This window comes from Acinetobacter sp. A2 (assembly GCF_012371325.1).
GTDB lineage: Bacteria > Pseudomonadota > Gammaproteobacteria > Pseudomonadales > Moraxellaceae > Acinetobacter.
In genome coordinates, this window is the sequence record NZ_JAAZQX010000002.1 from 1 (window position 1) to 57,671 (window position 57,671).

49 protein-coding genes and 1 tRNA gene (1 of these 50 running past the window's edge) are annotated in these 57,671 nt (G+C 42.2%); 25 read left to right on the forward strand and 25 right to left on the reverse strand.

Annotation, left to right across the window (positions count from 1 at the left end; all coding sequences use genetic code 11):
- Positions 1-424: 424 nt before the first annotated feature.
- The 4 genes from ilvC to HHA43_RS13280 all read right to left on the reverse strand — a co-directional run bounded on the left by ilvC (position 425) and on the right by HHA43_RS13280 (position 4,423).
- Positions 425-1,441, reverse strand: coding sequence for a ketol-acid reductoisomerase (gene ilvC, locus HHA43_RS01035; RefSeq protein WP_004974988.1), 1,017 nt, complete (start codon positions 1,439-1,441; stop codon positions 425-427).
- Between the two features lie 124 nt (positions 1,442-1,565).
- On the reverse strand, positions 1,566-2,057 hold the full coding sequence (ilvN, locus tag HHA43_RS01040) for an acetolactate synthase small subunit (protein WP_004974986.1): 492 nt from the start codon (positions 2,055-2,057) through the stop codon (positions 1,566-1,568).
- Entirely contained in the window at positions 2,054-3,781 is a 1,728-nt protein-coding gene (locus HHA43_RS01045) for an acetolactate synthase 3 large subunit (protein ID WP_019836444.1), read from the reverse strand. Before HHA43_RS01045 ends, ilvN begins: the two co-directional genes overlap by 4 nt.
- 507 nt (positions 3,782-4,288) lie before the next feature.
- On the reverse strand, positions 4,289-4,423 hold the full coding sequence (locus HHA43_RS13280; RefSeq protein WP_257222823.1) for a hypothetical protein: 135 nt from the start codon (positions 4,421-4,423) through the stop codon (positions 4,289-4,291).
- A gap of 85 nt (positions 4,424-4,508) precedes the next feature.
- On the opposite strand from HHA43_RS13280, the gene HHA43_RS01050 reads away from it, so the two are divergent.
- From HHA43_RS01050 to holA, 4 genes are all read left to right on the forward strand, one after another.
- Positions 4,509-4,874: a DUF4124 domain-containing protein gene (locus HHA43_RS01050; protein WP_168541456.1), complete on the forward strand. Its 366-nt coding sequence runs from the start codon at positions 4,509-4,511 to the stop codon at positions 4,872-4,874.
- Positions 4,875-5,006: 132 nt separating this feature from the next.
- Positions 5,007-7,628 carry a leucine--tRNA ligase gene (gene leuS / locus HHA43_RS01055; protein WP_168525553.1) on the forward strand — a complete coding sequence of 874 codons (2,622 nt, stop codon included), beginning with the start codon at positions 5,007-5,009 and terminating at the stop codon, positions 7,626-7,628.
- A gap of 196 nt (positions 7,629-7,824) precedes the next feature.
- The gene (gene lptE / locus HHA43_RS01060) at positions 7,825-8,355 is read left to right on the forward strand and encodes an LPS assembly lipoprotein LptE (protein ID WP_004974973.1); all 531 of its coding nucleotides are present in this window, start codon (positions 7,825-7,827) and stop codon (positions 8,353-8,355) included.
- A 21-nt stretch (positions 8,356-8,376) separates the two neighbouring features.
- Complete coding sequence (gene holA / locus HHA43_RS01065) at positions 8,377-9,375, forward strand: DNA polymerase III subunit delta (RefSeq protein WP_168541458.1); 999 nt, start codon at positions 8,377-8,379, stop codon at positions 9,373-9,375.
- Between the two features lie 46 nt (positions 9,376-9,421).
- On the opposite strand, the gene HHA43_RS01070 is transcribed toward holA, so the two are convergent.
- The gene (locus HHA43_RS01070; protein WP_160243533.1) at positions 9,422-9,871 is read right to left on the reverse strand and encodes a bacteriohemerythrin; all 450 of its coding nucleotides are present in this window, start codon (positions 9,869-9,871) and stop codon (positions 9,422-9,424) included.
- A 414-nt stretch (positions 9,872-10,285) separates the two neighbouring features.
- Here HHA43_RS01070 and HHA43_RS01075 point away from each other — a divergent pair, with 414 nt between their 5' ends.
- Genes HHA43_RS01075 through HHA43_RS01085 form a run of 3 tightly spaced genes read left to right on the forward strand, consistent with a single transcriptional unit; the run spans position 10,286 to position 15,075 of the window.
- Positions 10,286-11,614, forward strand: coding sequence for an efflux RND transporter periplasmic adaptor subunit (locus HHA43_RS01075; protein WP_168541460.1), 1,329 nt, complete (start codon positions 10,286-10,288; stop codon positions 11,612-11,614).
- A 7-nt stretch (positions 11,615-11,621) separates the two neighbouring features.
- Complete coding sequence (locus tag HHA43_RS01080) at positions 11,622-13,601, forward strand: MacB family efflux pump subunit (protein ID WP_168541577.1); 1,980 nt, start codon at positions 11,622-11,624, stop codon at positions 13,599-13,601.
- Between the two features lie 25 nt (positions 13,602-13,626).
- Entirely contained in the window at positions 13,627-15,075 is a 1,449-nt protein-coding gene (locus HHA43_RS01085) for an efflux transporter outer membrane subunit (RefSeq protein WP_168541462.1), read from the forward strand.
- Between the two features lie 97 nt (positions 15,076-15,172).
- Here HHA43_RS01085 and HHA43_RS01090 read toward each other — a convergent pair whose 3' ends face one another.
- Positions 15,173-16,441 carry a sensor histidine kinase gene (locus HHA43_RS01090; RefSeq protein ID WP_168541579.1) on the reverse strand — a complete coding sequence of 423 codons (1,269 nt, stop codon included), beginning with the start codon at positions 16,439-16,441 and terminating at the stop codon, positions 15,173-15,175.
- An 814-nt stretch (positions 16,442-17,255) separates the two neighbouring features.
- Between HHA43_RS01090 and HHA43_RS01095 the strand changes: the two genes are divergently transcribed.
- A complete protein-coding gene (locus HHA43_RS01095) occupies positions 17,256-19,487 on the forward strand; it encodes an NADP-dependent isocitrate dehydrogenase (RefSeq protein WP_168541464.1) in 2,232 nt (743 codons plus the stop codon).
- Positions 19,488-19,794: 307 nt separating this feature from the next.
- Here the strand turns inward: HHA43_RS01095 and HHA43_RS01100 are convergent.
- Positions 19,795-19,881, reverse strand: a tRNA-Leu gene (locus HHA43_RS01100).
- A 178-nt stretch (positions 19,882-20,059) separates the two neighbouring features.
- Here HHA43_RS01100 and queA point away from each other — a divergent pair.
- The 9 genes from queA to secF all read left to right on the forward strand — a co-directional run bounded on the left by queA (position 20,060) and on the right by secF (position 28,585).
- A complete protein-coding gene (queA, locus tag HHA43_RS01105; RefSeq protein WP_168460025.1) occupies positions 20,060-21,097 on the forward strand; it encodes a tRNA preQ1(34) S-adenosylmethionine ribosyltransferase-isomerase QueA in 1,038 nt (345 codons plus the stop codon).
- A 19-nt stretch (positions 21,098-21,116) separates the two neighbouring features.
- Positions 21,117-22,145, forward strand: a complete 1,029-nt coding sequence (locus HHA43_RS01110; RefSeq protein WP_168460024.1) for a hypothetical protein — start codon at positions 21,117-21,119, stop codon at positions 22,143-22,145.
- 23 nt (positions 22,146-22,168) lie between these two features.
- Positions 22,169-22,735, forward strand: a complete 567-nt coding sequence (locus HHA43_RS01115; RefSeq protein ID WP_168419079.1) for a LemA family protein — start codon at positions 22,169-22,171, stop codon at positions 22,733-22,735.
- 372 nt (positions 22,736-23,107) lie between these two features.
- Entirely contained in the window at positions 23,108-23,548 is a 441-nt protein-coding gene (locus HHA43_RS13185) for a DUF4303 domain-containing protein (protein ID WP_228284141.1), read from the forward strand.
- The gene (locus HHA43_RS13190) at positions 23,545-23,937 is read left to right on the forward strand and encodes a hypothetical protein (protein WP_228284142.1); all 393 of its coding nucleotides are present in this window, start codon (positions 23,545-23,547) and stop codon (positions 23,935-23,937) included. Before HHA43_RS13185 ends, HHA43_RS13190 begins: the two co-directional genes overlap by 4 nt.
- A gap of 150 nt (positions 23,938-24,087) precedes the next feature.
- Positions 24,088-25,218, forward strand: coding sequence for a tRNA guanosine(34) transglycosylase Tgt (tgt, locus tag HHA43_RS01125; RefSeq protein ID WP_168541466.1), 1,131 nt, complete (start codon positions 24,088-24,090; stop codon positions 25,216-25,218).
- 103 nt (positions 25,219-25,321) lie between these two features.
- Complete coding sequence (gene yajC, locus HHA43_RS01130; protein ID WP_070152813.1) at positions 25,322-25,651, forward strand: preprotein translocase subunit YajC; 330 nt, start codon at positions 25,322-25,324, stop codon at positions 25,649-25,651.
- 52 nt (positions 25,652-25,703) lie between these two features.
- The gene (gene secD / locus HHA43_RS01135) at positions 25,704-27,599 is read left to right on the forward strand and encodes a protein translocase subunit SecD (protein WP_168541468.1); all 1,896 of its coding nucleotides are present in this window, start codon (positions 25,704-25,706) and stop codon (positions 27,597-27,599) included.
- A gap of 8 nt (positions 27,600-27,607) precedes the next feature.
- Positions 27,608-28,585: a protein translocase subunit SecF gene (gene secF, locus HHA43_RS01140; protein ID WP_171525195.1), complete on the forward strand. Its 978-nt coding sequence runs from the start codon at positions 27,608-27,610 to the stop codon at positions 28,583-28,585.
- A gap of 68 nt (positions 28,586-28,653) precedes the next feature.
- On the opposite strand, the gene HHA43_RS01145 is transcribed toward secF, so the two are convergent.
- From HHA43_RS01145 to cysM, 5 genes are all read right to left on the reverse strand, one after another.
- On the reverse strand, positions 28,654-29,307 hold the full coding sequence (locus HHA43_RS01145) for a 4'-phosphopantetheinyl transferase family protein (protein ID WP_168419133.1): 654 nt from the start codon (positions 29,305-29,307) through the stop codon (positions 28,654-28,656).
- Between the two features lie 109 nt (positions 29,308-29,416).
- Positions 29,417-31,720 (reverse strand): RelA/SpoT family protein, encoded by a 2,304-nt coding sequence (locus HHA43_RS01150; protein ID WP_168541470.1) that lies wholly within the window; start codon positions 31,718-31,720, stop codon positions 29,417-29,419.
- 29 nt (positions 31,721-31,749) lie between these two features.
- Positions 31,750-33,141 carry a 23S rRNA (uracil(1939)-C(5))-methyltransferase RlmD gene (gene rlmD / locus HHA43_RS01155; protein WP_168541476.1) on the reverse strand — a complete coding sequence of 464 codons (1,392 nt, stop codon included), beginning with the start codon at positions 33,139-33,141 and terminating at the stop codon, positions 31,750-31,752.
- 6 nt (positions 33,142-33,147) lie between these two features.
- The gene (locus HHA43_RS01160) at positions 33,148-34,035 is read right to left on the reverse strand and encodes a 3'-5' exonuclease (RefSeq protein WP_228284143.1); all 888 of its coding nucleotides are present in this window, start codon (positions 34,033-34,035) and stop codon (positions 33,148-33,150) included.
- A 43-nt stretch (positions 34,036-34,078) separates the two neighbouring features.
- Positions 34,079-35,008, reverse strand: a complete 930-nt coding sequence (gene cysM / locus HHA43_RS01165) for a cysteine synthase CysM (RefSeq protein ID WP_168541478.1) — start codon at positions 35,006-35,008, stop codon at positions 34,079-34,081.
- Between the two features lie 322 nt (positions 35,009-35,330).
- Between cysM and HHA43_RS01170 the strand changes: the two genes are divergently transcribed.
- The 5 genes from HHA43_RS01170 to rsfS all read left to right on the forward strand — a co-directional run bounded on the left by HHA43_RS01170 (position 35,331) and on the right by rsfS (position 41,386).
- Positions 35,331-38,150 carry an ATP-binding protein gene (locus HHA43_RS01170; RefSeq protein WP_168541480.1) on the forward strand — a complete coding sequence of 940 codons (2,820 nt, stop codon included), beginning with the start codon at positions 35,331-35,333 and terminating at the stop codon, positions 38,148-38,150.
- Positions 38,151-38,338: 188 nt separating this feature from the next.
- Positions 38,339-39,124, forward strand: coding sequence for a crotonase/enoyl-CoA hydratase family protein (locus tag HHA43_RS01175; protein WP_168541482.1), 786 nt, complete (start codon positions 38,339-38,341; stop codon positions 39,122-39,124).
- A gap of 86 nt (positions 39,125-39,210) precedes the next feature.
- The gene (locus HHA43_RS01180) at positions 39,211-40,077 is read left to right on the forward strand and encodes an NAD(P)-dependent oxidoreductase (protein ID WP_168419145.1); all 867 of its coding nucleotides are present in this window, start codon (positions 39,211-39,213) and stop codon (positions 40,075-40,077) included.
- Positions 40,078-40,114: 37 nt separating this feature from the next.
- Complete coding sequence (locus tag HHA43_RS01185) at positions 40,115-40,909, forward strand: hydroxypyruvate isomerase family protein (protein ID WP_168460014.1); 795 nt, start codon at positions 40,115-40,117, stop codon at positions 40,907-40,909.
- A 75-nt stretch (positions 40,910-40,984) separates the two neighbouring features.
- The gene (gene rsfS / locus HHA43_RS01190; protein WP_168419147.1) at positions 40,985-41,386 is read left to right on the forward strand and encodes a ribosome silencing factor; all 402 of its coding nucleotides are present in this window, start codon (positions 40,985-40,987) and stop codon (positions 41,384-41,386) included.
- A 255-nt stretch (positions 41,387-41,641) separates the two neighbouring features.
- On the opposite strand, the gene HHA43_RS01195 is transcribed toward rsfS, so the two are convergent.
- The 4 genes from HHA43_RS01195 to HHA43_RS01210 form a co-directional block, all read right to left on the reverse strand.
- Entirely contained in the window at positions 41,642-43,087 is a 1,446-nt protein-coding gene (locus HHA43_RS01195) for an NAD(P)(+) transhydrogenase (Re/Si-specific) subunit beta (RefSeq protein ID WP_168419149.1), read from the reverse strand.
- Positions 43,088-43,090: 3 nt separating this feature from the next.
- Complete coding sequence (locus tag HHA43_RS01200; RefSeq protein ID WP_168419150.1) at positions 43,091-43,414, reverse strand: proton-translocating transhydrogenase family protein; 324 nt, start codon at positions 43,412-43,414, stop codon at positions 43,091-43,093.
- A gap of 11 nt (positions 43,415-43,425) precedes the next feature.
- Complete coding sequence (locus HHA43_RS01205; protein ID WP_168419151.1) at positions 43,426-44,553, reverse strand: Re/Si-specific NAD(P)(+) transhydrogenase subunit alpha; 1,128 nt, start codon at positions 44,551-44,553, stop codon at positions 43,426-43,428.
- 455 nt (positions 44,554-45,008) lie between these two features.
- Complete coding sequence (locus HHA43_RS01210; protein ID WP_168541484.1) at positions 45,009-45,236, reverse strand: hypothetical protein; 228 nt, start codon at positions 45,234-45,236, stop codon at positions 45,009-45,011.
- A 176-nt stretch (positions 45,237-45,412) separates the two neighbouring features.
- On the opposite strand from HHA43_RS01210, the gene HHA43_RS01215 reads away from it, so the two are divergent.
- Positions 45,413-46,336: a DMT family transporter gene (locus HHA43_RS01215; RefSeq protein ID WP_168419153.1), complete on the forward strand. Its 924-nt coding sequence runs from the start codon at positions 45,413-45,415 to the stop codon at positions 46,334-46,336.
- A gap of 113 nt (positions 46,337-46,449) precedes the next feature.
- Positions 46,450-47,640: an MFS transporter gene (locus HHA43_RS01220; RefSeq protein ID WP_168541486.1), complete on the forward strand. Its 1,191-nt coding sequence runs from the start codon at positions 46,450-46,452 to the stop codon at positions 47,638-47,640.
- A gap of 24 nt (positions 47,641-47,664) precedes the next feature.
- On the opposite strand, the gene HHA43_RS01225 is transcribed toward HHA43_RS01220, so the two are convergent.
- On the reverse strand, positions 47,665-48,318 hold the full coding sequence (locus HHA43_RS01225) for a hypothetical protein (RefSeq protein WP_168541488.1): 654 nt from the start codon (positions 48,316-48,318) through the stop codon (positions 47,665-47,667).
- A gap of 235 nt (positions 48,319-48,553) precedes the next feature.
- On the opposite strand from HHA43_RS01225, the gene dusA reads away from it, so the two are divergent.
- On the forward strand, positions 48,554-49,573 hold the full coding sequence (gene dusA, locus HHA43_RS01230) for a tRNA dihydrouridine(20/20a) synthase DusA (RefSeq protein ID WP_168541490.1): 1,020 nt from the start codon (positions 48,554-48,556) through the stop codon (positions 49,571-49,573).
- Between the two features lie 76 nt (positions 49,574-49,649).
- On the opposite strand, the gene HHA43_RS01235 is transcribed toward dusA, so the two are convergent.
- The 8 genes from HHA43_RS01235 to HHA43_RS01270 all read right to left on the reverse strand — a co-directional run.
- The gene (locus tag HHA43_RS01235; RefSeq protein WP_168417914.1) at positions 49,650-50,420 is read right to left on the reverse strand and encodes a ThiF family adenylyltransferase; all 771 of its coding nucleotides are present in this window, start codon (positions 50,418-50,420) and stop codon (positions 49,650-49,652) included.
- A gap of 45 nt (positions 50,421-50,465) precedes the next feature.
- Entirely contained in the window at positions 50,466-51,302 is an 837-nt protein-coding gene (locus HHA43_RS01240) for a TatD family hydrolase (protein ID WP_168417913.1), read from the reverse strand.
- A gap of 1 nt (position 51,303) precedes the next feature.
- Positions 51,304-52,308, reverse strand: coding sequence for an RsiV family protein (locus tag HHA43_RS01245; protein WP_168541492.1), 1,005 nt, complete (start codon positions 52,306-52,308; stop codon positions 51,304-51,306).
- Positions 52,309-52,393: 85 nt separating this feature from the next.
- Positions 52,394-53,209, reverse strand: a complete 816-nt coding sequence (locus HHA43_RS01250; RefSeq protein WP_168541494.1) for a hypothetical protein — start codon at positions 53,207-53,209, stop codon at positions 52,394-52,396.
- 89 nt (positions 53,210-53,298) lie between these two features.
- Positions 53,299-54,891 (reverse strand): peptide chain release factor 3, encoded by a 1,593-nt coding sequence (locus HHA43_RS01255; RefSeq protein WP_168417910.1) that lies wholly within the window; start codon positions 54,889-54,891, stop codon positions 53,299-53,301.
- A gap of 200 nt (positions 54,892-55,091) precedes the next feature.
- Positions 55,092-55,835, reverse strand: coding sequence for a hypothetical protein (locus HHA43_RS01260; RefSeq protein WP_168541496.1), 744 nt, complete (start codon positions 55,833-55,835; stop codon positions 55,092-55,094).
- Positions 55,836-55,875: 40 nt separating this feature from the next.
- Positions 55,876-56,265, reverse strand: coding sequence for a hypothetical protein (locus HHA43_RS01265; protein WP_168417908.1), 390 nt, complete (start codon positions 56,263-56,265; stop codon positions 55,876-55,878).
- Between the two features lie 198 nt (positions 56,266-56,463).
- Positions 56,464-57,671, reverse strand: the 3' portion of a protein-coding gene (locus tag HHA43_RS01270; protein ID WP_168460005.1) for a putative bifunctional diguanylate cyclase/phosphodiesterase. 859 nt of this gene lie beyond the right edge of the window; only the last 1,208 of its 2,067 coding nucleotides appear in the window; its start codon lies beyond the right edge, outside the window — the gene reads right to left on this strand; it ends in the stop codon at positions 56,464-56,466.

Genomic DNA, 57,671 nt, shown 5'->3' on the forward strand with positions numbered 1-57,671 from the left:
TGCGCTTAACTCGTTGTTCTCGTGCATGTTCCATAAAATAAGTCTCTTAAGGTGTAAACTTATTTCAGGACGGGACATTATTTCTTCCATAAAAGCCCTTATATAAAATAAGGGCTTTTCAAGATAAAGATTAAACTAAAACTTAGTTTTTCTCTTTGCCTACAATCTTGTTCGTTTGAATCCAAGGTATGAGCGAATTCAAAGCACTGCTTTGAATGAAGCGCAAGGAGTAAAAACACTGCTTTAGTCGTTTTGAGGCACGTAACTATAAATATAAAAAACCCACTCAAATTGAGTGGGCTTTCACATTCAAATCGACTGATTCGAGAAATTAGTTTTTCTCTTTGTCTACGATTTTGTTTGCTTGAATCCAAGGTACGAAAGAAAAGTAAAGCATTGCTTTACTTTTCTTAAGGCGCGTAACTTAGTTCTTTTCTTTATCTACAATCTTGTTCGCTTGAATCCAAGGCATCATCGCACGTAACTTGTTACCAGTTACTTCAATACCATGTGCAGCGTTTTGACGACGACGTGCAGTCATAGATGGATAGTTCAACGCACCTTCTTGGATGAACATCTTCGCATATTCACCAGATTGAATACGTTTAAGTGCATTGCGCATTGCTTCACGAGACTGTTCGTTAATCACTTCAGTACCCGTTACATACTCGCCATATTCAGCGTTGTTAGATACTGAATAGTTCATGTCAGCGATACCGCCTTCGAACATCAAGTCAACGATCAATTTAAGCTCGTGTAAGCATTCGAAGTAAGCCATTTCTGGTGCATAACCAGCTTCAACAAGAGTTTCGAAGCCCATTTTAACCAATTCAACAGCACCACCACAAAGAACTGCTTGCTCACCAAATAAGTCAGTTTCAGTTTCTTCACGGAAAGAAGTTTCGATGATACCTGTACGACCACCACCTACACCTGAAGCGTAAGAAAGTGCAACGTTACGTGCATTACCAGAAGCATCTTGATGAATCGCGATAAGATCAGGAACACCTGAACCACGTTGGAATTCAGAACGTACAGTGTGACCAGGTGCTTTAGGTGCAACCATGATTACATCTAAGTCTGCACGTGGAACAACTTGGTTATAAAGTACAGAGAAGCCGTGAGCAAATGCTAAAGTTGCGCCTTGCTTGATATTTGGCTCGATTACGTCACGATAAAGTTGTGATTGGAACTCATCTGGAGTCAAAATCATAACTAAGTCAGCTTGAGCAACAGCAGCAGGAACTTCAGAAACTTTAAGACCCGAATTTTCAGCTTTTTTCCAAGAAGCAGAACCAGCACGTAAACCTACAGTTACGTCTACGCCAGAATCTTTAAGGTTAAGCGCGTGCGCGTGACCTTGTGAACCGTAACCAATGATCGCTACTTTCTTAGATTGAATGATAGATAAGTCGCAGTCTTTATCGTAAAAAATTTGCATTGCTGTCTCCGCTAAAATGCTTAGGATTCCTATCTTACTCAAGTACTTGTCTATTCAGTACTTGAGTAAGCTCTCCATCCTTTGAGATGGAATGAATTCGATGAATAAAATTAACTAAATTCAGTTAAATGGTTAAAACTTTTTCGCCACGTGCAATACCAGATACACCTGAACGTACAACTTCTAAAATCGTATTTTCTGCAATCGCATCAATAAAACCGTCAAGTTTTTCAGTTGTACCCGCAAGCTGTACAGTATAAGTGGTCGGTGTAACATCTACAATTTGTCCACGGAAGATGTCTGCTGTGCGTTTAATTTCAGCACGTGCAGCGCCAGATGCTTTTACTTTAATCAGCATCAATTCACGCTCAATATGTGGACCTTCTGACAAGTCGACCACTTTCACCACTTCAACCAATTTGTTTAATTGCTTGGTGATTTGCTCAATTTTATGATCATCACCATACGTGGTCAGTGTTAAACGTGAAAGCGTTGGATCTTCGGTTGGTGCAACGTTTAAAGTCTCAATGTTATAACCACGCTGAGAAAATAAACCCACTAAACGAGAAAGCGCACCTGATTCGTTTTCAACGAGAACGGAAATAATGTGTCTCATTCTGTACGCTCCCCTTTACCTAACCACATATCTTTCATAGATTGACCCGCAATTTGCATCGGATAAACGTGCTCTGTCCGGTCAACCATTACGTTAATGAATACACATTTATCATTAATCGCCATTGCTTCTGTAAGCTTAGACTCAAGCTCATCGGCATGGTTAATCTGAATACCCACATGACCATAGGCTTCCATCAATTTAGGGAAGTCTGGTAATGAGTCAACATAAGAACTAGAGTGACGACCTTCATAGTTCATGTCTTGCCATTGTTTAACCATACCTAAAGCTTGGTTATTCAAGCACAAGATTTTTACGTTTAAACCATATTGCTTACAAGTAGAAAGCTCTTGGATACACATCTGAATTGATGCTTCACCTGTAATACAAACAACTTGTTGATCTGGATAAGCCAGTTTAGCCGCCATTGCATACGGCAAACCTACGCCCATTGTACCCAAACCACCAGAGTTCAACCATTGGCGTGGACGCTTGTACTTATAGTAGTTCGCGCCAAACATTTGGTGCTGACCTACGTCAGAAGTAATGATTGCATCACCATTGGTCACTTTGTCCAATGCTTCAACTACTTGTTGTGGCTTCATGCTGCCATCAGTTGGCTTGTCATATTTCAGACCATGAACTTTGCGCCATTCATTGATCTGATTCCACCACGCAGCAATTGCTTCTGGGTTTGGCTTAGAAACATTTAACTGTTTCAACTGCACTAGCATTTCCTGAAGTACAGGTTCAACTGCACCCACAATTGGAATATGCGCCATGATGGTTTTTGAAATCGTCGCAGGGTCGATATCAATATGAATCACTTTGGCATTTGGACAGAATTTTGCTGGGTTATTGGTTACACGGTCATCAAAACGCGCACCAATACACAAAATCACATCGGCATTGTGCATGGTCATATTGGCTTCATAGGTACCATGCATACCCAACATACCAATAAATTGTGGATCATTGCCCGGGAACGCACCCAAGCCCATCAATGTATTGGTTACAGGGAAGCCCAAGATGTGTGCAAGTTCAGTTAATTGCTCAGATGCATTGCCTTGAACCACACCACCGCCTGAATAAATCACAGGGCGTTTTGCATTCAACAATTCATCAATTGCTTTACGAATTTGACCTGAGTGACCACGATGCGGTGGCTGATACGAACGCATCTTCACTTTTTCAGGATATTCGTAAGCAAATTTTTCCGCTGGGTTGGTTGCATCCTTTGGAATATCAACCACAACAGGACCAGGACGGCCTGAAGATGCAATATAGAAAGCCTTCTTAATCACTGAAGGAATTTCACTTGCATGACGCACTTGGAAACTGTGTTTTACAATCGGACGTGAAATACCCACCATATCGGTTTCTTGGAAGGCATCTTCACCAATTAAGTGTGTTGCAACCTGACCAGACAAAATCACCATTGGGATTGAGTCCATATACGCAGTTGCAATTGGAGTTACTGTGTTGGTTGCACCAGGACCTGAAGTCACTAGCACCACACCAGTTTTACCTGTTACGCGCGAGTAGGCATCTGCCATATGACCAGCAGCTTGCTCATGGCGCACGAGGTAATGATTAATTTTGTCTTGTTGAAAGAACGCATCGTAAATATGAAGTACTGCGCCGCCTGGGTATCCAAAAACATGCTCAACGCCTTCGTCCGCCAATGCGCGAACGAGCATTTCACCACCAGATAAAAGTTCCAACGTGATTCACCCTAGTCTTATCACTGCAAAATGGGAGACACCTGCAGTGTTTTGTTCATTAATTCCTGCACTGTTATAGCACACATATTTCATAGTTTTCATGGCAATAGGAAAAATTTCCGATCTGATTACCGTATAAGCAATATGAGATCTAAAACGTGTTGGGGTAAACACATTTTATAAGCTTTGTTCAGCTTCTCGGCTAGAGAAGTTGCCCATTGCATGACATGACACTTATTCGAAGGGTGATCGATCTAAGGCACATAAAACTAAAGTGTGCATTTTTGTAGTTTCATCGACTAAAGTCAAGTTTAAAAATCGGGTTTTTCTGCTTTATTCATAAACAGTGCATTTTTTAAGCTTTGTGCTGTACTTCACAATTTTCACTCAAATCCAACATTCCCATATAAAACATATAATTTCAGACACTTGCCTTATTTTCTATAAATTTTTCATATCAAAACCATAAAAATAAAAAATAAGTCAAAAAAAATAGACATTGTTTATTTATGAATTGGCTTTAAATTTGACGTCATTTTTAATGAACACAGCACCCTGAGCATCGTCTATTTTTAAAGCCGTTTCGCTCTTCATCAAATAGCGCAGGTTATCGTGTAAAAAAGCCCCTAAAAGTGCTGTCATCCTGACACATCCTTGCTAAAATTTAGACAATTTCATCTTTAGTTTTTTCAGGTCTGCTTTTGCACCTTTACTCAGGACATTTACAATGGAAAACCACGTTCGTCGCTTGAGTTATCTTTCTGCAAGCTTGATGTTAATTTTAGGCACCAGTGCGGTATCTGCAAAACAATACTATAAATGGGTCGATGCAAAAGGTTCGACGCATTACACCACCACACCTCCACCTAAAACTGCAAAAAAACAAGGAAAGGTCGATACCTATGGCTGGAGAAATTCTGCGCCGAACATTCCAAATCAAACTACCAATGCCACGACAGCACCCGCAAATAGCACAACGCCTGCAAATGCTAACAATACGGCTCCCACTCCCGTAATGGATCAGCAGCAACGTGAAGCCAATGATGCTTTGAATAAAGCACAACAAGAACGTGCCAATCCAGCCGTTTTCTAATTTTTAGCCTGCAAAGTATTGGCTACTTAAATTTTCCTGCACAATCCAGCGCGCAAAATTCACTTTTTGCTGCATTTTGCGCTATGCTGTGCAACACACTTTTTTTAACCGTTTATTCCTGATTTTAACCTTATGACTACTCACATTGACCCTGAATATCAAGCCAGTGCGATTGAACCTCAAGTCCAGAATGACTGGGAATCTCGCAAAGCCTTTAAAGTTGCCGACACTGTCGAAGGTCCACATCGTTATATCCTCTCGATGTTCCCTTACCCAAGCGGCAAACTGCACATGGGTCACGTGCGTAACTACACCATTGGTGATGTGATTAGTCGTTTCCACCGTTTAAAAGGCGAAACCGTATTACAACCTATGGGTTGGGATGCGTTTGGCTTACCTGCTGAAAACGCGGCTATTGCCCATCAGGTTGCACCTGCTAAATGGACCTTTGAAAATATCGCCTACATGCGTGACCAATTGAAAAAATTGGGTTTAGCAGTAGATTGGGATCGTGAATTTGCCACCTGTACCCCAGAGTATTATCACTGGGAACAATGGTTATTCGTGCAACTGTATAAAAAAGGGTTAATTTATCGCAAACTCTCGACAGTAAACTGGGATCCTGTCGATCAGACTGTTTTAGCCAATGAACAGGTCGAAAATGGTCGTGGCTGGCGTTCAGGTGCATTGGTAGAAAAACGTGATATTCCAATGTACTACTTCCGTATTACCGATTATGCCCAAGAGTTACTCGACGATTTAGAAACTTTAAAAGATGGTTGGCCGCAACAAGTCTTGACCATGCAGCGTAACTGGATTGGCCGTTCTCAAGGGATGGAAATTACCTTTCCTTCGGCAAATCCTGAAATTTATGCAGATGGTTTAACTGTATTTACCACGCGTGCCGATACCTTAATGGGTGCAACTTATGTGGCTGTTGCCGCAGAACACCCAATGGCGTTAAAAGCCGCAGAAAATAATGAGCAATTGAAAGCGTTTATTGAAGAATGCCGTATGGGTTCTGTTGCAGAAGCTGACCTTGCGACTGCCGAGAAAAAAGGCATGGCAACAGGCTTATTTGTGAAGCATCCTGTGACAGGTAAAGAGTTACCAGTTTGGATTGCCAACTATGTGTTGATGTCTTACGGTTCTGGCGCAGTAATGGCCGTGCCTTCACACGATGAACGCGACTTTGAGTTTGCTAATAAATTCCAATTGCCAATTATTCAAGTGATTGATGCCAAAGGTGCTGAAGATACGGACTTTAACGCAACTCAGTGGCAAGAATGGTACGGCTCTAAAGAAGGTAAATTGGTCAATTCAGGCGAATTTGATGGTTTAGATTTCCAAGCAGCATTTGATGCACTATTGGCAAAATTAGAACCACAAGGTTTAGCCAATGTAAAAGTACAATTCCGCTTACGTGACTGGGGTGTTTCACGCCAACGTTATTGGGGTTGCCCAATTCCAATGATCAACTGTGAAAAGTGTGGCCAAGTCCCTGTTCCAGAAGATCAACTGCCTGTGATTTTACCTACCGATGTTGTGCCAGATGGTTCAGGCAACCCACTCAATAAAATGCCTGAATTCTACCAAACCACCTGCCCTTGCTGTGGTGGCGAAGCACGTCGTGAAACCGACACTTTGGATACTTTTGTAGAATCATCTTGGTACTACGCACGCTATGCATCTCCAGACTTTACTGGCGGTATGGTCAAACCAGAAGCTGCGCAAACTTGGTTGCCTGTAAACCAATATATTGGTGGTGTAGAACATGCGATCCTTCACTTATTGTATGCACGCTTCTTCCACAAACTTATGCGTGATGAAGGTGTAGTTCAAGGCAATGAACCATTCACCAATTTGCTGACTCAAGGCATGGTACTGGCAGATACCTTCTACCGTGAAGCAGAAAGCGGTAAGAAAACTTGGTTTAACCCTGCCGACATCGAACTTGAAAAAGACGAAAAAGGCCGTGTGCTTTCTGCAAAATATATGGGCGATGGTCAAGCGGTCATTGTTGGCGGTCAGGAAAAAATGTCGAAATCGAAAAACAACGGTATCGACCCGCAAGCGATTATTGACCAATACGGTGCAGATACTGCACGTGTGTTTATGATGTTCGCAGCACCACCTGATCAGTCTTTAGAATGGTCAGATGCAGGTGTAGAAGGTGCTAACCGCTTCTTAAAACGTGTATGGCGTTTGGCGGCAGGCTTCCTTGAAAAAGGCAGCAATGCAACGACTATTGAAAGCAGCAAACTTGCCACAGCAGCGCAGGACTTACGTCGCAAAACCCATGAAACCATTCAAAAAGTGGGAGATGATATTGAGCGTCGTCATGCATTTAACACTGCAATTGCAGCCTTGATGGAACTCTTGAATGCGTGCAACAAGTTTGAAGCACAAGATGAACAAGACCTTGCCGTTGAACGTGAAGCGATTGTGACTTTATTAACCTTGCTTGCACCTTTTGCACCACACTTAAGCCAAACCCTATTGGCACAGTTCGGAATTGAGTTAACTTCAACCCTCTTCCCAACCGTAGATGAGTCTGCATTAACCCGCAATACTCAAACGATTGTGGTACAGGTAAATGGTAAATTACGTGGCAAGCTTGATGTAGCAGTAGATGCATCTAAAGAAGACATTCTTGCACTTGCCAAAGCCTTACCTGAAGTACAACCATTCTTGACTGGGCCAACCAAGAAAGAAATTGTGGTACCGAATAAGTTAGTGAATTTGGTGGTTTAAGTGCTTTTAAACCTCCCTTTTTTAAAGGGAGGTTTGGAGGGATTTTATAAAACAATCCCCCTAAACCCTCCTACAAAAAAGGAATTAAAACAATTTCCAAACAAAGCCCGTTGTCAGTCAATGGGCTTTGCACCTACAATCAAGATATTCTCAACTTCCGCTTTTAAACTTTCAAGAATATTACAGAGGACAGCACATGCACTTTAGCCAACGTCTAGCAGTCATTGTTTTAACTTGTGGACTCAGTGCTGGCTTAGTCGGCTGTGGTTTTCATCTTAAAGGCACCAATCCAAGCATTGCACCTGTGGCTTATTCAAAAATGAGTCTGGCTTTACCGAGCAATGCTGAAGAATTAGAAGAAAAACTTTCCATTCACATGGGTACAGCGGGCGTACAACTCAGCAATGACCCTAATGCCTATGTACTGCGTGTACTTGACTATACGCCACGTCGCTTGGAATTGAATGGCAAACTGGTAGAAACCTTATTACGTTTGAGTGTGACTTTCCGTATTGAAGATGCGCAAGGCAACCCGATCACCGAACCTCGTACCGTCATGGCAACGCGCAGTTATCAATACGATGTCGCAACTGTGAATACCGATGATCAGGAACAAAAATTCTTAAAAGAAGTCATTATTGATGATGTAGCACAGCAAATTGTGCGTCAAATTTCATCTAATCGTTTACCTTTGGTCAACCCACCTGTGTATTCAAACCCTAAATAAGTTTTCGAGTGCGAATTTTTTATGAAACTTGACTATCTACAAGCCTTAAAACGTGTTGATGAAGCACGCGGTGCATGGATTTTGCATGGTCAAGAACCCTTACTCGAACAAAACTTGCTGGATGCTTTTCGTGCCAGTTGGCAAAAACAGGATATTGAACGTCAGCGTTATGATTTAAATAGCGTTAGCGATTGGAAAAATGTATTCAATGCCTTAAACAGTCTGTCACTGTTTTCGAGTCAATTGGCGGTTGAAGTACACGGCAATATCAAGCCTGATGCCAGCACACTAAAACAACTGAAAAGCTATATTCAGCATAATGAACAGAACTTACTGTTGATAGTCATGCCTAAACAGGACAACAACAGCTTAAAATCCAGTTTTTTCCAGTTAATTGATGCCAACGGGGTCAATGTTGCGCTGACCGCCAATTACCCCAAAGATCGACTGCAAATTTTAGCCTTAGAAGCAGAAAAATTAGGTATCCAATTAGGGCATGATGCATGGCAATGGTTAGAGCAGCACCATGAACACAACCTTTTGGCTGCAAAAAATAGCTTGATGCGGGTGAGTGATACCTTTCCTGAAATTCAACAGATTCAAATTGAACATTTACATGCTTGCCTGCAAGATCAGTCCCGTTACAGTACGTATGATTTAAATGATGCTTTACTGGCAGGCAATCTGGCGCAGTCCATGAAAATTTTTCAATACTTAATCGCTTCGGGCGAAGCCATGAGTTTGATTTTATGGAGCATCAGCAAAGAAATGCGTCTACTGATGCAACTATTTGAGCAACCGCAAAATGCCCTGCAACTCGGGATTTGGAAAAATAAAGTCAGTGTTTATCAACAGGCCTTACGGCGTTTAAACCCAAACTGTTTTTTGCACTGGCCAGCTTTATTATTACGCATTGATGCTGCAATTAAAGGGATGTCCAAGGAAAACCCTGAACATCTGGTGCTTCAAGCGATCACTGAACTGTGCGGTAAAACCCTGTTTGCGACATCACCTGCCTAATATCTTAAGTCAATTTTTGATTTAGGCGGTTGGTGAAAACTAAAACCTAGCTAAAGAAACGCGCAAACCAACTTTTACCTTTCTTTTGTTCTTGCGAACGCAAATAATGCAGCATATTGTCACGCACAGCATCGACATAGTCCTGATCATCATGCTGAATATGGTTAATTAGCCATTTAGACAATAAACGATACAAATCATTTTCTACCGATTCGCCATTAGCAAAACGCTGACGGCAATCATTCAGACGTTTCACAAACAATTCATGAATACCGCGGTGCGAAGGCAAATATTGATAATTCACCTGCGCCAATAAGTTTTCTTCAAAACTAAAATGTGATTGTGTGTAATCAATCAAATCATCTAAAACTTCTTTAATTTGTTCACGCGCACCTGTGGCCCGAATTTTTTCTAGCGCATTAATATAGTCCAAAATTTGACGATGCTGATTGTCAATCACATCAATTCCAATATTAAACTTCTCACTCCATTCCATGATTTACCCCTCAGATTTTTTGATTAAAGTCGTGTTTTATCGCATCATCCCGATGCCGTATTATCCTAATGATTAAAGCCATAATTATTTTATGGAATTCGATACTAGCTGCTTTTAATTTTTAAATCCATATAGAAAATAAGGTTTTTTAATCCTCTTAGACCATAGTTGTAGTTTCAACTAAATTTTCATTAGAATTCATAAAAATATCATAAAGATGAACTAAAATAGTGCTGGGGTAAATTGACTTAAATTAGGGCAAATTTATGTCACTGTGTGATGCAATTAATAAGCACTTCAATTACCTTAAAGTCAGATAATAATTCTCATTTGCAATTTCTTTAAAAAATTCACAATTTATCCTTATTTCGCTTCTATAATTCCCTTAATTTCTTTTTCTGCTTTTTTTGACTCATGCCAAAAATAAAATCGACCAAACTTATTCTGGGAATTGTGATTGCCTGTTTAGTTGCACTTGCAGCATGGTATTTTTTCAAACCAAAAACAGAGCAGCCGCAATACATCACCGCTGAAGTCAGCCGTGGCGATATTGAAAGTGCGGTTTTGGCAACAGGCGTACTTGAAGCCACCAAAATGGTCAGTGTCGGTGCGCAGGTTTCAGGTCAGGTCAAAAAAATGTATGTCGAATTGGGTGATCAGGTCAAACAAGGCCAATTGATTGCCCAAATTGATTCGGTACGTCAGGAAAACGAATTTAAAACCGCACAAGCCAGTATTAAAAATCAGCAGGCACAATTGGCAGTCAGACAAGCCAATCTCGCCAAAGTCGCAGCAGAATATCAACGTCAACAAGCCATGTATGCTCAAGATGCCACTTCACGCGCTGAACTGGAAAGTGCTTTAGCCAACTATAAAACGGCACAAGCCGAGATTGCTGCAATCAATGCTCAAATTGAACAGTCCCGCCTAACCTTAGACACTTCTAAAGAAAATTTAGGCTATACCCAAATTCTTGCACCCATGGACGGCACTGTGGTGGCGATTGTGACCGAAGAGGGTCAAACCGTAAACGCCAACCAAAGTGCACCCACCATTGTCAAACTGGCTAAATTAGACACCATGACTGTAAAAGCAGAAATTTCTGAAGCAGATGTGATGAAGGTCGAAGAAGGTCAAACCGTTTATTTCACCACTTTGGGCAACAGTGAGAAAAAGCATTACGCAGCCTTACGCCAAGTTGAACCTGCACCAAAATCTATTAATACCGAAACCAGTAATAGTAGCTCTTCTTCATCTAGCAATGCAGTGTATTACAACGCCTTATTTGATGTACCCAATGAAGATGGCAAGCTGCGCATTAACATGACAGCACAAGTGTCGATTGTATTGGCCGAAGCACGTAACGTACTCACAATTCCAGCTGCTGCCGTGCAAGGCTCCAATCGCTCACGTGGTCGTAGCAACAATGCAGACACACCTGCACGTACTGAACACAACAAAACAGATGAAAATACCTCAAACCGCCCTGCCCGCTTAGAACTCACGGCCAATGAAAAAGCACTTATAGATCAAGGCAAAGCGTCTTTAGGCACAGTACGTGTTTTACAGGCTGATGGTTCAGCCCAGCCGCAACCTGTATTGCTCGGGCTAAACAACCGTGCAACCGTACAAGTCATTCGCGGCTTAAAACTGGGTGATCAAGTGATTATTGCAGATGGTTCTGATACATTGAACGATGCAGCGAAACGTAGTGGACGTGTTGGCCCTTCGGTGAGAATGTAATATGAGCATGCCGCAGCACCAAACACAGCCACTCTTAGCGGTCAAAGACCTGACCCGAGAATTTCCTGCTGGTGAATCGACCGTACAAATTCTTAAAGGGATTGATCTGGAAATTTACCCAGGTGAGTTGGTTGCTATTGTGGGGCAATCGGGTTCTGGTAAATCCACGCTTATGAATATTCTAGGCTGCCTTGACCAACCTACTACAGGCAGCTACAAAGTTAAAGGACGCGAAACCCGACAGCTCGAAGCCGACGAATTGGCACAACTACGGCGTGAGTATTTTGGCTTTATTTTCCAGCGCTACCATTTATTGGGTGATTTAAGCGCTGCGGGTAATGTCGAAGTTCCCGCAATTTATGCAGGTGCCGATGCCGCAGAACGCCAAGCACGTGCTACCGCATTGCTGAGTGATTTAGGCTTGACAGATAAAACCCAGAACAGACCGAGTCAACTTTCAGGCGGGCAGCAGCAACGTGTGTCCATTGCTCGCGCCCTGATGAATGGCGGCGATGTGATTCTAGCCGATGAGCCAACAGGTGCACTCGACAAGAATAGTGGTATTGAAGTCATGCGCATTTTGCGTGAACTAAATGCCAAAGGTCACACCATTATTTTAGTCACACATGACCACAATGTCGCCAAAAATGCCACACGGATTATTGAAATCAGTGATGGTCTTATCGTTTCCGATCAACCGAACACACCTACCGATCAGGAACAGATTGCTCAACAAACGCTGGAACATCCACCACAAAAAAAGACCTCAGCTTGGCGTTCTGCACTAGACCGCTTAGGCGAAGCTTTCCGCATGGCATTACTGGCCATGAATGCACATCGCATGCGTACTTTTTTAACCATGCTTGGCATTATTATTGGGATTGCCTCGGTCGTGTCAGTGGTGGCACTAGGCAATGGTTCACAAAAGCAGATTTTAGAAAATATCAGCAGTTTAGGCACTAATACCATCACCGTATTTCAGGGGCGAGGTTTTGGAGATACTTCTCGCTCCTCTCAAGTCAGAACACTGGTTCCTGCCGATGCCGATGCTTTAGCAGAACAGCCCTATGTAGATGGTGTCAGCCCTTCAGTCAACAGCAATGTCACAGTACGTTTTAAAGACACGGAAGCCTCAGCCACAGTCAATGGAGTTAGTGAAGACTTTTTCTATGTACGTGGCATGAATTTTCAGTCTGGGCAACCGTTTGATAAACACAGCGTAATTGAACAAGCCCAAGATGTGGTGATTGATCACAACACAAAAAATACGTTTTTTAGTGATGGCAGCAATCCTGTCGGGCAAGTGATTTTATTGGGCAGTGTGCCAAGCCGTATTATTGGAGTGGTAGAAGAACAAAAAAGCATGATGGGCAGTTCTGACAGCTTAAATGTGTATTTACCTTACTCGACCGTAATGAGCCGCATGCTAGGTCAAAGTCATGTACGCAGTATTATTGTACGTGTGAAAGATGAATACCCTAGCGCTGCAGCAGAAAATGCCATTTTAAGTCTATTGGTTCAGCGACATGGCGCACAAGATGTCTTTACGCAAAACTCTGACAGTATTCGTGAAACTATTCAGCAAACTACAGCCACCATGACCCTGCTGGTTTCTGCAATTGCTGTGATTTCCTTAGTGGTCGGAGGAATTGGTGTAATGAATATTATGCTGGTTTCTGTCACAGAGCGTACACAAGAGATTGGGGTGCGTATGGCCGTAGGTGCACGACAAAGCGATATTTTGCAGCAATTTTTAATTGAAGCAATTTTAGTCTGCATTTTAGGGGGCGTTTTAGGGGTATTACTGGCTTTAGGCATTGGGCAAGTGATTAGCCATTTTGCAGGCGGTACTTTTCAAATGGCGTATTCAACCACCTCTATTGTTGCAGCCTTTGTCTGCTCAAGCCTGATTGGTATTGTGTTTGGTTTTATTCCTGCACGTAATGCCGCACAACTCAACCCTGTCGATGCACTCTCTAGAGAATGATGCGGTCTTAGAATAAGGAACTCTCATGCAATTAAATTCCAAAGCACGAACATTCAGCCAACTGGCAACCGCACTACTTTTGGGCAGCAGTTTGGTGGGGTGTGCCGCAGTGGTCAAAACCCCTTACCAAGCCCCTGCTGTTGAAATTCCAAGCCAATTTGAACAACAGCGCCTCAGCAGTCAGCAAATTCATAGCCAACTGAACACTGACCGTTGGTGGACGTTGTTTAATGATGCCGCCTTAAATCAACTTGTTGAGCAAGTACTCGCACAAAACAGTGACCTCGCTGTTGCAGGGCTGAATTTACAGCAAGCGAGATTACAAGCAAAACAAAGCCAGAGTCAGCAAGGCGTCCGAATTGGCACTGCAGGAATTTCCACAGGACATCAAATTAGCCTAGACGGCGATGGTGACCGTACCCGTGGAATCTCATTGAACTACCCAGGGCTAAGCTATGAATTGGATTTGTTTGGCAAACTGGCCAATCAGACTGAAGCTGCACGTTGGGAAGCCCTAGCCACCGAACAAGATTTACAGGCGACTGCCCAAGGTTTGATTGCAACCACTGCCAATTTATACTGGCAATTGGGCTATTTAAATGAACATTTAACTGTCGCACAGCAAAATTTGGCCAGCACTGAAAAAACCTATCAATTGGTCAATGCACAATACCGTGCAGGCGCTGTCTCTGGTTTAGATTTAACGCAGGCAGAACAAGCCTTACAAAGCCAAAAAGCCACACTCAGCCAAATAGCGCAGCAAAAAGTAGCAACTCGTACTGCTTTGGCGGTCTTGCTCCATCAACCTGTGCAAATGCTAAACATTGCAGAACCCAAACGCTTAGGTGCCATTAGCCTACCTAAAATTCATGCAGGATTACCTGCGGAGCTTTTATCCCGCCGCCCAGATTTAAATGCTGCGGAGCTTCGTTTACGCAAAGCACTGGCCAACAAAGATGCCAATAAAGCCAGTTACTATCCATCTATTAGCCTAACTGGCACACTCAGTACAGGTGTTGGTACTGGTGCACATACTTCTTTAAGTGATGCGCTCAAGAATCCAATTGCTACTTTAGGTGCAGGGCTAACACTGCCGTTTTTACAATGGAACGATATGCAGCGTGATTTAAAAGTCAATGCGCTAGAATATGAAAAAGCCATTGTGCAATATCGACAAACCTTGTACCAAGCCTTTGCTGATGTTGAAAATGCCTTGTCTGCACGCTCTGAATTAGATCGTCAGGTCAATTTACAAATGCAGAATTTACTGTTGGCAGAGAAAACGGAACGTCTGACTGAAGTCCGTTATCGCCACGGTGCGATTGCTTTAAAAAACCTTTTGGATGCTCAAGCCACAACACGGAATGCGCGTTTAAACCTATTGCAAACCAAGCAAAATCAATACAATGCTTATGTAACATTATTACAAGCCTTAGGTGGTAGTCCATTGCAGCAATTGCCACAACAGCCATAAATATTATTCAGCATCGCTTTAAAAACCAAAAAGCCTGTCAGTGCATAATGCCACCGACAGGCTTTTTAAAATATGTTCAGCAAATTTAGATTGTGACTTAAATTTTCTCTGAAAGTATCGCTTCTTTGCTTAAAACCTGATGCGTACTGGTCGCCACGGGTAAACTCACTTTAAAGGTTGTACCCTCGCCTTCTTTAGATTCCGCCACAATTTGTCCATGGTTTAAATCGACAAAGCGCTTACACAAGACCAAACCTAAGCCCGTGCCTTTTTCACCCGCAGTACCTTTAAAGCTTACAGTGAGTTTTTGTTCAAACAAGTTTTCCAACTGCTGTGGGGTCATACCCAAGCCTGTATCACGAATATAAATATCTACACTCGTTTCAGTCGCCTGCACGCTTAAAATGACTTTGCCAGTGCCATCTGTACTGGTAAATTTCAAAGCATTAGACACCAAGTTTTGAATCACCGAAGTAATCATGTTGATGTCTGCATAGACTTTTATGCCTTCATCCACCTGATCAATGAGCTCAATATTCTTTTTAATGGCTAGACTTCTTAAAACATCACAGACAATTTTAGTCGATTGCTTCAACTCAAAATTGATTGGATGGTAGACAAATCGTCCACCTTCAGCCATTGCCCAGTTCAACAGACTTTCCAATAAATTGTAGGTCGATTGCGCGGTATCAAATAAATAGTCCGCAATATTTTGAATACTCGAATCATCCAAAGTTTCACGCTCTTGCGCCAAAACTTCAGAAAAACCCAATAAACCATGAAAGGGTGCACGCAGGTCATGCGCAATAATTTGGAAAAACTTTGTTTTACTAAAATTTAAAGCCGACTGCTGTTCGTACAGTTCTTTTAACCCAACATAATCAACTTTTAATTCAATATAACGCACCAAACCTGCTGCGAACTCGGCAACCGTGGGTACTGCACCCAAACTGAATTCATCTTGATGATGATCAAACAACAACAGCTGACCAATCGATTCACCATCGGTTTTAAGCAAGTCCAAGGCAATTAAGCGTTCAGCCTCTATACCCAAACTTGCAATATGCTGCACAAAGTTAGCATATTGCGGATGCTTGGGTTCAATCAATTGCTGACCCTGAAAGAATGCACCTAGCTGTGCATTTGGATTGGAATGAAAAGCTTTAAAAGTTTCGTGACTAGAATACCAAATATAAGGTTCATTGCGAAAGGTTAAAATAGCATGCTCAACCTGCAACATTTGACGGGAAAATTTCATAAAGCCATCAATTTGGTTGGCTTGCGTATGCACCCCCAATAATAATGACAGTGTGCAAGCACTCAGCTGTTCCGTTTCAGGACCAATTTCAAGCAGCTGTATTTTCATTTTTGCCTCGTGCATGATTATCCTTAAAGATAGGCATTCGATTTTGAAATAAAGAAATAAAAAATCACCAATCTAACTTTTTTCATTAACAAATTTTAACACAAAGTACAAGTATTAAAATCATTTTATTGAACAAAAGCAGTTTAGACATTTAGTTGTTAATGTTTTCGTTATTGTTCAGACAATTTAAAGTCTGTTCATGTGCTGTATTTGTGTTCTAAAAACTGACTGTGCGTGATTATAGATAGAGCCAATTCCAATAAAATAGTCATAATTTGTTAACTTTTATAAACTTTTTACATATAAGTCAGACCTTTTATGTGTGTATAAGCTATAGCAACCTCATACACCTTTGCAAAGTTACAAGATTTTACGTCATCACCAATATTAAACTTAACTTATAAATGCTTGATAATTTTACAAAATAAGCTGTGTAAATATGTAACAAGGCTCTTTCTATCGGTTATTTTTCAAACATACGACTTAAGTCGAACAATCATCTTATTAATTTATAATAAAATAACAACTACTTTTGATGACCTGATCATCATTTATACGATTTGGCTCGTATTTCCATCGTAAATACCGAAGACGGGTTTTATGTTCGGCATTGAGCAAACTTTGCATAAGATTCGGCACATGCTCAGCACAAATGCGACACATCATTTCGTAGCGAAATGTCGTTATCACAGGATCTACGTTGACTGAAATACACGGAGAGTCGATACTCTCAAGGTTAAATTAAGCAAATCGGTTCGCAGGAGCTGAGTCTAAATCTGGCTCCTAAAAACTTAATCAAAGCAAGGGGCTATATATGGCTGGTGGAAAGTCAAAAATCATTTATACACTGACCGATGAGGCGCCGCTACTGGCGACTTACTCGTTGCTGCCGATCATTGAGACCTTTACCAAACCTGCGGGCGTTGAAATTGTCAAAACTGACATTTCTGTTGCTGCACGCGTACTCGCTGAATTTTCAGATTACCTTAGCGAAGAACAAAAGGTTGCCGACAACCTCGCAGAGCTCGGACGTCTCACGCAAGATCCAGATACAAACATCATCAAACTCCCAAATATCAGTGCTTCAGTTGCGCAATTGGTTGCATGTATTAAAGAATTACAGGCAAAAGGTTTTGCGATTCCTGACTATCCTGAAAACCCAAGCACTGAAGAAGAGCAAGCACTTCGCGCACGTTTTGGCAAATGCTTAGGTTCTGCAGTAAACCCTGTATTACGTGAAGGTAACTCAGACCGTCGTGCACCTGCTGCTGTGAAAAACTATGCGAAAAAACACCCGCACTCTATGAGCGAGTGGAAGCAATGGTCTCAAACGCACGTTTCACACATGGATGAAGGCGACTTCTACCACGGTGAAAAATCTATGACTTTAGACCGTGCACGTAACGTAAAAATGGAACTCGTCACTCAGTCTGGTGAAACCATTGTACTGAAAGAAAAAGTTGCGTTACTTGACGGTGAAATCATCGATTCAATGTTCATGAGCAAAAAAGCACTTTGCGACTTCTATGAAAAAGAATTAGATGATTGTAAAGAAGCAGGCATTTTGTTCTCTTTACACGTAAAAGCGACCATGATGAAGGTATCTCACCCAATCGTATTTGGTCACTGTGTAAAAATTTACTATAAAGAAGCGTTTGAAAAACATGGTAAATTGTTTGAAGAGCTTGGCATTAACGTAAACAACGGTATGGCTGGTCTTTATGAAAAGATTGCAACCTTACCAACTTCTTTACGCGAAGAAATCATTGAAGATTTACACGCTTGCCAAGAACACCGCCCTGCGCTTGCAATGGTAGATTCAGCGAAAGGCATCACCAACTTCCACTCACCAAACGACGTAATTGTTGACGCATCTATGCCTGCAATGATTCGTGGTGGCGGTAAAATGTGGGGTGCTGATGGTAAGCAGTATGACTGTAAAGCAGTAATGCCAGAATCTACGTTCGCACGTATTTACCAAGAAATGATCAATTTCTGTAAGTGGAACGGCAACTTTGACCCACGTACCATGGGTACTGTGCCAAACGTTGGTTTGATGGCGCAAAAAGCTGAAGAATACGGTTCTCACGACAAGACATTTGAAATTCCTGAAGCTGGTATTGCCAACATCACTGACCTAGAAACAGGTGAAGTGTTGATGACGCAAAATGTGGAAGAAGGTGATATCTGGCGTATGTGTCAGGTGAAAGATGCACCAATCCGCGACTGGGTTAAACTTGCAGTTACACGTGCACGCAACTCAGGCATGCCTGCAATTTTCTGGCTTGACCCATACCGTCCACACGAAAATGAATTGATCAAGAAAGTACAAAAATACTTGAAAGATCACGACACCACAGGTCTAGACATTCAAATCATGTCGCAAGTTCGTGCAATGCGTTATACGCTTGAGCGTGTTGCGCGTGGTCTAGACACCATTTCTGTGACTGGTAACATTTTACGTGACTACTTAACTGACTTGTTCCCAATTATGGAGCTAGGTACATCTGCGAAGATGCTTTCTATTGTTCCATTAATGGCAGGCGGCGGTATGTACGAAACTGGTGCGGGTGGTTCAGCACCGAAACACGTACAACAGTTGGTTGAAGAAAACCACTTACGTTGGGATTCATTAGGTGAGTTCCTTGCACTAGCTGTTTCTTTAGAAGAAATGGGCATTAAAGAAGACAATGCAAAAGCAAAACTTCTTGCTCAGACTTTAGATGCAGCAACTGGCAAGCTTCTAGACAACGATAAATCTCCATCACGTCGTACTGGCGAGCTGGACAACCGTGGCAGCCACTTCTACCTTGCAAAATTCTGGGCAGAAGCGCTTGCAAACCAAGACCAGGATGCTGAGTTAAAAGCTAAGTTTGCACCACTTGCAAAAGCTTTGGCAGATAACGAAGAAAAAATCGTGGCGGAACTTGCAGAAGTTCAAGGCAAATCGGTTGATATCGGTGGTTACTATGCAGTTGACCAAGCTAAAGTGAATGCTGTTATGCGTCCAAGCGCAACATTCAACGCAGCACTTGAAACTGTTTAATGCTATGACCCAGCACTGATTCTATTCAGTGCTTGTTCTACAAAAAACCAGTGTGTAAACACTGGTTTTTTTGTTATAAGCAAACTAATAAAGATTCTGAAAAGTTAGCTATATCCTCAAATATATCTTTATTTCTTATTCTGTCTGCTCATTCTGATTCATGAACCAAGAAAGTTAAATTTAAGTAAACCACTACCTTCTTTTAAAAAATTTGAGAATATTCAAATAATTGACCGACTTCCAAACAATTTTCCAGACAATAAAAAAGCCCCCAAGTCTGAATATGCTTGAGGGCTTTTCTTTTATATGGTCCCGAGGGTCGGACTCGAACCGACACGTCATCTCTGACAGCGGATTTTGAGTCCGCCGCGTCTACCAATTTCACCACCTCGGGTAGGTGTTGATGGGTATAATAAACTTTTTTGACGGCTTGTCAACGCAAGTTTTTTGCAATTGTTTAAAATTAAATCAGCTGTCATTTTTTTGATTTATAATCGACCAATTTCATCTATAAAACTTAAAAAAGCATATACTAAGCGCAGTTTTTTCTAGTTTTCTGACTTGTTTTTATCATGCAGCTTTCTGACTTCAGTTTTGATCTCCCCGATGAACTTATTGCACGTTATCCACTTGCAAGCCGTAGTGCTTCTCGCCTGCTGCATCTCGATGCACAAGGTCAATACCATGACCATCAATTTACCGATTTACTGAATTTACTCGAAGCGGGCGATTTATTGGTACTGAATGATACCAAAGTTATGAAAGCACGCCTTAAGGGTAAACGCGCAACAGGCGGTGCAGTAGAAGTCTTGGTAGAGCGCCTGCAAGATCGTTTTATTGCGCATTGTCATATTAAAGCCAGCAATTCACCCAAAGCTGGGGCTGAACTGTTTATCGGGCCAGATGCGGTAAAAGTAACCGTGCAGGGACGCCATGAAAACTTGTTTATTGTTGAGTTTTCACAACCCATTTTAGACGTGTTAGATGCTTATGGGCAGCTGCCTATTCCCCCCTACTTTAACCGTGAAGCAGAAGCGATTGATACCGAACGCTATCAGACCGTATTTAATGACCCGAGCAAACTTGCCAGTGTGGCAGCGCCTACAGCAAGCCTGCACTTTGATGAAGCTTTGCTGCAACAATTAGCAGATAAAGGTATTCAAAAAACCTTCGTGACCTTACATGTAGGTGCAGGTACTTTCTTACCTGTACGTACCGATGACATTGCCAATCATGTTATGCACAGTGAATGGTGTGAGGTCTCAGACGCTGCTGTAGATTTAATTCGTGCCACCAAAGCACGTGGCAATAAAGTCATTTCAGTGGGTACCACCGCTACCCGTGCTGTAGAAAGTGCAGCACAAGCTCACGGCGGCGAATTGGCTGCATGGACGGGCGATACACAAATTTTTATCTATCCTGGTTATCAGTTTAAAGTGGTAGATCGCCTTATTACCAATTTCCACTTGCCTGAATCGACACTATTGATGCTAGTTTCTGCCTTATCAAGTCGTGAGAACGTGATGCGCGCTTATCAACATGCCGTGTCAGAACACTATCGCTTCTTTAGTTATGGCGATGCCATGCTGATTGACCAAGCGCAAGCCTAAGCCTTTGTGAAGAACCTCCATGCCGCTCGATACTGTCCAACACTCCATTCACATTCGACGTAAGAAGAATAAGCGAGTATTTCGCAATATCGCGCGGCTTTGGGATATTGGAAAAAAAGCCCAAAGCCATCAAGAAATTTTGGATGGTTTGCACCCTTGGCAAGATGACATTACCTTAAAATTTGAAAATGTTTTGCCGATACTGCTGGGCATTATAGGTGTGCTATTCTGTTTATTACTCTTGATTCAACCGAGTAATATTTGGCTGCAATTTTGTTTGCTGATTGGTGTAGTCTGTATTTTTTGGGCATTTATTACCTATGAACAAGATGATCCCATTAAAGAAGTCATTGCTTTTTTAGAACAGGAAAGCATTGCTCAACGCTACCAACTGGCATGGCAACAACCACCGCAGCACCTCGCCAAAACCTTGCAACCCATTTACTTTATCGCCCATTTAAAAGCGATGTTCCCCTTATTTCATTTGGGTAATCTTTCCAATGACATTACCCGCTATGCCAGTACCGTTTGGCTTGATCAACAGGGCAAACAACATCAGGTTTTGCTTTTTGAATACCGCTATGTCAGTGAAATACGTATTAAAGACAAAAATGGCAATGATTATAAAGTCAAAGAAGTGGTGCGCTATTTATCGGGTGTCTTTGTCTTTGATGTGAAAATTCAAGGTTTAGCCATTAGCACCAATAAAAAAACTTTTGGTGCGCCCTACCATGTACCATGGCATACCAGTGACATCCGACTGAATCAAAAACTCAATTTCTTTGGTAGTGATGCGATTCAAATGGCGCGCACACTCAGCCCCGCTCTGGTGTTAAAACTGGATGATTTTTTCCAGCATCAGCAAGGGGATTTATTGTTTCACCCTGAACGACACACCTTATGTTTTTTAGGCAGCAAAAATCTGTTTGAAATTTCCAGTAAAGCAAAAAATATTCAAGATATTTCAGCATTACGTGGACACTTACGCACTTTTAAATTACCTTATTTGGAACAATTACAAACCGATTTAGTTGATTTTCTTGAATAAGAAAATGGTCTTGGGGCAACACTATGGGCATCGCAATTTTTCTTTTGGTCGTTATTGCTATCATCTTGATTGTTATAACGATTCGCAACAATATCGTGCGTCATTTCAATGCCACCATTCGTGCATGGGCAGATGTCACCAGTTTTGAGCGTCAAAAATTAAAAACTTTGGAAGAACTTGCACCTGTGGTTGAGCAATATGCAGGCATGGAAAAAGGAACTTTAGAAAAAGTGACCGAACTGCGCCAGAACATCATGAACTTAAATATCAATAATGCCGATGTTGGTCAGTTACAACGTGTTGAAGCCTTAAGCAAAGAGTTAATGCGTAGCTTAAATGTTGTGGTAGAAAATTACCCTGAACTCAAAGCCGATCAACTGTATTTAAAAATGATGCATGAAATTGACGAGCAAAATGAAAATGTGGGCGCTGCGATTACCATTTATAACCGCAATGTAGAATTATTTAATAATTATATTCAGGTCTTTCCAAACAACATCATTAATACCGCCACTACTGCTAAAAAACCTGTTCGTGCGTTTCGTGACAATAGTGCAGCTCAAAGTTTCGATTATCGTCCAAATTTTTAATACATCTATGCTTAGCAGTATTTAAAGCAGCTCAAATAAAAAAGCAGCAGGGTTAAATCTGCTGCTTTTACCCTCAATGAAGATGTACAAAAATTAGATCACAGGGCTTTAAATACAAGATTCCACACTGTATTGCACCTGATTACGCCCCTTATGTTTGGCTAAATACAGCAACTCAAACGCACTCATAACCCACCTCTATGAATTGGCTCTAAGGACAACTTAACAACTTAGCTGCACTTTGACTACAAATTATTGAGCATTCTTGACATTTTTTTCAGCTTTGAGACAATCAAAACCTGAACAAAATACAAACAACTACTGTTCAATAAAAATGAGCATTCCTACAATAAAAAAAGTCGCGATATCACCATGCTAAATCATCTCCAAAATTTAAAAGACAGCCTAATTCAAGAGTTTTTTCAACTCTATGAGCAGTATGAACCCGATCAACTCTATGCCTGCGCATTAGTTTTAAATGAATATCTAGGCATCGATTATCTGGCAGTTTCAAGCACACGCAGTCTGTTTAGTGAACAGGAAGATTCTGCTGAGTACTTATCTGAAGCAGACAAATGGAACGTGGAAAAATGGCGTTATCGCACCCAAACGCACAGTGCTCAGGGGTTGCATCAATTTAAAAATATTTTTGCAGATTATTTCAAACAGCGGTATATATATGGCAACCCCCTACTCAATAGCCCCGACACCCCACAATACAACCATCTAGAACTGTTATTGGATATTTTCCAACAAGCCAAACAAGCACTCTCCAATGCTTATGACCTAGATTTGAGTCAGATTGTATTTTGATTCATATTCCAAAACAGCATGATTTTGAAATTTATTCTGCACAATTTCTAAATGCACCCAGCGCATTACTGGATGAATTTTTACTTGCTCATCATGTGCAGCATACTGTGCAAACCACCAATACACAGCACAACAAACTCAAACTGCAACAGGTCGATAAAGATTTACTTACCGATTTGGCACAGCTTTTAGAAATTGAGCCTTATGATTATTTAAGCATTGCTCATGAAGCCTATTTGCTCACGCTAGAGCCAAGTTTTATTGACAGCAATCTGTACGTACAACGCCTGATTCAACATGTTGCAGCGATGGACAGCCATGAACAGGGGGAATTTGCCTTGCATAAAGAAGAAATTACCCAACGGATTCAGCAATTTTACGCCACGTAGTCTCCAATAAAGTGACTGAATTTTTTTGCACGTAATTTTTAACAATGAAAACGTATCTCAACTGGCAATTCCCTGCAGAATCTAGGAAAATAGTGCACTTTTAGCGCTAGCAATCAGCGAACTGTTTTTTCGCCTTGATTTGGAACTTATATGAAGTTTGAAAAATTAGGTCAGTCGGGACGTGCCCGTCGTGGCCGCTTAACCCTTGCACATGGTGTTGTAGAAACCCCTGTTTTTATGCCTGTAGGGACCTATGGTACGGTCAAAGGCATGTTGCCACGTGATATTGAAGAAATTCAGGCGCAAATTATTTTAGGTAACACCTTCCATTTATATTTACGTCCAGGACTGGAAGTGATTCAGGAACACGGCGGTCTACACGAGTTTATTAAATGGGATAAGCCTATTTTAACTGACTCAGGCGGTTTTCAGGTATTCAGCCTAGGCGCTATGCGTAAAATTAAAGAAGAAGGCGTAACCTTCCGTTCCCCCATTGATGGCTCAAAGGTATTTTTATCCCCTGAAATTTCAATGGAAATTCAGAAAACCTTGAATTCAGACATCGTCATGATTTTTGATGAATGTACGCCTTACCCTGCAACACATGAAGAAGCACAAAAATCACTGCAATTGTCTTTACGTTGGGCCAAACGCTGTAAAACCCATCACCACGATGAACTCAACAACAGCAATGCCCTGTTCGGTATTATTCAGGGCGGCATGTATGAAGATTTACGTGATGAATCTCTAAATGGCTTGCTTGATATCGGTTTTGATGGTTATGCCATTGGTGGTCTTTCGGTAGGTGAACCGAAAGAAGAAATGATCAAAGTGCTGGATTATTTGCCAGCGAAAATGCCAGAAGATAAACCACGTTATTTGATGGGCGTGGGCAAACCAGAAGATATTGTTGAAGCCATTCGTCGTGGTGTAGATATGTTCGACTGTGTGATGCCAACCCGTAATGCACGTAATGGACATTACTTTGTGACCGATGGCTTGGTACGTATTCGCAATAGCAAATATCGCCATGATCAAAGCCCGCTCGATCCACATTGCGATTGTTATACCTGTAAAAACTTTACCCGTGCCTATTTGTTCCATTTAGAAAAATGTGGCGAAATGCTCGGCTCTATGTTGGGTACCATCCACAATTTACGTTATTACCAACGTTTCACCCAAGACATCCGTAATGCCTTGGATAACGGTACTTTTGATGATTTTGTACAGGACTTTTATACCCGCCGTGGTCTAGAAGTTCCACCTTGTCCTGAAGATTAGTCTTTTCAGTATTTGCGCTGAGTAAAAAGACAAGGTAAATTGCAGAACAAACCCAATTTATTATCAGATCACTGATCGCCAGTTTTTAGTTTAGGAAAATGAAATGAGCCTTTTTATTTCGACTGCTCACGCAGCAGGTGAAGCTGCACAACAACCAAGCCTTGTAGCCAACCTTTTAATGATTGCTGTTTTTATTGCAATCTTTTACTTCTTGATTTGGCGTCCACAATCAAAACGTGCCAAAGAACACCGTGCACTGATTGAAAGCTTGGGCGTTGGTAGTGAAGTGGTGTTTGCAGGCGGTTTGATGGGTAAAATCACGAAAATTGAAGGTGATTTTGCAGTAGTTGAATTAAGCCGTGGTGTAGAAGTTAAAGTTCAACGCGCGAGTGTCATTTCAGTTCTTCCTGAAGGCACATTAAACAATCTTTAATCAAAAAAGGGTCGTGCTCACGCACGACTTTTTCATTTTAAGAAGAAAATAAATGCGTTACCCAGCATGGAAATATCTACTCATCCTCGTAGTTCTTGTGGTGAGTACATTATATGCCCTGCCTAGCTTGTATCCAGATGAACCTGCTGTTCAAATTTCAGGTGCCAAAGCTGGTACCCAAATTGATCAAAGCATCGTACAAAAAGCAGAGCAAATTTTACAATCAGAAAATATTGCCAGTCATGACAACAGCTTTACCAACAATGCTGCATTGTTGCGTTTAGACACCTCAGAAGCACAGCTCAAAGCCAAAGAAGCTTTGCGCCGTGGTTTGGGCGATGACTACGTTGTGGCACTTAACCTTGCACCCACCACCCCAGAATGGCTACAAAAAATTGGTGCAAAACCAATGAAGTTAGGTCTGGACTTACGTGGCGGTGTTCACTTCCTGTTAGAAGTGGATATGGACAAGGCCATCAGCCAGCGTATGGAAACCTCAGCTACAGATTTACGTCGTCAGTTACGTGACAACAAGCTGAAGTTCAATAGTCTGTCACTGAACAACAACACCATTAGCTTGCAGTTTGCCAACAATGCAGACCGTGATGCGGTAATGGATTTCTTGCGCCGTAACGGCAATGAGTACACTCAACAAGCGGTAGCGACAGCAGAAGGTTCGAGTTTACGCCTGACGTATACCGATGTACGCAAACAAGAAATTCAGTCTTATGCAGTCAATCAAAACTTGACCACACTGCGTAACCGTATTAACGAACTAGGTGTAGCTGAAGCCTTGGTGCAAACTCAAGGCAGCAACCGTATTGTGGTGGAATTGCCAGGTGTTCAAGATACGGCTGAAGCGAAGCGTGTTTTAGGTCGTACTGCAAACCTCGAATTCCGTTTGGTGTCCGATCTGAATGATCAATACATTGACCCATATACAGGCCAAACCACAGGTACAGTGCCACCGGGCACCGAAGCCTTTGCTTTTGAATCCTTAGACAGCGGTCGTCAGTTACTTCTAAATCGCAGCCGTATTTTAACAGGTGAGCGTGTTCAGAATGCCTCAAGTGGCTTTAGCCAAGACACAGGCGGTGCTGAAGTAAACATCACCCTAGATGCTGCTGGCGGTAAACTCATGTCGGATGCTACCCGTAATGCGGTTGGCAAACGTATGGCGGTGTTGTTCATTGAGAACAAACAGCGCATTAGCTATGTGGCAGATGAAACAGGCACACAAACTGAAGTACGTACCCCGTATACCGAATCTGTGATTATTAATGCGGCAACCATTCAAGCGGTTTTAGGTTCACAGTTCCGTATTACTGGTCTGGATTCTCCGCAAGAAGCTGCAGAATTGGCCTTGATGCTCCGTGCAGGTGCCTTGGCTGCGCCAATGTACTTTGTTGAAGAACGTGTCATTGGTCCAAGCTTAGGTCAAGAAAACATCGATAAAGGTGTATTGTCCACGCAGATCGGCTTCATTTTAGTCGCAATCTGGATGGTGGTGTTCTTCCGTTTATTCGGTTTGATTGCCAACTTTGCACTGGTCTTCAACCTTGCCATGATTTTAACTGTCATGTCTTGGATTGGTGCTTCACTCACTTTGCCAGGTATTGCTGGTATCGTTATCACCATTGGTATGGCGGTAGATGCCAACGTTCTGATTTGTGAGCGAATACGGGAAGAAATTAAGTGGGGAGCCTCGCCTAAACAAGCCATTGTGGCAGGTTATGACCGAGCTTATAACACCATTTTCGACTCGAACTTGACCACGTTCTTGGTGGCCTTCATTCTGTTCGCAATTGGTACAGGCCCAATTAAAGGCTTTGCCGTAACCCTAATGATTGGTATTGTCTGCTCAATGTTTACTGCAATTACAGTAACCCGTGCAATTGTACAAATCATTTATGGCAAGAAACGTAACTTGAAAAAGTTGAGCATTTAAGGAGATCACTGATGACTGAGAATACTCAACTACCTTCAAAAAAATACGGTCGCCCTGAAGATGAGCGCGTGATTCCGTTTATGAAGATTGCTTTGCCTGCGGCATTGCTTTCTATTCTACTTACGGTTGCCAGTATCTTCTTTATTGCCACCAAAGGTTTAAATTTAGGTTTGGACTTCACTGGCGGTATTGCGGCAGAACTAAACTATAGCAACCCTGTTAAAGCGACTGATGTATCAAGTGCTTTAATCAAAGCTGGCTTCAATGACCCTGTGGTGCAAACCCTTGGCTCTGACCGCGACCTAATGGTGCGTATGCCTGTACAGGAAGATGTAGAAGCCGAGGACCTAACCAAAGCGATTACCGCTGCGGTACAGTTGCCAAATAACGCAGCTGCCGTACCTAAAGTTGATGTGGTGGGTGGTCAAGTCGGTAACGAGCTATACGTCCGTTCAGCAGGTGCTGTAGCATTGGCTTTGTTATTAATGTTGGTTTACGTGACCATTCGCTTTGAATTTAAACTGGCGATGGGTGCAGTGCTGTCTTTATTCCACGATATTGTAGTGACACTGGGTATTTTTGCCATGATGCAATGGCCATTTGACCTGACTGTCTTGGCAGCACTTTTGGCCATTATCGGTTTCTCACTGAACGATAACATCGTGGTATCTGACCGTATTCGTGAAAACTTCCGTAAAATTCGTGGTGCAACTCCACTGGAAGTAATTAACATTGCGTTAACTGAAACCTTACGTCGTACCATTCATACCTCTATGACCCTACTCTTAGTTGTTGTAGCAATGATGGTCATGGGTGGTGATGGCCTGAAATGGTTCTCGATTGCCATGTTTGTAGGTGTATTTGTAGGTACTTATTCGTCCATTTATATTGGTACCGCTTTTGCCCTTTGGCGTGGTCTGAACCGTCAGGACTTTATTGTACAAGTGAAGCCTGAATTTGAAGGTGAAGAGCAAGAAATTCCTTAATTGTGAATTCAGTTAGATCACTCAAAAGCCTATCTTCGGATAGGCTTTTTTAATGTGCCAACAAAAAGTTAATGCTGAATAATTTGAATTTGAGGAAACTGAAATCCTGCACATGAAGGTGCAGATCGCCATGCTACAGTCAACATACAGCTGGCCAAATTAAAGTTTTGATAAGCAAAATGCCCAATTTGAGGATGATGACACATTCCCCCCTGTGCTTCAGGGTGCATCCCTGTATCTAGTTCATTTAGACTTAAACGAATACCCAAACCTGAAGCTTTCAGCACAGCTTCTTTGGTGGTCCAAACCCGAAACCAATATTCAGGTGCATGCTCTAATTCTGCCCAGTAGCTTAATTCATTTGGATGAAAGGCATGCTGCGCCAAAGCATCGAAACGTACATGACGGTCTAAATCCTCTACATCAATACCTAAATCTTGAACTTGTTTGCTAGTGGCCAATGCATAATGTTGACGACTGTGGCTGTGGTTAAAATGCCACTCTGGAAATTCACTTAAAAAAGGTTTGCCATGTACATTGCGCTGAATATCGCTATTTTGAATATCCTGTGCTAAATACTTTGAGAGTAATTGATTCCGATAGCGGTAAATCGCCTGCTTTTGCTGTTGAATCTGTTCTGTTCGTGAATCTGTTGTAGTAGGAACAAAAATTTTATGAATAGGGCTCACATCTACATGAATTTTTTTAGCTGTTTGACTCATCCTTAATCTTCCTATTCCTTTGGCTTTAACCTACAGCAAATTGAAATTACCAACCCAAGCCGTATAGAAAAAAACCAGCACAATGCTGGTTTTTTAGAAGTGATTCAGATTAACTACCCTGCACCAAACGGCGTGCACTGATAATACCCGGTTGCTGCTCCAAACGTGCCAACAAACGAGAAAGCTGTGCCAGACCTTTCACCTCAATCAACAATTTCATATTGGCAATTCCATCATTTTCAGAAATGGTATTGACCTGACGAATGTTAATTTGATCGGCAAAAATCACTTGAGTTAAATCTTTGAGCAAGCCACGGCGGTCATAAGCTTCCACCACAATCTGCACACTCTGACCACGGGTCGGCTGCATTTCCCAGTCAGCTTCAACTGCACGCTCAGGCTCGTTACCAATCATGCGAATATAGTCTGAACACGCCACTTTATGAATACTCACGCCACGGTTCAGGGTGATATATCCCGCAATGGCCTCGCCATGTACAGGCTGACAACATTGTGCAATGTGCAACTCGACGTTATCCAAACCATCAATCAAAATACCATGTGCAGAAAGTGTGTGGCTGGCGCGTGGATTCAACGTTGGTTTCAGCACTAGCTCAGGCTCATCCTGATCCAAGTGCATATGGCGGTTAACCTGATTGATTAAGGCATGCAGACCAATATCGCCATTCACCAAACCAATCAAAATGTCTTCACCTGTTTTGACATTGAAATGATTACAGTAATCATTCAAATCAATACTTTTCGGGTGAATTGCCAAACGTGATAATTCTTTATTCAGTACTTCACGCCCAACTTCCAGATTTTTACTGCGGTCTTGCTGTCTAAACCAGTGGCGTAACTTATCTCGTGCACGTGCTGTTTTGATATAACCCAAAGAGTGTACCAACCAATCACGGTTTGGCTCACGGTCTTTTTTGGTCAGAATTTCGACCTGCTCACCTGTTTTTAGGGTATAGGTCAGCGGCACATAACGCTGGTTCACCCGTGCGGCATAACATTTGTTACCCACTTCGGTATGCACATGGTAAGCAAAATCCAGTACGGTCGAGCCACGTGGTAACTCTTTAATGTCACCATCACGGCTGAACACATAAATTTTTTCAAAATCTTCAAACTCTTGGAGTTGCTCAAAGTTTTCAGAATCATCATCTTTATGTGCGCTGGCATCATTACGTTCCTGATAATGTTCCAACACTGAACGTAAAGAATGTAGACGATGATTAAACGAATGGTCCGTCGCCTTAGAGCCTTCTTTATAGTTGAAGTGTGAACACACCCCCAACTCGGCTTCTTCGTGCATATCCATGGTACGAATTTGCACTTCCAGTGATTTGTTTTCTGCAATCACTGCGGTATGTAAAGAGCGATAACCATTGGCTTTCGGATTGGTAATGTAGTCATCAAACTGATGCGGAATATGTCGCCACAATTGATGCACAATACCCAATGAGTGATAGCACTCAGGAATAGTTTTGACCAAGACCCGTACAGCACGAATGTCATATAACTGATCAAAGCTCAGGTTCTTACTTTTCATTTTTCGATAAATCGAATAAATGTGTTTCACCCGACCACTAATTTCAGCATGAATACCGTTGTTGCCCAATTCTGTGCGCAATTGTGAAATCACACTTTGGATATAATTTTCACGCTCTAAACGCTTTTCATTGAGCAGTGTGGCAATTTCTTTATAACGGTCTGGTGCTAAATAACGGAAAGCTAAATCTTCAAGTTCCCATTTCAGTTGAGCAATACCTAAACGGTGTGCCAATGGCGAATAGATGGTTAGAATTTCACGTGCAACACGTTCCTGACGTTCTTTTGAAGCTGTGGCTAACTCACGTAAAGAATAGGTACGTTCTGCCAGTTTAATCAGCACAACACGTACATCTTCCGTCATGGAAATCAGCATTTTATAAATGCCAGTTAAATGTTCACGCTGATTGTTATTAAAGTGATCTTCTAGACGTTTGTTTTTTTCGATCAGCTCAGACAGTTTACCCATAGATAAAGTGCCTTTGATCAAGCCATATACCACTTCACCAAATTCTTCACGTACTTCATCTAAATGAATCACATTTTCACGCACACCACGGTACAGCATAGCTGCCGACAAGGTGTCTTCATCGACATGCAAGTGCGCCAAAATATCTGCCATCTCAATACCAGTATATAAGGTATTAGAACGATGACTGACTGTAGTTTCCAACTCTTTTTTCAGGGTGTAATTGGCTACGTGTTCTAATTGTTCAAGTGCCGCCCCATCATAAATATCACGTACTCGATCTAGCCATTCTGCCAAATCTTGTCGTGCTTGTTCGGCATGTTCTACAGTCGTTTCCTCAGACAGTTCATTTAAACGTCCAGGAAGTTGTTCACGTACTGTGACCATACCCTTCTCCTACCTCTATGTACTTCATATTATAAATCGTTTATTTGCTTTTCTTTCTGAAACAAGGCAATGGATTCAACGTGACCCGTATGGGTAAACATATCCATCACACCTGCTTTTTTCAATTGATAGCCCTGCTTGACCAATACACCTGCATCCCTTGCGAGTGTGGCTGGATTACACGACACATAAACGATTCTATCTGCACCAAATTTGGGCACATAATGCATCACCTCCTCTGCACCTGAGCGCGGAGGGTCAATTAATAATGCCTCAAATCCTTGATTTGCCCAAGAATGATGCGAAAAATCTTTTGTTAAATCTTGTGAATAAAACCTAACATGATCTAAATCATTGCGCTGTGCATTTTCTGCACCACGCTGCACCATCTGCTCAGAACCCTCAACTGCAACCACTGATCCTGTCGCACCAACGCAGCGCGCCAGTGGTAAAGAAAAGTTGCCCAATCCACAAAACAGATCAAGCACCCGATCACCTGATTTTAACTCAAGCAAATCGCATGCCAGCTTCACCATCTGTGGGTTAATGGTTGAATTGACCTGAGTAAAGTCTTGCGGATGAAAGCCAAAATCCACATCAAAATCATCTAAACGATAATGCAAACGCATAGGCGCGTATGGATCATCAACCCGATGTAAACTGTCTGGGCCTTCAGGTTGCAAATACAATTGCCAATGTTTCTGTAACGCAAATTGTTGTAATTGGTTGACATCGGCTGCAGATAATTTTTCTGTATGCCGTACCACCAAAGCAATCTCTTGATCTCCCATGGCCAATTCTATATGACCAATATGGGCTTTGCCTGTTAGACTTTGGAGTAGCTGCTTAAGGCGAGTCAAAGAACCAAAAGCCTCATCAAGCACCAAACAACGATCAATGCTGGTCAGTTTGTTGCTGTTGCGCTCACGAAAACCGACCACCAATTTGTCTTGATTGGGCAAATAACGCACACCAACACGTGCTTTACGACGATAATCTTCACGTTTTGAACGTAATGGCGCAAGCCACTCTTCAGGCTGCACCTGCGCAAAGTGCTGCAAGTGTGACTGCAACACTTGTTGCTTTAAACGAATCTGCTCATCCACCTGAATATGCTGCATGCTGCAACCACCACATTGTTGATAATGCGGACATGGTGATGTTACCCGCAAAGCTGACGGCTCACCGAGCACTTCCAAACATTCGGCTTGTTCTAAACGCTTGTTACTTTGAGTAATTTTGGCGCGTACAGTTTCACCGGGCAAAGCCCCTTCAATAAACACCGTTTTACCGTGCTTTTCAGCAGGATGCTCTGCCTGATGACCATAATGTGCAATACCACGCCCTTCATGCGATAAAGACTCGACCTGAAAGCAATGCACAGCCTGCTGAGTCGTTCGTTGTTTGCTGCGATGTTTCATGTGTACCTAGGCGTCAGAAGAAGGTGAAGGAGCAGACCATGCTGAACTTTCGCTAGCCTGATTCAGCCCTGTAGTAGATGAAGCCTGCTCAGGAAAGTCTGCACGGGTAAATTCAGTTTGCTGTGAACTCTGCTGCCATACTTTCAAAAAATCTTCATGTTGCGGTTGAGTATGCAAATATTGAATGGTGTGCTGTACCCATAAAGTATGATCTTCTGGCAATAACTGCCCTTTCAGCAACAGCCAGCGCAGGTAAATTAGCCAAGTATTCAGTACATCGCCTTCACAGTAGCGTGTCAGTCTGAGCCATTCACCTGTTTGCATAAATTCAGGGACACGATAACCCGCATCTACCCGCTTACCCGGGAAGCCCAACAAATAGGCCATATCATCCAGTTTCTGAAAATGGCGACCATTGAACATGGCCATCACATCCATTAAATCGACATGACGTTGATGGTAACGGTTTTGATAATTGTTATAACGTTTTTGCTGATCAATCTCGCCCTGATCAAACAAACTCGGCGCAGACAGCCCATGATACATGGCACGGAATAAAATTACAGGCAGATCGAACTGCGAACCATTCCAGCTCACCAAAGTCGGATGACGCTTATCAAAAATAGACAAGAACTTTTTCAGCATTGCTGCTTCACTGTCTTGTTCGCGGCTAAATGAAAACAGTTTCATGCCGTGTTCATCAATCCACAAGCCTGAAATGCAGACTATTTCATGCAAAGGCAGACGCTGAAAATCGGTGCCCGCTTCTTGCCGACGCAGTTTCATCAACGCGTGTTCAAGTTCAGCCTCAGGTAAATTCAGCTGATATAAATGCGCGCCTGATTTCAAATCGGTAACGGTTTCAATATCGAAAATCAGCACAGGTAAACGCATACGATTTTACTCAGTCAGCTACAAAGAAATGAATGCTTTTCGGCTATTCAGGGTCTTGAACAGAGAATAACCCTGTCGATAAATAACGGTCACCACGGTCACAAATAATACACACGATGACTGCATCTGGATTTTCTTCAGCAATTTTTAATGCCGCCCAAACCGCACCACCTGAAGATGTTCCCGCACTGATGCCTTCTTTTTGCGCCAGTTTGCGCATGGTTTTTTCAGCTTCAATTTGCGGAATATCAATAATACGATCGACACGGCTACGGTCAAAAATAGTCGGTAAATAGACTTCAGGCCAGCGACGGATACCTGCAATGCTTGAACCGTCGGAAGGCTGTAAACCAATAATTTGAATATCTGGGTTTTGTTCTTTTAAATATTTAGACACGCCCATAATGGTACCTGTGGTACCCATAGAACTGACAAAGTGAGTGATTTTTCCACCCGTTTGCTGCCAAATTTCAGGGCCCGTGGTCAGATAGTGTGCCTGCACATTGTCAGGATTACCAAATTGATTCAGCACCAAGCCTTTGCCTTCACGTTGCATTTGCAAAGCCAAATCACGTGCACCTTCCATGCCTTGTGCTTTGGTCACTTCAATCAGTTCAGCCCCATAAGCCCGCATAGCATCTTTACGCTCCTGACTCATATTATCAGGCATGATCAGCTGCATTTTATAACCACGCATGGCTGCTACCATTGCCAAAGCAATGCCTGTGTTACCACTGGTTGCTTCAATTAAAGTATCACCTGGTCGAATTTCACCGCGTTTTTCTGCCTGCATAATCATGTTATAGGCAGGACGGTCTTTGACCGAACCCGCAGGGTTATTCCCTTCCAGTTTTGCCAAAACCGTTGCCTGCGTATGTTGAGCCAAACGCTGCAAACGCACCAATGGGGTTTTGCCCACATAATGGTCTAATAAAAACTCATCACTTTGGAAATCTGGTTGGGTATCACGCATGCTCTGTACCAATATTAAGGTGGGCTTATTGTATGAAAAAATGCACCTTCCTGCACGTTTTTCACTGGCTTTTTATCAAATCTACAAGAGTCTGCCGAGAATTTATGCATTCCTTTACATCGTTGCGGCCCCTCATTGCTTTGACTCATTTTTTATCGCTTCAACCACATCAAATACCGTTTAAATCCACACGACTTAACTTCTATAAATGACCTACGCATCCATGAAAATCGACATCTCTAGCACAGAAGCAGATGAAAACACAGTCAGCCGAAATAAAGCATGCTAAACTGCCTTGCATAAGGATTAAACTGCATGAACCATGTCAAATATCAACAAAAAGTTATTTAAGCGCTTGCACTTAAATCATGCTTATGGACAGCTGATTGCGCTCATTTTTGTGCCAATTATGATTTTGGCATGTGTTGGAACCATGTTGGTTCTATCTGAAACCTCTAATGCAGCCAAAGCACAACAGCGGCAAATGGCAATTGCGATTTTGACCCGATTTGAATTACCGTCTGAAGCAGCCCTACATCAATTATCTAGCTTTCCATGGAAGTACGAAGAAGCACGTTCTTATATGCAAAATATGATGAACGAAAAGCATTTGATTCGTACTGCACTGATTGATGCCACAGGTACACGACGCTTAAGCATGGGCTTTCAAGACCAAGCGGGCTGGCCAAAATTTCCAAAAAATGCCGAGTTTTTTGGCCCAATTCTATATAACAATAATCATGTTTATGGCATGCAAGTGCAGCAAGACATCAACCAACCTGCATGGTTATTGATTGAGCTAGACAATCAACCGCTACAAATTGCCCGCTATCGGGTCATGATTGTCTTGATTGCCACAGGTTTACTGACCTTATTACTGTTATTGCTGTGTCTGAATTTCTATTCACGTCGCTGGATTGCGCCAATGTATGAAATTCGCATGCAGTTGCAACGTCTGAATGCCGATACGCTTGATCAACACATGGTGATTAACAGTACGGGTGAACTGCGTTTATTACAGCGTGATATTGCCAATGTAGTCAAACGCCTGCATTTCAGCTTTTTGGAACTCAAAGAACATACCGAACAAACTGAAGATGACTTGCGTCGTACCCTCGACACCTTAGAAGTGCAGAACATCACCTACCGTCAAGCACGTGACCAAGCGATTTCTGCCAACCAATCCAAATCGGTATTTTTGGCTAATATCAGTCACGAACTCAGAACCCCGCTGAACAGTATAGATGGCTTTATTCACCTGTTATTGCGTCAGGAAAACCTGAGTAATGAGCAGAATTTGTATTTACAAACCATTCGTAAATCGTCTGCGCACCTTTTGGCTTTAATTAATGATGTTTTGGATTTTTCCAAAATTGATGCCGGTAAACTGGAACTGGATACTGCGCCTTTTGATTTAGAAGAAGCTATTTTTGATGTGATGGATATGCTCTCGCCGTTGGCCGCGCAAAAGCACATCAACATGGTTTTTTACTTTGCCGACAACGTACCACAGCATGTGTTGGGTGATGCTTTACGCTTTAAACAAATTTTAACCAACCTGATTTCCAATGCGATTAAATTCACACCCGATGGTGAAATTATTGTACGTGCGCGCGTGGAACATGACGATATTGGACAATGCCTGATTCACTTTAGCGTACAGGATAGTGGCATTGGTTTAAGCGGCACAGACCGCAAAAAGCTGTTCGAATCTTTCTCTCAGGGCGATACCTCAGTCACGCGTCAGTTTGGTGGTACAGGCTTAGGCCTTGCGATTTCCAAGCAATTAGTGCATTTAATGCAAGGTCAAATTGGCTTTGAAGACAATCAAGAACGTGCCCCAACAGAAAAAGGCTCAACCTTCTGGTTTACCGCCATGTTTGCGGTAGATGAAGCACATGAGCAACAGCACCCGAGCTTTAAAGATGTGCAAGTGGTGTCATATTTGGCACACCCTGCTACTGCCAATGTTTTGCGTCATTATCTAGAAAATTATGCAGTGCAACACATTGACACAGCCTCTATTTTAGATTTATTCAGCCGCTTAAAAGATGTAGCAAATACGCAAGACAATACCTGGTTAATTGTGGATCACAGCAGTGACACCGAAGCGCTATTGAAAGAAATTCGCACACGTTATCAGGGAAATTTGGCTGTTTATGGCTATCAAATGTCAATTGACCCAAGTGTGTTGAATGAGTACCGTGCACGCTCCTTGTATCAACCGCTCAGTCGTTCTGCGCTGATTCAATTACTCAACAATGAACACAACTTTGTCGAACCTGATGCAACTTCATTTGATGGTAAAGGCTTGCACATTTTGGCAGTAGATGATCACTTGCCAAACCTGATTGTTCTAGAAGCTTTATTGGGCGAACTCAACGTCACCACCACCAAGGCACAAAGTGGTCAGGAGGCTTTAGATATTCTGCAACAACGTATTGAGCAAGGATTACAGCCTTTCGATTTGATTTTCATGGACATTCAAATGCCTGTTATGTCTGGGGTAGACACCACCCGGGCGATCCGTTCTTTAGAATCGACACTGGAAAATCACAAACGTCTGCCAATTATTGCCCTGACTGCACACGCACTTGCCGATGAAAAACAAAAACTGCTGAAAGTGGGCATGGATGACTATGTCACCAAACCGATTCAGATTGAGCAGATCATTCAGATTCTCACCCACTGGACCACGCAAAGTTTTAATAAACCGCCTGCGGTTGATAAAGCCATTGTAATTGAAGCACTTGATCCAGACGTGCTGAACTGGCAACAAAGTCTGATGCTCGCTGCCAACAAAGAAGACCTTGCAGTAGATTTACTAAAAATGCTGGTCGACAGTTTTGCCACCGAATTAAATGAAATGGAACAACTGATTGAACTGGAAGATTTTCCGCAACTCGAGCACGTATTGCATCGGCTATATGGTGCAACCCGTTATGTTGGCACACCAAACCTGCAGGATGTCACGGGCTCATTTGAACAGTTTGTATCGACCTTGCGCAAGGAACGTCGTAAAGCCGACGAACTCTTTGTGCAGGAAGTGCTGAATCGTTATCAGGAGCTAAAAGCCTGCATCCAACAAGTGGAACATGCAGCAGAACATATTTTTGCTCAACACACAGCAACTGGTTCGTAGTAAATCTGGGATGAATAGCATTTCGTCAAAGCAAAAATAGCGTTTTAAATACACGTTTCACAAAAAGCATCACATGATTTTTAGGAATCATTTCAGGCAGAGTCCACCGTTTTGGCCGTGACTCTGCTGTCATTTATCTTGGGTCTGTGCATGCTATGCTTTGCCCAGTCAAAACAAGAGTGCACAACATGACCTTACTTCGTATTGAAAAAAATAATGGCATTGCAATCGTTTCATTAAACCGTCCAGACAAGCGCAATGCGATGAGCTTTGCCCTGCTCAAGGAATTGGTACGCACCGCAGAAAAACTGAAAAAAGACCGTAGCTTACGTTGTGTAATTTTAACAGGCGAAGCACAAGTTTTTAGCGCAGGCATTGATTTAGCCGACCTAAACAATCCACAAAACCGTGCTTTTGCAGCTTGGGAACTGATTAAACCAGGACAAAGCCTATTCCAAAAAGCATTTTTGGTTTGGCAAGAGTTACCTGTACCTGTCATTGCAGCAATGCAAGGTTATTGTTTTGGCGCAGGCATGCAACTGGCATTGGCTGCCGACATTCGTATTGCGCATCCCGATACACAAATGTCGATCATGGAAAGTCGCTGGGGCTTAGTGCCAGACATGGGACTCAGCCGCTCTTTAAAAGGTTTGATTGGTTTAGACCTTGCCAAAGAATTAACCCTCACCGCACGTATTTTTGATGCGAACTATGCTAAAGAAATTGGTTTAGTGACACATCTTGCCGAGAACCCATTACAACAAGCACGAGTGCTTGCCGAAGAAATTGCACAGCGCTCTCCCGATGCTTTGGCAGCAGCCAAACAAGTATTGGATGCCATGGAACACACACCTGCAAAATCTTTACGCTTAGAAAAAATTTGGCAATTAAAATTATTATTGGGTAAAAATAGCCAATTGGCGCGTAAAAAGGATAAAAATCCAGAAGTACGCTTTGCCCCACGTCAATTTTAATCGCAAAATCTGCTGCCTACTTTGACCAAAGGCGAGATTGACATTTCATCAAGGGCTTGTAATGTAGGCAAAAAGGAGAACTCGCTATGCACTTTGACCATGACACACAAATCGCTTTTTTAGGTATGGGACTCATGGGCACGCGCATGGCGACCCGCTTAATTCAGGCAGGTTATAAGGTTGCAGTATGGAACCGCAGTCCTGCTGCATGCGAACCATTAATCAATGCAGGTGCTAAACTGCTTCAGCTGCAAGAGATCGGGCAATACCCTGTCATTTTGACCTGTTTAGCAGATGATCATGCAGTTCAAAGTGTATTTGATCAAATTGAACCGTACTTAACTGCCCAACAAGTCATTGTTGATTTTTCCAGCTTATCGGTTGCACAAACCAAAGCCCTTGCACAACAAGCCAAGCAAAAACACGTGACTTGGATTGACTCACCTGTATCTGGTGGCACCGCGGGAGCAGAACAAGGTACGCTAGTAATTTTTGCAGGTGGCGATGCCAACACTATTGAAAAATTAAGCCCAATTTATGCGGTGCTGTCACAACGTGTGACCCGCATGGGCGAAACCGCAACAGGACAAGCCACCAAAATTTGCAATCAATTGATTGTTGCCGCAAATAGTACCTTAATTGCAGAAGCCGTTGCCCTTGCTGCTCAAGCAGGTGTAGATACACAGCTACTTGCCCCAGCTTTGGCAGGTGGTTTTGCCGATTCAAAACCGTTTCAGATTTTAACCCCACGTATGGCCACCCACAGTTTTGAACCTGTGCAATGGAAAGTACAAACCCTGTCTAAAGATTTAAATAATGCAGTGCAACTTGCCGCAGCGTTTCAGCTGCAGATTCCTGTTGCCCAAAAAGCTCTATCTCAGCTTCAAGCCCATCAGGCTAAAGGTTTTGCCGAAGCAGATTTAGCCAGCATTATTTACCAAGTTGAAGCTTAAATTTTTTCATTACCATTCCTGAGCAAGGAGCTTATGCATGTCTAAACTTGCGGTTAATCTGTCAATGATATTTACCGAAGTCCCATTAATTGAACGCTTTGCCCTTGCTCGCCAACATGGTTTTCAGCACGTTGAAATTCAGTTTCCCTACGAGCTCAGTATCGAACAAATTCAAACTCAACTTCAGCTGCATGCGCTTAGCCTGTGTCTGATTAATGTGCCTGCGGGTGACCTCATGCAAGGGGGCGATGGCTTAGCGGGGGTACCCGGTAAAGAACTTGAATTTCATCGTGGCTTAGAACAAGCCATTACCTATGCCAAAGCCCTAAATGTTCCAAGTGTGAATATTTTGGCAGGCAAACAACCTGCCGATGCAGACTTGTTACCTTGCTTAAACACACTGGCAGAAAATCTAAAACTGGCTTGCTCCATGCTCACTGAGCACCAGATTCAACCTGTATTTGAAATGATCAATGGCACAGATATGCCACGTTTTCTGGTACAGAACATTGCCCAAGCTCAGGAAATGTTAGAAGCTGTCAAACACCCTGCACTCAAAATGCAATTCGATTGTTATCACATGGCCATGATGGGTGAAGATGTGCTCAGCGCACTACAGGAAAACTTGCAAGATATTGGTCATATTCAATTTGCTGACTACCCAGGACGCCATGAACCTGACACAGGCCATTTGGACTATACCGCATTATTTGCATGGTTAGCGCAAAGTAATTACGCAGGTTATGTCGCTGCCGAATATCGCCCACGTTTAACATCAAATCAATCATTTGCGTGGAAAGACAAGTTTTTTCCGGCACAACAAAATGGTTAAAATCGGTGCGATTTGAATTTTTAGGCCAAAACGGCTATATTAGACGATGAATAATTTTAGGAAATTATACACCCCATGAATTTAGAACCATCGCCCGGCGCTTCTAATTCTCACGATCTTGCAATGAACACCGCAAAGCATGACGTACAAACTTGCCTTCAAGTTGTACATGAAGCACTACTCGATGTAAAAGCCAAAGAAATTGTTGAGCTTGATGTCAGCAGCATCAGCAATGTTGCAGATGCGATTGTCATTGCCAGCGGCACATCAACGCGTCATGTTAAATCCCTTGCCGATAATGTTGCTGAAGAAGCACGTAAAGCGGGTTTCCGCCCAATCGGCATTGAAGGCGAACGCGATGCTGAATGGATCTTGGTTGATCTTGGCATTGTTGTGGTACATCTTATGTTACCAACTGCACGTAAATTCTATGACCTTGAAAGCTTATGGCGTACCACACCTGAATCGGTTGCCTAATCTTTAAAGCTTCAAAACAGACCCAAGAAAATATGCAAAAGCGACTTTAAATAAGTCGCTTTTTTATGTGCAGTGTTTAAAAAATCATATGCAAACCAACTTACGTATTTGCACCACACAAGTCCCACCTTAACCCACTGACGATGGTCTCCGTGCGCTGATAATTTTCCGAAGCATGATCTTTAGCTTTCTTTTACACTCTCTTATACAACGAACAAAAAACCGCCCGAAGGCGGTTCTTATCAGTCAGTTCACTTAGTGACCTGTACCGTTGATTGACTTCGTCATATCTTCCACAACTTTCTTAGCATCACCAAAGATCATCATGGTCTTGTCGTTATAGAACAAGTCGTTGTCCAAACCTGCATAACCCGTTGCCATTGAGCGCTTGATCACCATAATGGTACGTGCTTTATGCGCTTCAAGAATTGGCATACCGTAAATTGGCGAGTTCGGATCGTCTTTTGCTGCTGGGTTCACAACGTCATTCGCACCAATAACAAGTACTACATCTGTTGCTGGGAAATCTGAGTTGATCTCATCCATTTCTAAGATGTCTTCGTATGGTACGTCTGCTTCTGCAAGTAATACGTTCATGTGACCTGGCATACGACCTGCCACAGGGTGAATCGCAAAGCGAACAGTTACACCTTGTTCTTTCAGCAAGTTAGCCAATTCTTTAACTGCATTTTGTGCACGACCTTGCGCCATACCATAACCTGGTACAATCACTACGCTGTCAGCATTTGACATCAAGAAGCCAGCATCATCTGCAGAACCTGAGCGGTAGTTACGTTGTACTTGCTCACCAGCGCCAGCAGTCGGTGCTGCTGCACCACCCATCGCACCACCAAACAATACGTTGATGATTGAACGATTCATCGCTTTACACATAATGTACGACAGAATCGCACCCGATGAACCTACAAGTGAACCCGCAACAATCAGCATGTTGTTTTCAAGTGTGAAACCAATCCCTGCTGCAGCCCAACCTGAGAATGAGTTGAGAAGTGATACCACCACTGGCATATCACCACCACCTACAGGTGCAATCCATACCCAACCAAATGCAAGTGCAAGACCAGTCATTGCCCAGAATGATGTCATGTTTCCAGTCAAGAAGAAGTGGATACCAAAACCTAACATGGCAATGAAAATCAATGCTTGAACAGGTTTAACCCATGCACCTGAAATGGTTTTTGCCCATTTCTTTGCAGCCAGCTTGCCGTACGCAAATACAGATGCAGTAAAGGTAATTGCACCCACGAAACACCCCACAAACAATTCAAATAAATGAACTTTGCTCATTTCATGGAAATTAATACCATTTGCAGCCAACAGGTCTGGACCTAATTCCACCAACTTGTTGTTATGAATAATTGCAGCAATGGCAATTAAAACTGCTGCTAAACCCACCAAAGAGTGCATCAGTGCAACTGTTTCAGGCATTTGAGTCATAGGAACAGTACGTGCGCGAGCAATACCAACAATTGCACCTAAAACCATAGCACCTACGATCATCCAAACCACTGGATTATCTGCCACAAAGAATGTGGTCAATACGGCAATTGCCATGGCGATCATGCCGTAGCGGTTACCTGCAATTGCTGTTTTTGGACCAGACAAACCACGAAGCGTTAAGATAAAAAGTACAGCCCCGATTAAATAGAACCAGTCTGCATATTCACGAATAAATTCCATGCATTAGCCCTCTTTTTTCTTTGCTTTTGGTTTGAACATTTCCAGCATACGTGCCGTTACTGCGAAACCACCAAAAATATTGATACTTGCCAAGAACACAGCAATAGCACCCAGCACACTCACCACGTTAATGGTTTGAAAATCGACACTACCTTCTACACCCACCATTGGTAAGCCAACAGTTTGAATCATCGCACCCACGATAATGATCGAAGACAGCGCATTGGTTACCGCCATAAGAGGCGTATGCAATGCAGGCGTTACGCCCCAAACCACGTAGTAACCTACGAAAATGGCAAGGACAAAAATCGTAATTGTTTCAACCATGAGAGTTCTCCTTAACCACGCTTTAACAGTACTTGACCGTTATGGGTCACCAGCAATGCTTTCTGAATTTCTTCTTCAGGATTCAGTGCAAAGTTCTTGTCGTTATCAAATAATGTTTCAACAAAATTCAATACATTACGTGCATAAAGTGCAGAGGCTTCAGTCGACACTGTAGATGGAATGTTTGGGATACCCAAAATTTTCACACCATTGGCAGTCACAACAGTTTCACCACATTGTGAACCTTCGACGTTACCGCCTGTTTCTACTGCCATATCTAAAATGACTGAACCCGGTTTCATCTTCGCAACAGTTTCAGCTTTGATTAAACGTGGTGCATCACGACCAGGCAATAATGCCGTGGTAATCACAATATCAGCATTAGAAACAGCTTTATCTACAATAACAGCTTGATCTTTAATGTATTGTTCACCTGGCATCCAGCCGTAGCCATTTTTGGCAGCATCTGCAGCTTTTTGCTGTTCTTCTTCAGACATTGGCACGTCTAGCCATTTACCGCCTAAAGACTCTACCTGATCTTTCGCAGTTGGACGCAAGTCAGTTGCTTCTACTACCGCACCTAGACGTTTTGCCGTTGCAATGGCTTGCAGACCTGCAACGCCCACACCCATGATCACAACACGTGCAGGTTTTACAGTACCCGCAGCCGTCATTAACATTGGGAACATGCGTTGGTATTCTGCTGCAGCCAACAACACTGACTTATAGCCTGCCAAGTTGGCTTGTGATGACAACACATCCATATTTTGTGCACGTGACAAAGTACGCGGCAAAAGCTCTAACGCAAATGCAGACACCTGAGCCGCAGCAAACTGATCTAATTCAGTATTGCGGTAAGGATCAAACATCGCCACGACAGTGCTATTCGGTGCCAATTTCTGAATTTCATCACCCTTCGGGGCACGAACTTTCAAAATCATTTGACTGCCACGATAAGCATCATCTGTCAGGCTTGCACCCACTTGTTCATAAGCACTGTCGATATAAGCGGCTTTAACACCCGCACCACGTTCAATGACTACGCTATGACCCGCGCTAATCAACTTCTTTACTGTTTCTGGCGTCGCAGCGACACGATTTTCACCGACAACAGTTTCGGTTGGAATTCCGATCTGCATGAGCGTCCCTCAAGCTAGTTTTTCTTAAGTCAACATCGTGGATAACGATGCTTTCCCCTCAGGATAAGTTTTGTTGAATTTTTGGATTCTAATGCAACATTTTTAAATTACCACCCAATATTTATTTAATAAATACCCATATTTTGAACTGATGATTCATAAAAATATTGTTGCGAGATATAATTGATAGGTTTTGCTTCTTTAATATAAGTCTAATTATTCAGCAATAACCGTATTTGGCAGGATCAAAACGACAGCACAGCAGTTTTGAGTTAGCAGTTCATCACATTTAAATGAATTTTGCATTGATCATTCTGACATGCATTTGGCTAAATTGGGAAAATCCGACTTAGACCCAAAAGATCATATATCTATACATTTGACCGCTAAAACTTAAAACTTCAATGCCAAATTGACTTTTCTGACAAATTTTATCGCTCGCTATACGTACTAATTTAGAGCCTATACCTCCCCATTAAAACCTTACAAATACCAACCTTTGCCTTATCAATAAAATCTAAAAGTGGCAGCAGCAAAACTTTTAAACCCTCTGTAAATTTATTCAGTGTATGTCTAAGTTGACCGCTATTATTTTTTTGAATTTTTTTAAACATCATTTTTTCTGATGATGGATTTTGTGTGTTTTGTAATATTTTAAAAGTTTTTGCACTATTATCGTGCAACCACAATCTATTTTACTTTTCACTTAATTTCGATGTTTTAAAGCAGACCCTTCACACAAAATCCGCTATGCTTAGTTGTTGATTTTTCCTGCCACACTGGCTGCTTTAAATCCTATGCAGGATCACTCAACTCTTTTTATCGTACTTTACATTCATCCCTCACTTTAGCTTTTGCCATGATCAAACTTAATGCCACGCAATGGGGGTCCATCTTTGCGCTATTCGCTGCATTTTTGTTCAGCACCAAAGCGATTTTTATTAAACAGGCTTATGCACTTTCGCCATTGGTCGATGCCACTGTGCTCATGGCTTTACGTATGGCCAGTGCCTTGCCGTTTTTTCTGTTGATTTGCTGGTTCAACCGTCAGCACAGCCGCAACATTTCCAAAGGCAATTGGCTACTGCTGATTTTTTCAGGTTTGATCGGCTATTACTTTTCTAGCTGGTTAGACTTTTTAGGGTTGATGTTCATTAGCGCATCATTAGAACGGATTATTCTTTTTTTATATCCAACTCTGACTGTATTGGCGTCTAGCCTGATCTATAAACAAAAACTCAGCTGGCTGAGTTTACTTGCCATTGCTCTGAGTTATGGCGGCACAGTCATTGTGATGCTACAAGAACAAAGTAACACACCACACGACTCATACTTTTGGCTAGGCAGCAGTTTAGTCTTTGCCAGTGCGGTATGTTTTGCGGGTTATTTGCTGCTGACTCGACGATTGATTCAACATTTTGGCTCATGGAATTTTACAGGCTTGGCTTTAAGCATTGCCTGCTTAGGTACCTTGGTTCATTACTGCTTGGCCACACCGCATCCTCTAGCTTTGATTCAGCAGCTGCCATTACAGGTACTGGGCTACGGCGTTGCCTTGGGCATTTTTGTGACAGTACTGCCTACCTTGTTAATGGCGCACAGCATCGCCCGTTTAGGTGCAGCACAATCAGCTATGATTGCCTCAATTGGCCCCATTTTAACGATTTTATTGGCGACAGCATTTTTAGGTGAGCACCTGAATGGCATACAATGGTTGGGCTGTCTGCTGAATATTATAGGGGTGATGATGATTACATTGTCCAAAAACAAGTTTTCACATTAAAGACTTAAAACATCACCACAAAGTTTAGGATACTCACCGATTTTTTATTGCTCAAACTCAAACAGCATCCTATTTACTCACAGCATCACACTGCCTTATAAGCTAGGAAGACTATGAATACTGCACCTGACATTAGCCAAGACAAAACCCTTTTATGGTTAATGGCGATTGCCTGCGGTTTATGTGCAGGTGCAAATTATTATTGCCAACCTCTGATTTACTCCATTCATCAATCTTTTCAAATTCCACAGTCACAAGTTGCACTGACTGTGACATTTGCACAAGTCTCTTATGCACTCGGCTTACTGTTTATTGTACCGATGGGCGATATTGTCAATAAAACCAAGTTCATCCCCTTGCTCATGTTCTTGGCATCGGTAGGTTTATTTTTGTGTGCCTTTTCTAGCAATTTAAGCATGCTTTGGATTGGCACCATCATCACAGGGCTATTCTCTGTGGCGGCACAAGTATTAATTCCTTTTGCGACCATGACCGTAAAACCTGAAAAAATGGGAGAAGTTGTTGGTTTGCTGATGAGTGGTTTATTGGTCGGTATTTTACTTTCGACCAGTTTAGCAGGCTTGCTATCTAATTTATTTCACTGGAAAGTGATTTATCTGCTCAGCGGGATATTCATGTTGTGTATTGCTGCGGTACTTAAAGCACGTTTGCCTTTTATTTCTACCAGCAAACTCAGCTACTTTGCAGTATTTCAGTCCATGGGCCGACTGATTTTAGAAGAACGCCGCTTGGTGTATCGTGCATTACTCGGGGCTTTTGCTTTTGCTGCGATGAGTGTTTTATTTTCCACCATTGCCGTATTACTCAAATCTAGTTTTGGCTTAGCCGATGTCATGGTCGGCATTGTGGCTTTGGTCGGAGTATTTGGCGCACTTTCGACCAAACAAGTGGGTAAAATTGCAGATCGCGGCTATGTCACAGCGCTGACTTGGGGCGGCTTAACCTTGCTCGGTATCAGCTGGATATTTCTCTACTTTGGTCAATTCCAACTGTGGAGTTATATTTTAGGTTTTGGCTTGATTAACCTTGGCTTAGCGACTGTGCATAGCAGCAATCAAAATATTATTTTCCGCTTACGCCCAGATGCCAAATCACGTATCAATTCAGTCTATATGACCAGTTATTTTACAGGTGGTGCCTGCGGTTCCGCTTTAGGGATTTACGCATGGCAGCAAGGCGGCTGGCTATGGAGCTGTATGGTTGGACTGTGTTTTGTTGCAGCCGCAATGTGCTTTGCCCTGCTTGATCACACGCATCAGCGCAAGCATCTTGCAGAAGCTTAAAGTGACTGACGACAACCATCCAGTTTAGGACATTTGCATCACAGGATAAAAAGGCTGACTCCACTCATTCCATTCTAAACTTTCAACATTCTCCAATAGAATTTGGATAAAACACGGCAGTAATGCCGAAAGTAAAAGACTGGCATGACTGAGCTGTTTGCGGTTAATTGCACTATTATACGTTGCACCGCCTTGCACGAGTTGTTGATGCAAAGTCGATAAGCGCTTGAACACAAAGCTTAAAATACTGGCTGAATCGTGGGTATGCAAAGCCTGCATGATGTGCTGTTTTTCCGATTCAAAATCTGTACGCCAGGTACCTTCGCTGATTTTTTGATTGCGCCAATCCCAAAAACTTTGACACAAATACGGATTAGTCAGTAAAACCTCCAAACTTTGTGGATGCTTTTCCCACAAAATTCTAGAAATCCGCTGATCAACATCTTTTTGATAAACTCTAAATGCAAACTGCTGTAAGGTCTGTTGTTCTTGCTCTGCCGCTTTCCCTTGTGCGTATAAGGCATTCAGCGCTACCCAAGTGCTCATAAATTGCAAATCAATATCATCATGCAAAGCAATGGCTTTTTTCCACCAACTCAAACTGCGCTGCATGCGTAAATTAAAGGCAGCAGAAAACTCGTTTTTCTTGGTTCGATAAATTTCTTCTAAAACCAGCATATTATTATCCCTCTTATCCCTCTTATGCCGCTTTATCGTTATCTTTTCAACATACTAAAAAAAGTTAAAGGATACAAATACCCAATCGTTCAGTCGCTTCGCTTTCTTGTATCCTTTTATTAGGCGCTACAGTCTCAAAATACCCCCTTATTAGGATGCTACGCTAGCGCTGTCGATTTTTGCTCAAACCCCGTATAATGCGCGGCTTATCTTTGCTCTTCCAGTCAGGTGTGTTATGACGCGTGCCATCCAAAATTTACAGCCTCGTATATCCGTTGCACCTATGATGGATTGGACTACTCGTGATTATCGTTTTTTTGCACGCTTGTTTAATCCAAACATTGTGCTATACACCGAAATGGTCACAACAGGCGCCATCTTATTTGGAGATGCCAAACGTCACCTCGATTACAGCAAAGAAGAACATCCAATTGTGTTGCAACTAGGTGGCTCAAACCCTCAGGATTTAGCAAGCTGCAGCAAAATGGCGCAAGACTGGGGCTATGATGAAATCAACCTAAATGTCGGCTGCCCAAGTGATCGGGTACAAAACAATAAAATTGGTGCCTGCTTAATGGCAGAGCCTGATTTAGTGGCTGAATGTATTGCCGCGATGCGTCAAGTGGTGGACATTCCTGTGACAGTCAAACACCGTATTGGCATTGATGATATGCACTCTTATGAAGAAATGCTGCATTTTGTCGATACTGTTGCACAAACAGGCTGTACTCATTTTATTGTGCATGCACGGATTGCTTTGCTGCAAGGTCTATCGCCTAAAGAAAACCGTGAAGTTCCGCCCCTGCGCTATGAAGATGTCTACCGCTTAAAACAAGACCGCCCTGACTTATTCATTGAAATTAATGGCGGAATTAAAACCTTTACAGAAACTCAGGCGCATTTACAGCATGTCGATGGGGTGATGATTGGACGTGAGGCATATCACAATCCATATTTATTGGCAGAACTTGGCCAATTATGGAATCTCGAACAGCCTGATCGTTTTGAAATTATGCAGCAAATGTTGCCGTACATTGAGCAACGCTTACAACAAGGTGCTCCCCTATCTGTGATTACCCGCCATATTTTGGGTTTATTCCAAAACTTACCTGGTGCACGAAAATGGCGTCAGGCCTTAAGTGGTGGCAACGCCAAAACCTTTGCCGATGTCGAAAATGCGCTAGCCAATATTCAGGCGGCCATGCAACGTACAGAAGCCTATTTAAAAGAGCAGCAGTCGCTTCAGGCAGAATAAATTTCAATTCATACTTTTAGCAAGACATCGTTGTAAAAGATCATGCTGAATACGCCCATCATGGCAGGTGTTCTGCCTATTTTTTGCTGTGCAGTGCATCCAGTTTTTTCAGCACTTCAGTCACAGCCACCATTGCAAAACTGGACGTAACCACCACAGCCGAACCATAACCACCGCAACGTAAGCCTGCACTTGGGCAAACATCTGCGCTGGAAAATGGATTATCTATAGAATACACGCAGGTAATGCCAAACTTTTCTTTTGGCTTTTTACAAATGCCTTTGCTGCGTAATTGGGCACGCAATTTAGCCAGCATTGGGTCTTGTTCGGTTTTAGATAAATCTGCTACCCGAATTTTAAGTGGATCAAGCTTCCCACCTGCACCACCCGACACAATAAGCGGTATCTTGTTAAAACGGCAATGCAACATTAACGCCAGTTTAGCTTTAACATCATCGATGCAATCCAACACCAAGTCAGGGGCCGTTGCCAATAACACTTTGACGTTGTCAGGGGTTAAGTAATCATCCACTAAATTAATTTTGATGCGTGGATTAATCGAACGACAACGCTCTGCCATCACATTAATTTTTTCATGTCCTAAGGTCGAACTCATGGCAGGTAACTGACGGTTAATGTTCGATGCTGCGACCACATCCATATCGACCAAAGTCAGCTCACCTATGCCTGTACGCGCTAAGGCCTCGACCGCCCAAGAACCAACCCCGCCAATACCAATGACCATCACATGACTATGCGCATAATGTTGAAATGCACTGTCACCATAAATTTTGGCAACGCCTGCAAAACGGCGTTCATATTCGTCATCTTGAAGAAGGTCAGTCATGCGCTCATCAAATATAGTTTCAAGGTAGGGGCATTTTACTGTGTTTCAGGGCTTGGGTGTTGTTTCACGCACATCTAAAACCTGAAATGTATTTTGCCAAAGCTGTTCAGCTAGCGCTTGTGGTGAGATATTCAAACAAGCCGCTAAACCTTCAAGCACATAGATCAAGTTGGCAGGCGTATTGCGGGTACGGGTTTGAGTATCGGTTTGGCAACATAATGGCGTCATGTCGGGACAGTCGGTTTCCAAAACCAAATGCTCAACACCAATTTCTTGTACAACACGACGCAGTTTTTTTGCATTAGGGTTAGTGATCTGTCCTGTCACACCAATTTTAAAACCCAGTTTGATCAGGGCTTTCGCCTCTTCGACCCCACCACTAAAAGCATGAGCGATGCCGCCAAGTTTAAACTGTTGTTGTTTTAAAATTTTTAATACATCGGCATGCGCTTTACGGATATGTAGCAATACAGGCTTTTGCCAATGACGGGCAATTTCCAATTGGGCTGTAAAAAAATCTTGCTGTTTTTGAAATTCCTCAGCGTGTTTATGTTCAGCTAAAAAAGTATCTAAACCAATTTCCCCCACAGCAATACAATGTTGCTGTTGTAAAATTTGCTCCAAATCGTGTAAATGCTGACGCTGATGCTGTTCGATATAAAACGGATGCAGCCCAGGCGCCAAATGACTACGTGGCGCCTGATCAAGTTGATTCAAATACTGCTGGGTTGTAATCAAATCCTGAAAGCGTGATTGCACAAAACCAATCAGTACTAAATGTTCTACCCCCGCAGCCTTGGCCGCATACGCCAATTGCTCCCGATCAGCATCAAAATCGGCAACATCAAAATGGGTATGCGTATCAAATAGCGGGAGGTTCATATTAAGACTTCGGCTTTGCTTGGGCATCACTGCTTGCGGCTTCACTTGCCGCTGCAGGCTGTGTTTCAGCTTGTGGCAAGTAAGCAGTTTTTAAAATACCCTGTAAATCTGCATAAGGAATGGTCAAACGTGGCAACCCTACCACATAAGGCCCAATTTCATATTCTGCATATTGCAAAATCAGTCCTTGTTGGCCTAGGTAATAATTATCAGACAGTTTAAATTTCCACGCCTGCTCATATTCCTTCACGTTGGTAGACAATTCAGATTCGATCACCCAGTTTTTAAATGCCTCATAGGCTTTACCTTCTAATTGTGGGCGCTGCTGATCTAACAAAATGTCATTCAATGTGACTAATTTTTTCTTTTCTAAATCAAAATTATAATACTGCTGCGCCGATGTACCATGCGCTCCGCCTAAATAGCTACTGCTATTTAACACTACCGTTGCTAAGGGTTGATCTGCATTCAGAATTTTAGGCTTAATCATCAAACTGATTTTATGATTCGAGCTGAGGGCTTTCAGCTCCTGATCAAGCATTAAAAAACTTTGCACATACGGCACTGTTTGCTTTTCCAGTTTTTGTGCCAAAGTTTCTACTTGAGCAATTGCGGCGGCTGTTGGGTTACTAGCAGGTGCTTCAGCAGTACTTGCTGCAGCCACTTCTGCTGCCTGTGCGGCTGATGCTTCTGAAGCAGCCTGTTTTGGTGCAATCGTCAATATTTGCGAGAGTTCTTTAATAATTTGCTGATCAATAAAATGATCAATAAATGCCTGATTACTGTTTAAACGCTCAATAGTCATTTCAGGGCAATTCTTGCCCTCACATTGTGGCAATGCCAAGTTCAGTTTTTCAGTATCACCCACGAGTTTTAAACTTTGCTGTTCAACTTCTGTTTGACTTGGCTCAGCCGTTTCTGGCTCAGTTTTTTTAGGCTGACACGCTGTGACCCCTAAAGTTGCAATTAAAATACTGACCGTTAATATCGTTTTATGTTTCAACATGAATACAACCTTTTTTTGATGAGCATATACGTGACCCAATCATAGGTACGTGTTGCTGCTTATAATCACTCTCTACTAAAACCTACTAAAACATAGATGGGTAGATTTCTGCTTTTAAAACTTGTTGTGTTTGTGCTTTGCTTAGGTAAATATCAAACTGTGGTCCATCTTGCACAATTTCATGGGTACGGTAATGCAAACCTAAGCCTTGATCATCAAAAAACCAGTCTGCCTGCCCCCAATATAGTTTTTCTGGCGCATTGTTTTGTATTTCGCTGCTCTGTTCTTTCAACCAGTCTTGATAGGCCTGCTGCACAAAGGTATGCATCTTAGTTTGTTGCTTAGGATCAATTACATCTAAAACAGATAAAGCTTTTTGCTGTTTGCGGTCTGCCACAAAGAAATAATAACGCTCTTTAATGTGCGTACCTTCTTGCTGGGTATCTACCCCAACCTGTAACAATACATACTGATTACGCTGATAGGCAATTCGAGTGTACATCGCCAATTCATAGGCTTTATTTTGTGCCAGTGCTGCCTGCCATGCATCAGATTTTTTCACATAAGCATCTACCGCTTGCTGCAAACTCATATTTTGCTTTAAGCCAATTTGATCTTGAATCACCATGGCCTGATTTTTGGCAATCCAGTCATTTAGCCATGCATCTTGGGTATTTAAAGTTTGAATTTCCAGCTCTATGCAATTTCTGTTTTCACAAAAAGGCAAAGCAATAGCTGCGGCTTGTTGTTTGATATTTAAATAAGGTAAAACTTCAGCCTGATCTTTCTGAAAAATAGAGGTTTGCTCATCTGCATTTTTATTTTGTTGAGATGAGTCACAGGCACTGAGTAAGATCGCCCCACTCAACATTACTCCCAGATAGACTGTTTTTTGCAGCATGACATCCCCAATGTATTTATCTAAAAATAATCACCAGCCATAATAAAACAGCTTCGTGATGAAGCTGTTTTATTTTTGAAAGCTTGAACTTAGTGCTCACGCGTATTTCTAAACTCAATATCAGGATAACGCTCTTGCATTAACTGTAAATTCACGCGGCTAGGTGCGAGATAAGTTAAGTGACCACCACCATCGACCGACAATTGGTCGTGGGCTTTTTTCTTAAACTCGTTAAATTTTTTCTCATCTGCACAAGACACCCAACGCACGGTATTGATGCTGACTGGCTCATACATACAATCGACTTTATATTCTTCTTTCAGGCGATACGCCACCACTTCAAACTGCAAGACACCCACAGCGCCAACAATCAAGTCATTGCTGTTTTGTGGCATAAAGACCTGTGTTGCACCTTCTTCTGAAAGCTCTTTCAAGCCTTTTTGTAGCTGTTTAGATTTTAAAGGATCTTTCAAACGTACACGACGGAACATTTCAGGCGCGAAGTGTGGAATACCTGTAAATTGTAGCTTTTCACCTGAAGTGAATGTATCACCAATTTGAATGGTACCGTGGTTATGCAAACCAATAATATCACCTGGCCATGCTTCTTCTAAATGCTGGCGGTCACCTGCTAAGAAGGTTAAGGCATCACTAATACGCACATCTTTATCTATGCGTACATGTTTCATTTTCAAGCCTTTTTCATACTTACCCGAACAAATTCGCATGAATGCAATACGGTCACGGTGTTTAGGGTCCATATTGGCCTGAATCTTAAATACAAAGCCACTAAAGCCTTCTTCATTGGCTTCAACAATACGGTCTTGTGTCGGATGTGCCTTCGGTGGTGGTGCATATTCACTAAACGCATTCAGGACGTGATCTACCCCAAAATTGCCCAATGCGGTACCAAATAACACTGGAGTTTGACGGCCCGCCAAGAATTCTTCACGGTCTAATGGCTCATTCGCCATTTGCACCAGTTCCAGTGACTCTTCAAATGCTGCCCAAGCCAACTCACCTACTTTTTCACGTAAATCTGCATGGTTATAACCATCGCGAATTTCAATTTCAGTAATGGTTGAACCAAAGCCTGATTTGTAAACATAAAATTTTTCTTCAATCAGGTTAAATACACCGGCAAAATCACGCCCCGTACCCAAAGGCCAAGTAATTGGAACACATTTAATTTTTAAGACGTTTTCAATTTCATCTAACAATTCCAATGGCTCACGAATTTCACGGTCCATTTTGTTCACAAATGAAATAATGGGGGTGTCACGCATACGACACACATCCATCAATTTGATGGTTCGGTCTTCGACCCCTTTTGCACCATCAATTACCATCAAGGCTGAATCCACAGCCGTTAAAGTACGGTAAGTATCTTCAGAGAAATCTTCGTGCCCTGGGGTGTCGAGCAGGTTAATCATTTTGTCTTTATATGGGAATTGCATCACCGAGGTGGTAATGGAAATTCCACGCTCTTTTTCCATTTCCATCCAGTCAGATGTAGCACCACGGTCAGACTTACGGCTTTTCACCATCCCTGCAACCTGAATGGCCTGTCCCCATAACAGCAGTTTTTCTGTCATGGTGGTTTTACCAGCATCGGGGTGGGAAATAATCGCGAAAGTACGTCGCTGTGCGACCTGCGCCGCTAACTCATCTTTAAAACTCATGCAAGACACCTACTGCAGAATCGCAGTGTATAAGACCAAAATGATCAATATGAAAAATTGGCGATATTGTAGCAGATTTATGCTTTTTGTCTTCACAAGTTACTGGGCAGCAAAACACTGTGCTCTTATTTCTACCTTGTCTTTCTCAAATGCAAACAGAGACAGATTATTCTTTTAAGTCGGTGTCTGATTGTAAAATCTTAGATATAAGCACTTCGTGACTCAAATATCTGCGTTTTGATGTCATCACAGATAAATCGATTATCGGCAAGGAATGAAACAATCAGCGCGTCATTGACCTCAAGTAACTTGTATTGCAACTTTTCCATTAAATTTGAACATCGTGCCAACTTACAAAGTTGCTTTCTATGCCCGCTGCGATACAAAGAAAACTGCTGCGCTGTGGTCATATACGCTGTTCGATCAATGAAATCAGGGACTGTAAAGCCGTATTGTGCTGAAACTTCTGTCTCAGGATTGGCTTTTCTTCGGATATGCTCCTCTCTCATTTCCTGCATGATTTTGTGTTGAGCTTGCGCTGAAACATTAGGATGATCTAAGAGGATATTCCATAAATAGCGATTCGAGCGCTCCAAATGAACTGGAAATTGCTGAAGTAAAGCCATTTGCACTTTAGCTGTTAAGTTTTGATTACCCACCAAAACAATAGCCTGATCATGCACTAGCTGAAGTTGAATTTCCTCACAAATAGAAACGTTTTTAGCCAGAAAACGTCTGACCACATTATTTTCTGCCAAAAGCGCACGTTGTGTATCCAAACCAATAGCAGGATGTTGCGCCAACAGCATTTTTATACTCGGTTCATGTACAGCGCGACCCTGCCAAGTGTCTTCATATTCAAGTAACTGCTGTTGGTCATGTGTTGACAGCTCATTTTGTTTGAGCAGATTCAATAATGCTGTACGTATGTGCTTAGATTGCATCGCATCACCTGAATTATTAGGAACTATAAAAAAGATTGCTTCAGTTTTCCCAAAAACCTGGCTCATCGTGATGTTTATTCTGCATGGCCATGTCCAAAGGACAATAAAAGAAAAGCACACCTTTAATCTTAGGTTTTCCCTGCTCGTCTTCCAAATGCCGACTTAATCGCTGATAGACAGGGTCGTTTTCATCATAAATCACATCTAAATACAGCTGTCCGTGATATGACTCAAAACTATATTCACTCGCCATTCCCGCACAGAACTGATAAGAAATATCCTGCTCATCAAGCCAATTGATTAAATCTTGGCGTATCTGCCAATTTTTATAATCGTAATCAGGATATAATTCTCGATCAAAATCTACATACAAAACATCGCGTTGTTTTTCTCGTGCAATTTGATCAATATGCTTAATTAAAAATGGCATTGTTATTATTCCCAAAGTAATATTCATTATATAAATGGGCTGATCATATGCTTGTTCTTAGCAAGCCTTTTGCTCTGCCATGCTCAACCACACTGTGAGTATCTCACCCAAGTTGGACAGGTTGTGTCGTAGCTTTTGAAAAATAAAATGTATAAAGCGTAAGCTGTTAATTTTTAAAATTAAAAAAGTTTTCAATCTTTAAGCAGGATAAGTAAATACGCTCTCTAAACGCTCGACATCCATGGGCATACCGAGCCAATAGCCTTGTAATTGCTGACACCCCAAACGGGTTAAAATTTCAGCCTGTTGCTGATTTTCAACCCCTTCTGCTGTCACTGTTAGGCCTAATTTAATGGCCAATTGAATAATACTTTCTAAGATAACTTCTTCTTTGCTGTTTAAGGTTAAATCGTGAATGAATGCACGATCAATTTTAAGTTCATCCACAGGCAGTTTTTTCAAATACAAAAAGCTGGAATGGCCTGTACCAAAATCATCAATCGCCAATTGAATACCCATTTGACGTAAACGTTCAAAACTACGAATACTCGACTCAATATGATGCATCGCAGTCGTTTCAGTCACTTCAATCATAAGATGCTGCGGTTGAATATTATAGCGCTTAAATAAATTTTCTAAGTTTGAAAACAGATGCTTATGCTCAAACTGCACTGCCGACAAGTTCACAGCCACTGGAAATAAAGATATTCCCGCCTTTTCCCAAGCCTGAATTTGTTTAAATGCTTCTTCAAGCGTCCAATAACCTATTTGAATAATTAGACCTGTTTTTTCAGCCCCTTTAATAAACATATTGGGCGTCAATAAACCATGCACAGGATGATACCAGCGAATTAATGCCTCAACCCCACAATTTTTGTGTTCCACTGCCGTAAATTTAGGTTGATAAAACAAGGTAAATTGTTGTTGTTCTACGGCTTTATATAAATCATTGATTAATTTACTTTGGCTTTTGGCTTCTAGTAACTCCAAATCATAACTAAATACCGAACTGGTATTTCGTCCCTGATATTTCGATGTCAGCATGGCTGCATCGGCATTCATTAAAATATCTTGCAAGTTGCTGCCATGTTCTGGGAACATCGCAATCCCAATACTGCCTGAAATATTAATTTCCTTGCCCGCGATTAAGAAACTTTGTTGGATCAGTTCCAAAACCTGTTCTGAAATTAAGGTCGCTTCTGCAATATCGGTATGCTCAATCACCAATAAAAATTCATCACCGCCAATTCTGAGCAATTGTGTTTTGTCACTCAAACGAGTTTGCACACGCTTGGACAATTGAATTAATAACTGATCACCTACATGATGCCCAAATACATCATTCACAGCTTTAAAACGGTCTAAATCAATGTATAAAAATGCAACTTTGCTACCTTTTTGACGAT

Coding starts and splice junctions, on each gene's coding strand:
- rlmD (WP_168541476.1), bottom strand. CDS start 33,141: ATGAAACATCGCAGCAAACAACGAACGACTCAGCAGGCTGTGCATTGC.
- HHA43_RS01170 (WP_168541480.1), top strand. CDS start 35,331: ATGTCAAATATCAACAAAAAGTTATTTAAGCGCTTGCACTTAAATCAT.
- HHA43_RS01085 (WP_168541462.1), top strand. CDS start 13,627: ATGCAATTAAATTCCAAAGCACGAACATTCAGCCAACTGGCAACCGCA.
- HHA43_RS01200 (WP_168419150.1), bottom strand. CDS start 43,414: ATGGTTGAAACAATTACGATTTTTGTCCTTGCCATTTTCGTAGGTTAC.
- ilvN (WP_004974986.1), bottom strand. CDS start 2,057: ATGAGACACATTATTTCCGTTCTCGTTGAAAACGAATCAGGTGCGCTT.
- HHA43_RS01220 (WP_168541486.1), top strand. CDS start 46,450: ATGAATACTGCACCTGACATTAGCCAAGACAAAACCCTTTTATGGTTA.
- HHA43_RS01080 (WP_168541577.1), top strand. CDS start 11,622: ATGCCGCAGCACCAAACACAGCCACTCTTAGCGGTCAAAGACCTGACC.
- leuS (WP_168525553.1), top strand. CDS start 5,007: ATGACTACTCACATTGACCCTGAATATCAAGCCAGTGCGATTGAACCT.
- HHA43_RS01095 (WP_168541464.1), top strand. CDS start 17,256: ATGGCTGGTGGAAAGTCAAAAATCATTTATACACTGACCGATGAGGCG.
- HHA43_RS01110 (WP_168460024.1), top strand. CDS start 21,117: ATGCCGCTCGATACTGTCCAACACTCCATTCACATTCGACGTAAGAAG.
- HHA43_RS01145 (WP_168419133.1), bottom strand. CDS start 29,307: ATGAGTCAAACAGCTAAAAAAATTCATGTAGATGTGAGCCCTATTCAT.
- ilvC (WP_004974988.1), bottom strand. CDS start 1,441: ATGCAAATTTTTTACGATAAAGACTGCGACTTATCTATCATTCAATCT.
- HHA43_RS01205 (WP_168419151.1), bottom strand. CDS start 44,553: ATGCAGATCGGAATTCCAACCGAAACTGTTGTCGGTGAAAATCGTGTC.
- HHA43_RS01180 (WP_168419145.1), top strand. CDS start 39,211: ATGCACTTTGACCATGACACACAAATCGCTTTTTTAGGTATGGGACTC.
- HHA43_RS01115 (WP_168419079.1), top strand. CDS start 22,169: ATGGGCATCGCAATTTTTCTTTTGGTCGTTATTGCTATCATCTTGATT.
- HHA43_RS13185 (WP_228284141.1), top strand. CDS start 23,108: ATGCTAAATCATCTCCAAAATTTAAAAGACAGCCTAATTCAAGAGTTT.
- rsfS (WP_168419147.1), top strand. CDS start 40,985: ATGAATTTAGAACCATCGCCCGGCGCTTCTAATTCTCACGATCTTGCA.
- HHA43_RS01150 (WP_168541470.1), bottom strand. CDS start 31,720: ATGGTCACAGTACGTGAACAACTTCCTGGACGTTTAAATGAACTGTCT.
- holA (WP_168541458.1), top strand. CDS start 8,377: ATGAAACTTGACTATCTACAAGCCTTAAAACGTGTTGATGAAGCACGC.
- queA (WP_168460025.1), top strand. CDS start 20,060: ATGCAGCTTTCTGACTTCAGTTTTGATCTCCCCGATGAACTTATTGCA.
- HHA43_RS01255 (WP_168417910.1), bottom strand. CDS start 54,891: ATGAGTTTTAAAGATGAGTTAGCGGCGCAGGTCGCACAGCGACGTACT.
- HHA43_RS01185 (WP_168460014.1), top strand. CDS start 40,115: ATGTCTAAACTTGCGGTTAATCTGTCAATGATATTTACCGAAGTCCCA.
- HHA43_RS01235 (WP_168417914.1), bottom strand. CDS start 50,420: ATGACTGACCTTCTTCAAGATGACGAATATGAACGCCGTTTTGCAGGC.
- HHA43_RS01090 (WP_168541579.1), bottom strand. CDS start 16,441: ATGAAAATACAGCTGCTTGAAATTGGTCCTGAAACGGAACAGCTGAGT.
- HHA43_RS01070 (WP_160243533.1), bottom strand. CDS start 9,871: ATGGAATGGAGTGAGAAGTTTAATATTGGAATTGATGTGATTGACAAT.
- HHA43_RS01175 (WP_168541482.1), top strand. CDS start 38,339: ATGACCTTACTTCGTATTGAAAAAAATAATGGCATTGCAATCGTTTCA.
- HHA43_RS13280 (WP_257222823.1), bottom strand. CDS start 4,423: ATGACAGCACTTTTAGGGGCTTTTTTACACGATAACCTGCGCTATTTG.
- HHA43_RS01260 (WP_168541496.1), bottom strand. CDS start 55,835: ATGCAATCTAAGCACATACGTACAGCATTATTGAATCTGCTCAAACAA.
- HHA43_RS01250 (WP_168541494.1), bottom strand. CDS start 53,209: ATGCTGCAAAAAACAGTCTATCTGGGAGTAATGTTGAGTGGGGCGATC.
- secD (WP_168541468.1), top strand. CDS start 25,704: ATGCGTTACCCAGCATGGAAATATCTACTCATCCTCGTAGTTCTTGTG.
- dusA (WP_168541490.1), top strand. CDS start 48,554: ATGACGCGTGCCATCCAAAATTTACAGCCTCGTATATCCGTTGCACCT.
- HHA43_RS01195 (WP_168419149.1), bottom strand. CDS start 43,087: ATGGAATTTATTCGTGAATATGCAGACTGGTTCTATTTAATCGGGGCT.
- HHA43_RS01225 (WP_168541488.1), bottom strand. CDS start 48,318: ATGCTGGTTTTAGAAGAAATTTATCGAACCAAGAAAAACGAGTTTTCT.
- tgt (WP_168541466.1), top strand. CDS start 24,088: ATGAAGTTTGAAAAATTAGGTCAGTCGGGACGTGCCCGTCGTGGCCGC.
- yajC (WP_070152813.1), top strand. CDS start 25,322: ATGAGCCTTTTTATTTCGACTGCTCACGCAGCAGGTGAAGCTGCACAA.
- HHA43_RS01245 (WP_168541492.1), bottom strand. CDS start 52,308: ATGTTGAAACATAAAACGATATTAACGGTCAGTATTTTAATTGCAACT.
- HHA43_RS01160 (WP_228284143.1), bottom strand. CDS start 34,035: ATGCGTTTACCTGTGCTGATTTTCGATATTGAAACCGTTACCGATTTG.
- HHA43_RS01215 (WP_168419153.1), top strand. CDS start 45,413: ATGATCAAACTTAATGCCACGCAATGGGGGTCCATCTTTGCGCTATTC.
- HHA43_RS01050 (WP_168541456.1), top strand. CDS start 4,509: ATGGAAAACCACGTTCGTCGCTTGAGTTATCTTTCTGCAAGCTTGATG.
- cysM (WP_168541478.1), bottom strand. CDS start 35,008: ATGCGTGATACCCAACCAGATTTCCAAAGTGATGAGTTTTTATTAGAC.
- HHA43_RS01240 (WP_168417913.1), bottom strand. CDS start 51,302: ATGAACCTCCCGCTATTTGATACGCATACCCATTTTGATGTTGCCGAT.
- HHA43_RS01265 (WP_168417908.1), bottom strand. CDS start 56,265: ATGCCATTTTTAATTAAGCATATTGATCAAATTGCACGAGAAAAACAA.
- lptE (WP_004974973.1), top strand. CDS start 7,825: ATGCACTTTAGCCAACGTCTAGCAGTCATTGTTTTAACTTGTGGACTC.
- HHA43_RS01075 (WP_168541460.1), top strand. CDS start 10,286: ATGCCAAAAATAAAATCGACCAAACTTATTCTGGGAATTGTGATTGCC.